53 protein-coding genes (1 of these 53 cut by a window edge) are annotated in these 49,353 nt (G+C 56.5%); 43 read left to right on the top strand and 10 right to left on the bottom strand.

Going from position 1 to position 49,353, the window contains the following annotated elements; all coding sequences use genetic code 11:
- The 3 genes from AAC01S_RS19690 to folE all read left to right on the top strand — a co-directional run.
- Window positions 1-277, top strand: a 277-nt coding sequence (locus tag AAC01S_RS19690) for a hypothetical protein (RefSeq protein WP_217997815.1), incomplete at its 5' end; no start/stop codon positions are given.
- Between the two features lie 57 nt (window positions 278-334).
- Window positions 335-1,195 carry a GNAT family N-acetyltransferase gene (locus tag AAC01S_RS04630; RefSeq protein WP_067619474.1) on the top strand — a complete coding sequence of 287 codons (861 nt, stop codon included), beginning with the start codon at window positions 335-337 and terminating at the stop codon, window positions 1,193-1,195.
- A 307-nt stretch (window positions 1,196-1,502) separates the two neighbouring features.
- A complete protein-coding gene (gene folE, locus AAC01S_RS04625; protein WP_067619530.1) occupies window positions 1,503-2,069 on the top strand; it encodes a GTP cyclohydrolase I FolE in 567 nt (188 codons plus the stop codon).
- A 144-nt stretch (window positions 2,070-2,213) separates the two neighbouring features.
- Here the strand turns inward: folE and iadA are convergent, their stop codons facing one another.
- Both iadA and AAC01S_RS04615 read right to left on the bottom strand, forming a co-directional pair.
- The gene (iadA, locus tag AAC01S_RS04620; protein ID WP_067619471.1) at window positions 2,214-3,545 is read right to left on the bottom strand and encodes a beta-aspartyl-peptidase; all 1,332 of its coding nucleotides are present in this window, start codon (window positions 3,543-3,545) and stop codon (window positions 2,214-2,216) included.
- Between the two features lie 218 nt (window positions 3,546-3,763).
- Window positions 3,764-4,372: a superoxide dismutase gene (locus tag AAC01S_RS04615; protein WP_067619468.1), complete on the bottom strand. Its 609-nt coding sequence runs from the start codon at window positions 4,370-4,372 to the stop codon at window positions 3,764-3,766.
- A gap of 204 nt (window positions 4,373-4,576) precedes the next feature.
- Here AAC01S_RS04615 and fabI point away from each other — a divergent pair, with 204 nt between their 5' ends.
- Window positions 4,577-5,320, top strand: a complete 744-nt coding sequence (gene fabI / locus AAC01S_RS04610) for an enoyl-ACP reductase FabI (protein WP_067619527.1) — start codon at window positions 4,577-4,579, stop codon at window positions 5,318-5,320.
- A 27-nt stretch (window positions 5,321-5,347) separates the two neighbouring features.
- On the opposite strand, the gene AAC01S_RS04605 is transcribed toward fabI, so the two are convergent.
- Window positions 5,348-6,409, bottom strand: coding sequence for a quinone-dependent dihydroorotate dehydrogenase (locus AAC01S_RS04605; RefSeq protein ID WP_067619465.1), 1,062 nt, complete (start codon window positions 6,407-6,409; stop codon window positions 5,348-5,350).
- A 171-nt stretch (window positions 6,410-6,580) separates the two neighbouring features.
- Here AAC01S_RS04605 and AAC01S_RS04600 point away from each other — a divergent pair, with 171 nt between their 5' ends.
- The 12 genes from AAC01S_RS04600 (at window position 6,581) to AAC01S_RS04545 (ending at window position 16,551) form a co-directional block, all read left to right on the top strand.
- A complete protein-coding gene (locus AAC01S_RS04600) occupies window positions 6,581-7,138 on the top strand; it encodes a sigma-70 family RNA polymerase sigma factor (protein WP_157071040.1) in 558 nt (185 codons plus the stop codon).
- Window positions 7,131-8,129, top strand: a complete 999-nt coding sequence (locus tag AAC01S_RS04595) for a hypothetical protein (protein WP_067619459.1) — start codon at window positions 7,131-7,133, stop codon at window positions 8,127-8,129. Before AAC01S_RS04600 ends, AAC01S_RS04595 begins: the two co-directional genes overlap by 8 nt.
- 15 nt (window positions 8,130-8,144) lie before the next feature.
- Window positions 8,145-8,420, top strand: coding sequence for a hypothetical protein (locus AAC01S_RS04590; RefSeq protein WP_067619457.1), 276 nt, complete (start codon window positions 8,145-8,147; stop codon window positions 8,418-8,420).
- 157 nt (window positions 8,421-8,577) lie between these two features.
- Window positions 8,578-9,693, top strand: coding sequence for an alanine dehydrogenase (ald, locus tag AAC01S_RS04585; protein ID WP_067619453.1), 1,116 nt, complete (start codon window positions 8,578-8,580; stop codon window positions 9,691-9,693).
- 119 nt (window positions 9,694-9,812) lie between these two features.
- Window positions 9,813-10,121: a metal-sulfur cluster assembly factor gene (locus AAC01S_RS04580; protein WP_067619450.1), complete on the top strand. Its 309-nt coding sequence runs from the start codon at window positions 9,813-9,815 to the stop codon at window positions 10,119-10,121.
- Window positions 10,122-10,488: 367 nt separating this feature from the next.
- Window positions 10,489-11,274: a Fe-S cluster assembly ATPase SufC gene (gene sufC / locus AAC01S_RS04575; protein WP_067619524.1), complete on the top strand. Its 786-nt coding sequence runs from the start codon at window positions 10,489-10,491 to the stop codon at window positions 11,272-11,274.
- A 12-nt stretch (window positions 11,275-11,286) separates the two neighbouring features.
- Window positions 11,287-12,564: a SufB/SufD family protein gene (locus AAC01S_RS04570; protein ID WP_067619446.1), complete on the top strand. Its 1,278-nt coding sequence runs from the start codon at window positions 11,287-11,289 to the stop codon at window positions 12,562-12,564.
- Complete coding sequence (locus tag AAC01S_RS04565) at window positions 12,561-13,793, top strand: cysteine desulfurase (RefSeq protein ID WP_067619444.1); 1,233 nt, start codon at window positions 12,561-12,563, stop codon at window positions 13,791-13,793. The genes AAC01S_RS04570 and AAC01S_RS04565 overlap by 4 nt, the downstream gene beginning before the upstream one ends.
- Window positions 13,780-14,208: a Fe-S cluster assembly sulfur transfer protein SufU gene (gene sufU / locus AAC01S_RS04560; RefSeq protein WP_067619441.1), complete on the top strand. Its 429-nt coding sequence runs from the start codon at window positions 13,780-13,782 to the stop codon at window positions 14,206-14,208. Before AAC01S_RS04565 ends, sufU begins: the two co-directional genes overlap by 14 nt.
- A gap of 28 nt (window positions 14,209-14,236) precedes the next feature.
- Entirely contained in the window at window positions 14,237-15,634 is a 1,398-nt protein-coding gene (gene sufB / locus AAC01S_RS04555) for a Fe-S cluster assembly protein SufB (RefSeq protein ID WP_067619440.1), read from the top strand.
- A 98-nt stretch (window positions 15,635-15,732) separates the two neighbouring features.
- Entirely contained in the window at window positions 15,733-16,044 is a 312-nt protein-coding gene (locus AAC01S_RS04550; protein ID WP_067619439.1) for a non-heme iron oxygenase ferredoxin subunit, read from the top strand.
- A gap of 72 nt (window positions 16,045-16,116) precedes the next feature.
- Window positions 16,117-16,551 (top strand): RrF2 family transcriptional regulator, encoded by a 435-nt coding sequence (locus tag AAC01S_RS04545; RefSeq protein ID WP_067619437.1) that lies wholly within the window; start codon window positions 16,117-16,119, stop codon window positions 16,549-16,551.
- 15 nt (window positions 16,552-16,566) lie between these two features.
- Here the strand turns inward: AAC01S_RS04545 and AAC01S_RS04540 are convergent, their stop codons facing one another.
- A complete protein-coding gene (locus AAC01S_RS04540) occupies window positions 16,567-16,842 on the bottom strand; it encodes a hypothetical protein (protein ID WP_067619522.1) in 276 nt (91 codons plus the stop codon).
- 427 nt (window positions 16,843-17,269) lie between these two features.
- On the opposite strand from AAC01S_RS04540, the gene AAC01S_RS04535 reads away from it, so the two are divergent.
- The 7 genes from AAC01S_RS04535 (at window position 17,270) to AAC01S_RS04500 (ending at window position 23,835) form a co-directional block, all read left to right on the top strand.
- Entirely contained in the window at window positions 17,270-17,590 is a 321-nt protein-coding gene (locus AAC01S_RS04535) for a hypothetical protein (RefSeq protein WP_067619434.1), read from the top strand.
- 5 nt (window positions 17,591-17,595) lie between these two features.
- Window positions 17,596-17,988, top strand: a complete 393-nt coding sequence (locus tag AAC01S_RS04530) for a hypothetical protein (protein ID WP_067619432.1) — start codon at window positions 17,596-17,598, stop codon at window positions 17,986-17,988.
- Window positions 17,989-18,017: 29 nt separating this feature from the next.
- Entirely contained in the window at window positions 18,018-18,905 is an 888-nt protein-coding gene (locus AAC01S_RS04525) for an inositol monophosphatase family protein (RefSeq protein ID WP_067619429.1), read from the top strand.
- A 31-nt stretch (window positions 18,906-18,936) separates the two neighbouring features.
- On the top strand, window positions 18,937-20,445 hold the full coding sequence (locus tag AAC01S_RS04520; RefSeq protein WP_067619519.1) for a nicotinate phosphoribosyltransferase: 1,509 nt from the start codon (window positions 18,937-18,939) through the stop codon (window positions 20,443-20,445).
- Window positions 20,446-20,549: 104 nt separating this feature from the next.
- Complete coding sequence (locus AAC01S_RS04515) at window positions 20,550-21,500, top strand: 4-hydroxy-3-methylbut-2-enyl diphosphate reductase (RefSeq protein WP_067619426.1); 951 nt, start codon at window positions 20,550-20,552, stop codon at window positions 21,498-21,500.
- 294 nt (window positions 21,501-21,794) lie between these two features.
- A complete protein-coding gene (locus AAC01S_RS04505) occupies window positions 21,795-22,709 on the top strand; it encodes a proline dehydrogenase family protein (RefSeq protein ID WP_067619516.1) in 915 nt (304 codons plus the stop codon).
- Window positions 22,710-22,731: 22 nt separating this feature from the next.
- Window positions 22,732-23,835 (top strand): M24 family metallopeptidase, encoded by a 1,104-nt coding sequence (locus AAC01S_RS04500; RefSeq protein WP_245630080.1) that lies wholly within the window; start codon window positions 22,732-22,734, stop codon window positions 23,833-23,835.
- A gap of 44 nt (window positions 23,836-23,879) precedes the next feature.
- Here the strand turns inward: AAC01S_RS04500 and AAC01S_RS04495 are convergent, their stop codons facing one another.
- From AAC01S_RS04495 to AAC01S_RS04485, 3 genes are read right to left on the bottom strand one after another with little or no spacing between them, the layout of a single operon-like run.
- Window positions 23,880-24,200 carry a YfhH family protein gene (locus AAC01S_RS04495; protein WP_067619420.1) on the bottom strand — a complete coding sequence of 107 codons (321 nt, stop codon included), beginning with the start codon at window positions 24,198-24,200 and terminating at the stop codon, window positions 23,880-23,882.
- A 10-nt stretch (window positions 24,201-24,210) separates the two neighbouring features.
- Complete coding sequence (locus AAC01S_RS04490; RefSeq protein WP_067619417.1) at window positions 24,211-24,672, bottom strand: hypothetical protein; 462 nt, start codon at window positions 24,670-24,672, stop codon at window positions 24,211-24,213.
- Window positions 24,669-25,004 carry a YtrH family sporulation protein gene (locus AAC01S_RS04485; protein WP_067619413.1) on the bottom strand — a complete coding sequence of 112 codons (336 nt, stop codon included), beginning with the start codon at window positions 25,002-25,004 and terminating at the stop codon, window positions 24,669-24,671. The genes AAC01S_RS04490 and AAC01S_RS04485 overlap by 4 nt, the downstream gene beginning before the upstream one ends.
- Before the next feature lie 172 nt (window positions 25,005-25,176).
- Between AAC01S_RS04485 and AAC01S_RS04480 the strand changes: the two genes are divergently transcribed.
- The 3 genes from AAC01S_RS04480 to AAC01S_RS04470 all read left to right on the top strand — a co-directional run bounded on the left by AAC01S_RS04480 (window position 25,177) and on the right by AAC01S_RS04470 (window position 29,351).
- The gene (locus AAC01S_RS04480; RefSeq protein WP_067619410.1) at window positions 25,177-25,380 is read left to right on the top strand and encodes a hypothetical protein; all 204 of its coding nucleotides are present in this window, start codon (window positions 25,177-25,179) and stop codon (window positions 25,378-25,380) included.
- Window positions 25,381-25,569: 189 nt separating this feature from the next.
- A complete protein-coding gene (locus AAC01S_RS04475; protein ID WP_245630079.1) occupies window positions 25,570-28,659 on the top strand; it encodes a DEAD/DEAH box helicase in 3,090 nt (1,029 codons plus the stop codon).
- Complete coding sequence (locus AAC01S_RS04470; RefSeq protein WP_067619407.1) at window positions 28,656-29,351, top strand: hypothetical protein; 696 nt, start codon at window positions 28,656-28,658, stop codon at window positions 29,349-29,351. Before AAC01S_RS04475 ends, AAC01S_RS04470 begins: the two co-directional genes overlap by 4 nt.
- Before the next feature lie 39 nt (window positions 29,352-29,390).
- On the opposite strand, the gene AAC01S_RS04465 is transcribed toward AAC01S_RS04470, so the two are convergent.
- On the bottom strand, window positions 29,391-29,585 hold the full coding sequence (locus tag AAC01S_RS04465; RefSeq protein WP_067619404.1) for a hypothetical protein: 195 nt from the start codon (window positions 29,583-29,585) through the stop codon (window positions 29,391-29,393).
- Between the two features lie 217 nt (window positions 29,586-29,802).
- On the opposite strand from AAC01S_RS04465, the gene AAC01S_RS04460 reads away from it, so the two are divergent.
- The 7 genes from AAC01S_RS04460 to AAC01S_RS04430 all read left to right on the top strand — a co-directional run bounded on the left by AAC01S_RS04460 (window position 29,803) and on the right by AAC01S_RS04430 (window position 37,238).
- Window positions 29,803-31,020, top strand: coding sequence for a Y-family DNA polymerase (locus AAC01S_RS04460; RefSeq protein ID WP_067619400.1), 1,218 nt, complete (start codon window positions 29,803-29,805; stop codon window positions 31,018-31,020).
- A 6-nt stretch (window positions 31,021-31,026) separates the two neighbouring features.
- Window positions 31,027-31,269, top strand: a complete 243-nt coding sequence (locus AAC01S_RS04455) for a DUF6504 family protein (protein ID WP_169794002.1) — start codon at window positions 31,027-31,029, stop codon at window positions 31,267-31,269.
- A gap of 12 nt (window positions 31,270-31,281) precedes the next feature.
- Complete coding sequence (locus AAC01S_RS04450) at window positions 31,282-34,440, top strand: DNA polymerase III subunit alpha (RefSeq protein WP_067619394.1); 3,159 nt, start codon at window positions 31,282-31,284, stop codon at window positions 34,438-34,440.
- Between the two features lie 161 nt (window positions 34,441-34,601).
- The gene (locus AAC01S_RS04445; RefSeq protein ID WP_083511505.1) at window positions 34,602-35,717 is read left to right on the top strand and encodes a phospholipase D-like domain-containing protein; all 1,116 of its coding nucleotides are present in this window, start codon (window positions 34,602-34,604) and stop codon (window positions 35,715-35,717) included.
- Window positions 35,708-36,271 (top strand): phosphatase PAP2 family protein, encoded by a 564-nt coding sequence (locus AAC01S_RS04440; RefSeq protein ID WP_067619391.1) that lies wholly within the window; start codon window positions 35,708-35,710, stop codon window positions 36,269-36,271. The genes AAC01S_RS04445 and AAC01S_RS04440 overlap by 10 nt, the downstream gene beginning before the upstream one ends.
- 101 nt (window positions 36,272-36,372) lie before the next feature.
- Window positions 36,373-36,729: a cupredoxin domain-containing protein gene (locus AAC01S_RS04435; RefSeq protein ID WP_067619388.1), complete on the top strand. Its 357-nt coding sequence runs from the start codon at window positions 36,373-36,375 to the stop codon at window positions 36,727-36,729.
- A 53-nt stretch (window positions 36,730-36,782) separates the two neighbouring features.
- The gene (locus AAC01S_RS04430) at window positions 36,783-37,238 is read left to right on the top strand and encodes an OsmC family protein (RefSeq protein ID WP_245630081.1); all 456 of its coding nucleotides are present in this window, start codon (window positions 36,783-36,785) and stop codon (window positions 37,236-37,238) included.
- Here the strand turns inward: AAC01S_RS04430 and AAC01S_RS04425 are convergent.
- On the bottom strand, window positions 37,235-37,588 hold the full coding sequence (locus AAC01S_RS04425) for a histidine triad nucleotide-binding protein (RefSeq protein ID WP_217997814.1): 354 nt from the start codon (window positions 37,586-37,588) through the stop codon (window positions 37,235-37,237). The two genes, AAC01S_RS04430 and AAC01S_RS04425, sit on opposite strands and share 4 nt — an antisense overlap.
- A gap of 137 nt (window positions 37,589-37,725) precedes the next feature.
- Between AAC01S_RS04425 and AAC01S_RS04420 the strand changes: the two genes are divergently transcribed.
- Both AAC01S_RS04420 and AAC01S_RS04415 read left to right on the top strand, forming a co-directional pair.
- Window positions 37,726-38,646, top strand: a complete 921-nt coding sequence (locus AAC01S_RS04420) for an aminotransferase class IV (protein WP_067619379.1) — start codon at window positions 37,726-37,728, stop codon at window positions 38,644-38,646.
- Between the two features lie 75 nt (window positions 38,647-38,721).
- A complete protein-coding gene (locus AAC01S_RS04415) occupies window positions 38,722-39,027 on the top strand; it encodes a MazG-like family protein (RefSeq protein ID WP_067619376.1) in 306 nt (101 codons plus the stop codon).
- 17 nt (window positions 39,028-39,044) lie between these two features.
- Here the strand turns inward: AAC01S_RS04415 and AAC01S_RS04410 are convergent, their stop codons facing one another.
- Window positions 39,045-39,887 carry a deoxyribonuclease IV gene (locus AAC01S_RS04410; protein WP_157071039.1) on the bottom strand — a complete coding sequence of 281 codons (843 nt, stop codon included), beginning with the start codon at window positions 39,885-39,887 and terminating at the stop codon, window positions 39,045-39,047.
- 108 nt (window positions 39,888-39,995) lie between these two features.
- On the opposite strand from AAC01S_RS04410, the gene AAC01S_RS04405 reads away from it, so the two are divergent.
- The 8 genes from AAC01S_RS04405 to AAC01S_RS04370 all read left to right on the top strand — a co-directional run.
- Window positions 39,996-42,014, top strand: a complete 2,019-nt coding sequence (locus tag AAC01S_RS04405; RefSeq protein WP_067619373.1) for a peptidoglycan D,D-transpeptidase FtsI family protein — start codon at window positions 39,996-39,998, stop codon at window positions 42,012-42,014.
- Between the two features lie 56 nt (window positions 42,015-42,070).
- Window positions 42,071-43,363, top strand: a complete 1,293-nt coding sequence (locus tag AAC01S_RS04400; RefSeq protein ID WP_245630078.1) for an MFS transporter — start codon at window positions 42,071-42,073, stop codon at window positions 43,361-43,363.
- Between the two features lie 70 nt (window positions 43,364-43,433).
- Window positions 43,434-44,732 (top strand): EF-P 5-aminopentanol modification-associated protein YfmF, encoded by a 1,299-nt coding sequence (gene yfmF / locus AAC01S_RS04395; RefSeq protein WP_245630077.1) that lies wholly within the window; start codon window positions 43,434-43,436, stop codon window positions 44,730-44,732.
- Window positions 44,729-46,006 (top strand): EF-P 5-aminopentanol modification-associated protein YfmH, encoded by a 1,278-nt coding sequence (yfmH, locus tag AAC01S_RS04390; RefSeq protein ID WP_067619366.1) that lies wholly within the window; start codon window positions 44,729-44,731, stop codon window positions 46,004-46,006. The genes yfmF and yfmH overlap by 4 nt, the downstream gene beginning before the upstream one ends.
- A gap of 148 nt (window positions 46,007-46,154) precedes the next feature.
- Entirely contained in the window at window positions 46,155-47,090 is a 936-nt protein-coding gene (locus tag AAC01S_RS04385; protein WP_245630076.1) for an MBL fold metallo-hydrolase, read from the top strand.
- An 86-nt stretch (window positions 47,091-47,176) separates the two neighbouring features.
- A complete protein-coding gene (gene thrC / locus AAC01S_RS04380; RefSeq protein WP_067619363.1) occupies window positions 47,177-48,256 on the top strand; it encodes a threonine synthase in 1,080 nt (359 codons plus the stop codon).
- Complete coding sequence (gene thrB / locus AAC01S_RS04375; RefSeq protein ID WP_067619360.1) at window positions 48,253-49,230, top strand: homoserine kinase; 978 nt, start codon at window positions 48,253-48,255, stop codon at window positions 49,228-49,230. Before thrC ends, thrB begins: the two co-directional genes overlap by 4 nt.
- A gap of 25 nt (window positions 49,231-49,255) precedes the next feature.
- Window positions 49,256-49,353: the 5' end (the start) of a hotdog fold thioesterase gene (locus tag AAC01S_RS04370; RefSeq protein WP_067619357.1), read on the top strand. Its footprint extends 298 nt past the window's final position; the window shows 98 of its 396 coding nt (coding positions 1-98); its start codon is at window positions 49,256-49,258; its stop codon lies off the right edge, out of view.

Here is a 49,353-nt window from a genome sequence, read left to right as displayed (position 1 = left end):
CCGGTTCCCTGAGCCACGTAAGGGACAAAAGTACCGTTACGGTCGCGTGATCGCGCAGTGGGGCGTTTGGCGACCAAACTTGACTGCGTTCCGCGCCCACTGCGTTCCGCGCCCCACTGCGTTCCGCCTTCCGGCGCTTCGTTTGCTATCAGCAACCATGCGGCCTGAACGGTTCGATCGCGGGAGAGGGACATCGTCGGAGCCGCTGCCGTCACGTGGTGACATCGTCGTCCGGTTACATGGTCAACTGCGGATATTGTCTGGCATGGTAAGATGAGGATGGACAGATAATTACCTGTTGGACAGGTGCAACAGTTCAATGTGGAGGGATTGCGTGGCGTTTGTTCGCTTAACATCTGACAAGTACTCCAGTGTGAAGTCGTTGCTTATGGGCGAGGAAGCGGTGTTTTTGCCGAGCCCTCTCTCGATTCTCGAAGGCAGCATCGATGGTGTCGTGTTTGTGGATCATGCTGACAATCCCTCGTGTGCTGCCATCATGAGTCCCAATTTGATCGGTGGGCGACTCGTTGGCGCTGCGACAGAACCTGCATTTGTGAATGGGTTTGTGGAAACGATGAGACAGAGATTTACTTCCGAGCATGGCACCGTGAAGGCGCCTTTCGTGTTTTACTCCACGGTGTCGGAGACTTGGGACAGCGCCTTATTCGAAGTGTTCGGTTACCGAATTTTCAGAACGGATCGGACGCAATTCCGATTTCATCGGGATGCTTTTGAGCGGCTGCCCGTAGGTCAAGTTGCGGACGAAGTCAATGTCTGCGTGCGCCGGATCGATCCCGATGTTACCTCCGCCTTTCCCGAGTTAACACGTAACATCGAAGGATTGTGGGGTTCTGTGGAGCGATTTTTGCACTATGGTTGCGGCTGGGTGGCTATCTCCGAAGATGGGCGCTTCGTCGGCAAGTGTTACTCCGCTTTCGTGGGGGGAGGAAGCGCTGAACTCGGGATTGACGTTGACAAGTCTCTCCGCGGATCGGGGGTAGGATTTTGTCTGGCCCAACGCTTCATCCAGGACTGTTTGAAGATGGACATCACGCCGAACTGGACCTGCGATACGTTGAATAAAGCGTCTGTCAACCTGGCGAAGAAACTCGGATTCGAATATGAAAGGCCCTACTATCTGTTTACGGCGCCATTTGCAAACGCCTATCATGAACCGGGCCGAACAGATTTATAAAATTTCTATTCATAGTAATGTATGGACGTTCTTTGAGAGCTGTTTCTTTCTATCGACATCACATAGTCGCGAGAGCGTAGATTTCGCAGACTCGCGAGGGACAAACTGTACATAGGTCGCGCAACATTGTAGGATAGGTCGAAGCCATGCTGTTTTCTAGGGGGAGAAGATCTTGGCATCAACCGGTACGAATCCTTTAGACAGAGTGAACGCTGAGACCGAGTTCTCGAGTGAGTTGAGTGAATCGAAACCAAATTCCAATCCGCTTTCCAATCCGCGAGGGCGTGATGATATCGAAGCAGGTCAGATGGATGTCGCGAAAATCGAAGCGGCTGTCCGAATGATTTTGGAGGCTGTCGGGGAAGACCCGGATCGAGAGGGACTTGTCGATACGCCAGCCAGGGTGGCCAGGATGTATCAAGAGATCTTTGGCGGCCTGCACAAGGATGAACGGGCCGAGTTGAGTGCTCGTTTCCACGTCGAGCATGGAGAGATGGTGTTTGTTCGAGATATCCCGTTTTATTCCATGTGCGAACACCATTTGCTGCCCTTCTTCGGGACGGCCCACGTGGCCTATCTGCCGCACGACAATGTGGTGACGGGATTGTCGAAGTTGGCCAGGTTGGTCGATACCGTTGCGAAGCGGCCGCAGGTGCAGGAGCGGATGACGAACGTGATTGCGGACGCCTTGGCGGAAGAGTTGAGTGCTGAGGGGGTCATGGTGGTGATCGACGCGGAGCATCTGTGCATGAACATGCGCGGAATCAAGAAGCCGGGCAGCCGCACCATGACGGTGGCGGTGCGGGGGCGTTACGAAACGGATTTGCGCCTTCGGGAAGAAGTTCTCCAACTCGTCCGATACGAGCGAAAGTAGGCCAGCCGCCACAGATCCGGCGTTGCGGCGCGAGGCTGAACGCTGAGTGGATTCATCGAGTTGCCGCTCGCGTTTCGCCTCACCGTTCGCCGCGGTCCTCTGCATCGCGTCCCCTGCGCCCGCCGCAACATCCCATCCCAATATTCAGCAACAATACCGTTTTGTGCGCTTCTGTCGCTCGTCCCGATCCGGAAAATCGTCCTCGTCGTCGAGCGATGGGGCAATCATCGGCCGTCCCCGCTCCTGGTTCACGCCTCCCGAAGATTTGCTTTCATCTGGTGATCCCGGTATCTTCTCGACATTCTCAAACGTTCCGAACACAATCGGCTTTCCTTGCTCCACCATCAGGCGCCCTTTGGCGAAGACAGATTGGATTCTGAACTGATCGTCGCACAGAAGAAGATCGGCATCGCATCCGGGGTGAATGCGTCCCTTGTAGTGGAGTTTCAGGAGTCGGGCGACGTTTCGAGTGACCATGCCAAGCGCCGTCTCAATCGGAACGCCTTCGCGGCGGATGAGATCGACCGTCTCTTCCCATAATGTCGCGATGCTGCCGATACCCATCGCGACGAGTTGGCCCTGGTCGTCGAAAATGGGCGACGATCCGTTGCTGTCCGAACTCATGGTGATGTACCCCGGCTTCACGCCGGAGTCCAGAAGCTTGAGGATCGCTTTGGAAGGTTTCACGGATATGTTGTCGTGTTCGTCAGGGCGGATGCCTGACGTGACATCGCAAAAGCCGCCCATTCGTCCCCATTCCACCGCCGCATCCAGCAAGTCCGGATTGCGGTTCAAGTGGGTCGGCACGAATGTGGAGTATGGAAGCTGCGTCATGTCGACGACCTCGTGTAAGAGGTCCAAGCGGCTTTTGTCGTCGCCGACGTGAAAATGAACGACGCCGGCTTTGCCTGCCAACAACCCTCCTACGTGGGCCTCCGAAGCCAGTTCGGCGATCTCGCTTTTGTTCGGGTGGCTGGATCGCGAGTCCGAAATCGCGATTTCGCCCACGCCAATGACTTTATCGATGAGGACGATATCGGACCTGGGCATTCCTGTGATCGTCCGAGTGGGTATCTGATACGCGCCACAGTAGATGTACGTGGATACCCCCTCAAAGTCGAGCCCATTCGCCTTTGCGAGCAGTTCTCGGGTAGTCCGGGTTACGCCGTCGGTGCCCAACACGCCAATTGCGGTCGTCACACCAGCCGTGGTGATGTGAGACAGCGAAATTTCCGGCGTGCGATAGTGAAATCCACCTTCTCCGCCGCCGCCTGCCATATGTACGTGCTGATCGACGAGTCCTGGAAAAAGCATCATCCCCGACGCGTCGATCACGTTGACATCCGGCACCGTTCCGTGCACGGACAGGTCATCGCCAATCGCGAGAATTTGCCTCCCGCCAATCAGGATATCTTTCGTTCCCAAATCTTTCGGCGCATAGACGTGGGCGCCGCGAATAATGGTCAGTACACTCATCGTTATCCTCCATCGCGAATCCCTGTCTCAAGCGAAACGCGCGAACTCGCTCTTCCATTGTTTCCGAATTTCATGGATTCATGAATTTCTGGCGGTCCGGACCACACTTGTCAAGTTACCAACAAAAAAACCGCTCCGCTGTGTCACCGAAAGGTGCACAGGAGCGGTTTTTTGCCGAGTCCGATCACAGGCTCAAAGGATCAAAGCATTGGCCGAGATTACAGCGCCGCTTCGTAGTTCTTGTTGGCCTGATCCCAGTTGACAACGTTCCAGAACGCGTTTATGTAATCTGGACGTTTGTTTTGGTACTTGAGGTAGTACGCGTGCTCCCAAACGTCGAGACCGAGAACAGGCTTTTTGCCTTCCATCAGCGGGTTGTCTTGGTTCGGTGTGCTGGTGATAGCCAACTTGCCGCCATCGACAACCAACCATGCCCAGCCACTGCCGAAACGACCGGTTGCAGCCGCTGCGAATTGCTCTTTGAACTTCTCGAAGCTGCCGAACGTCGAGTTGATGGCCTCTGCGAGTTTGCCAGTCGGTTGACCGCCGCCGTTCGGAGAAAGAAGGTTCCAGAACATGCTGTGGTTGACATGGCCGCCGCCGTTGTTGCGGACAGCAGTGCGGATGTTTTCCGGAACCGCGTCGAGGTTGCTGATGAGTTCTTCGGCCGACTTCGTTTCCAAATCGGGATGTCCTTCAAGAGCCTTATTCACATTCGTGACATAGGTCCCATGGTGTCTGTCGTGGTGAATTTCCATCGTCAAGGCATCGATGTGTGGTTCGAGTGCGTCGAAAGCATAGGGCAAGGGTGGTAATTGATATGCCATGAAAATACCTCCTTTTCGTGTTCAACACGTATTTTCAATCCTATTGTAGCGCACGCGTCCGTGGATTTCCAAACACGTCGGCCATCGCTGCGACATTTTGAGCAGGTTTACCCAACAGGAACTTGGTGGTATACATGGAAGAGACATTTCGATGAGAGAGGAAAGATCCGTTTGGCACTATTGGCAGGCAAAACGATTGTGATTATGGGCATAGCGAACCGCCGCAGCATCGGATGGGGTGTGGCTGAGGCCGCGCACAGGCATGGCGCACGCCTGGTATTGACGTATCGCAGCGATCGCGCTGGAGAACAAATACACAAACTATGTTCGGAGTCTTTCCCGGAGACGCCTGTCACGGTCGTGCAGTGCGACGTGGCCAATGACGATTCCGTCGAACAGGCGTTTGACGTCATCGCGGACAAGCACGGATGCATCGATGGCGTGGTTCATTCCATTGCTCACGCGAACGTGGAAGACTTGCAGGGCGAATTCGTCGCAACCTCGCGTGAGGGCTTCACGTTTGCGACGGACGTAAGCGCCTATTCGCTGGTCGCAGTGGCAAGGGCGGCCCGCAAACTGATGACGGAGGGCGGGAGCATCGCGACGATGAGCTATCTGGGCGCGGAGCGAGCCGTGCCCAATTACAACGTGATGGGTGTCGCCAAAGCCGCGCTCGAATCGTGTGTCCGATACTTGGCGAACGACCTTGGCAAAGATGCGATTCGCGTCAACGCCGTTTCCGCGGGCCCCATTCGAACGCTTGCGGCCAAGGGGGTTCGCGGCTTTAACGACGTTCTGCACGCTGTCGAGGAGCGCGCGCCGCTTCGCCGCAACGTGTCGGCTGAGGAAGTGGGCGATGTGACGGCGTTTCTGATGAGCGATTTGAGCAGGGGATTAACTGGAGAAGTCCTTCACGTCGATGCGGGGTACCATATTATTGGGATGTAGGTCGTTGCATGTAACGCGAAGCAGCCTTCAAGCGTCTATACCGATGGCATCCCGAATGTGTGAGATGCCATCCTGTCGCAGGCGCAGATCCAAGCCTTCGACAATGTCTTTGATGACTTGCGGCCCGCGGTAGATGAACGCCGTATAAATTTGGATGAGGCTCGCGCCGGCACGAATTTTCGCGTAGGCATCGTCGGCGTCGAAAACGCCTCCACATCCAATGATTGGGAGTTCGCCGCGGGTCGATTGTCTGAGCAGGCGGATGACTTCTGTGGATCGGCTGGCGAGTGGTCGTCCGCTCAGTCCGCCTTGTTCGTGCGCGTTGGGACTGTTCAGCGGAGGTCTCGCGATGGTGGTGTTCGTCGCGATGATGCCGAGTCGTTCCGCATATCTGGATGCTGCTAAACGCGTGCCAATCTCAAGAATGGATTCATCGGCTAAATCAGGCGATATTTTGATAAAAACAGGGACAGCGGTGGGATCGAGAATGGGCTGAAGCTCTTGAAGCAAATCTTCGATAAATTGGACGCTTTGCAAGTCCCGAAGGCCCGGCGTGTTCGGCGAACTGATGTTGATTGCGACGTAGTCGGCATAGGAAATGACATCCCGCAGGGCTCGGCTGTAGTCGAGGGCGGCGTCCTCGTTCGGGGTCGTCTTGTTGCGGCCGATGTTTACGCCAACAATACCGTTTTTGTTCCGAAGGAGTGCCAACTGCTCAGCGCACGCTTTGGCACCTAGATTGTTAAAGCCCATTCTGTTGATCAGCGCTTCGTCTTCCTTTAACCGAAAGAGGCGCGGCTGCTGATTGCCCGGCTGGGCGACAGGCGTCACTGTGCCGACTTCGATCGCGGCAAAACCACATTTGAACAGGCCTTCGACTGCAATCGCATCCTTGTCCAATCCAGCGGCGAGTCCAACCGGGTGTGCGAACGGCAACCCGCGAATCACTTGGTCCAGGCGATCCGATACACGGATTCTGGGAGCGACGAGGCCGGCCAACGATGGATGTTTGGAGAGTCCGTGGAGGACGATGCGATGGGCCCGTTCGGCATCCAGTTTGAATAACGCGGATCGTGCGATTGAGTACATAACGGCCTCCCGTACTGATATGCTTAGGTCGCGCGTGGACATCCTCGCGTATCCACTTGCGCGTAAATCTGTTCGAAAGTGTAGCATGTTTTCCCAAACAATCAACCTATGTCACATTTGAGGCGGGTGCTGCGTCATATTGACGAACGCGCCTTCTGAAGGGGTATGAAGATGCAGAAAGCGCATCAGGCGAGTCAGGGGGATTCCGCGAAAGAACAAGTCGCCCCACTGGAAGAATGGATGGATCGGTACGGACAGGACGTGATTCATCTCGCGTACTCATACGTTCACAATTTCCACAAGGCGGAAGATATCGCACAAGACGTTTTTCTGAGAGCTTGGAAGAACTACGACAGTTTTCAAGGGCAGAGTTCCGTCAAGACTTGGTTGCTGTCGATCACGGCAAATCGCGCAAAAGACGTTCTACGTTCGTGGAGTGTCAAGCACGAGATGACGGACGACGGAACGATGTTGCAGCACGTACCGGATTCCAGCACGGAGGCGCAGGTCGAGGCAAGGCTTCAGCAAGACGCGCTTTGGACATGTGTAAATCAATTGCCGGAGAAATACAGAGAAGTCGTCGTGCTTTACTATGCCCGGTCGCTGTCCGGAAGCGAGGTCGCGGAGGTACTGGGCATCAGCGAACAGGCGGTGCGAACAAGACTTCACAGAGGCCGGCAGTTGTTGAAGGAAGCGCTGGGTGAGAAGGGGGGCGTGTTTCATGCATGACCAAGACGACAAGGAATTGTTTGAGTTGATGGGAAAGCTTGGGGACGTCCCATTTCGGAACGAGCTTCGCGATCGCGTTTTGGAACGCGCACAGGTCGAGATGAGCACTCGCGTACCGCCCAAATCCAGGCGGCGCAAGCTGATTCCAATGATGAGCGGCGTGGCGGCGGCATGTGTTGCGATTGTGATAGGGTTTGTGATGTATTCCAGCGGTCGCAGTCAACATACCACGGCGAACATCGCGCAATCGGTCCAGTCGGCGTCGGCCTTTGGTTTGGCCAACGCGCCATTGCAAGTCTCCAACGTTCGAATTGGTTCCGTGAAAGGGGATCCGGCTCAGTCGGACGTGTTGGCGACCGTGAAAAATACGTCGAATAAGCCCGTTTCGGAAGCGGATGTGTTCGGTGTATTATCGTTTACGCCCAATGCGAACACATCGGTCGAGAATTGGTTGACGTTCGTCAATGGACCAAGTCGGACATTGCAGCCGGGGCAGAGCGTGCTGTGGAGTTTTCATCCGTCGGGGCCGCACGCGAAGGCTGGCTCAGAAGTGATATCTGAAATTCCGCATCTGAAATTTTACACGTCGCAATTTGTGCCTGTTGCGAACGCGGATGCCGTGTGGGTCAAAAGCGGACTACAGGTGACCAATATCCAAGTTCAGCCCGTCGCGAGCCCAGCAAAAGCGACTTGGCAGGCGGTTGACATTGAGACGACGATTCACAATCCATCTCAGCAGACGATCGACTTGAACAACATGCGTGCGGTGATCTGGTTTGCACAAAATTCGTCCCAGACGTTCTTGTCTGATCAGTCGATCCGCTTTTTGTATCACATGGCCCCCGAAACGACGTCTCAGCACTGGCCCGTCAACGTCAAACCCAATCAGACGATTCACGTCAGTTTCCAAGTGCTTTCGGATAAGAACTCTGACTTCTTCAGCCGGACGCCGCATGTGATGGTGATTCATGCGCCGAACGTGACTTCGTGACGAGGTGAGAAAAAGTTGACGACGCGGTTTTCGATTTCTGAATTAGCCGAGATGCTGCACGTGCCTGTTCAATATATCCGACAGGCCGTCGACGCCCTGTCGTCCGAGTTTACGGGGGAATCTTTTCCTTTTGACGATCGCAATTGGCGCATCGGACCAAGCGATGTCAAGCGAATTCAGGCTTGGATCATCGATCACGAGGAACAACTGCGGGCCGACGCGCTCGCCGCTTCTCGCCGGATCCGGGCCAAGCGCCTGGTATCGAAACAACCGTCGCAGGAACAGCCGTAGCATCGGGTATCCAATGTCGCGGCGCTATGCGCGTTATGGAGAATTCGTTGCGTTTGACGTGATCGAGAATTACACTGGTAATGCCTGTCCTACGAGTCGGCCCGGTTGAAACATCCGGATTGATGCCCGATAGTGCGGGCAAAGGGGAGACGAACCAGTGATCATAGGCATACCCAAGGAAATCAAGGACAACGAAAATCGAGTTGCGATCACGCCTGCCGCAGTCCAGGCGTTTAGGGAAGCTGGACATCAAGTTTTGATTGAGACGACAGCGGGAAGCGGTAGCGGATTTTCCGATGATGACTATAAGACGAGCGGCGCACAGATTCTGACGAATGCCGGCGACGTTTGGTCACAAGCGGATATGGTCATGAAGGTCAAAGAGCCGCAGCCGGAAGAATACAGGTTCTTCCGCAGCGGCCTTACGTTGTTTACATACCTTCACTTGGCACCGGAGCCGGAGTTGACCAAAGCTTTGATGGATACCGGTGTGACGGCGATCGCGTACGAGACGGTTCAACTGCCGGATCGGAGTTTGCCCTTGTTGATGCCGATGTCTGAAGTCGCTGGCCGCATGTCGATTCAAATCGGCGCGCACTTTTTGGAAAAATCGCACGGCGGCCGCGGTATTTTGCTTGGCGGTGTGCCGGGCGTTCCGGCGGCGCGCGTCGTCGTTGTCGGCGGCGGGATTGTCGGCACCAACGCCGCTCGCATGGCGGTGGGGCTCGGCGCGGATGTCACCGTCTTCGACAGCAGTCCAGCCCGCTTGCGCTACCTCGATGAGTATTTCGGGGGCAGGGTGCGCACCATGATGTCAAATTCCTACAACTTGACGCAGCAGATCGTTGGCGCGGATTTGCTCGTTGGATGTGTGCTCATCCCAGGTGCGCGGGCTCCGAAGATCGTTTCGGACGAAATGGTGAAGCAAATGAACCCTGGGGCGGTCGTTGTCGATGTCGCGATCGATCAAGGCGGGTCGATTGCCTCCATTGATCGAATCACGACGCACAGCGATCCTGTGTTTGAAAAGTACGGCATCGTTCATTATTCTGTCGCCAATATGCCAGGGGCGGTCCCGCGTACGTCGACGTTGGCTCTGCTGAATGCGACGACGCCGTACGCCCTGCGCATCGCTTCGCAAGGTCCGACGGCGGCTGTGAAGGCTGATCCCGCCCTCGCCAAAGGCGTCAACGTCTACGCTGGCAAGTTGACCTACGAGGCGGTCGCCACCGCCCTGGGCATTCCATACACGCCGCTCGAGTCGCTCATTTGAGTCCGTTGACAGGCTGGCCGAATCGCGCCGGACGCCCGCCAGGTATTGCGGCGAAACGGAGTATCGGCGGATCGCTCAGCGGGATCGACATACAATAGCTTGAAAGGAGAGACATCTGCATGGTAACTGAAGAAGTGGTTCGCAACATGTTGCTCGATGTGCTGGATCCGGAAATTCAGATTGATATCGTGAATCTCGGCATGGTTTACGGCATTGAGGTGTTGGACGAGGGCAAGCGCGTTCGAATCACCGTGACGCTCACGACCATGGGATGTCCGCTGTTCGACGACATCAAGGAAGAGATCATCGAAAAGGTCTCGCTCCTGGAGGGCGTCGAGACAGTTGACGTCGAGTTGACGTTCGATCCGCCTTGGGACAAAGAAATGATGTCGGAAGAGGCGAAGCTGGTGTTCAAGTACCTCTTCTGATGGTACGCCGACGGATAGGTCGACACATTCTCGGCCACAATCGGAAAATTGGCGGCGGGATCGAGGCTTGACTGGCGTGGCCAAGGCAATAAGGCCTTGAGCGATTCGTAAGTTGCCCGCCCCGCCTTGCCGCACTCCCCATTTCCCATTCTCCATTCCCTCAGCCTTGATGCCGCAATGCCGACCGTCTCCTGTCGTCTTGGATTTGGGCCTGCGCATCTCGTCCACCCTGAATCTCGTCCGCCTGATATGGTGAAAATGCCTTCGAAAACTTGCATTTTTACACCGCTGTGATACCCTATTTACAGAAAGATGACTAATGCAGTCAACATTAAATCCAATAGATGAAGAGCGAGGTTGGTTGCAAGTGGCAAAGCCAGATTTTCGCGTGAACGATCTGCGGGTGAACATTGATGGGAAAGAGATTCTCAAAGGTCTGAATTTACATATTCAGGGCGGCGAGATTCACGCCATCATGGGGCCGAACGGTACGGGCAAAAGTACGTTGGCTTCAGCGTTGATGGGTCATCCGCATTATGAAGTCACGGGGGGCAGCGCGACCCTGGATGGGGAAGACCTGTTGGAGATGTCGGTGGATGAACGGGCTCGTGCGGGTCTGTTCCTCGCTATGCAATATCCTGCTGAGGTACCGGGCGTATCCAACGCCAACTTCATTCGTCAAGCTTTGAACGCTCGACTGGGCGAAGGCAATGAACTTCCGGTTTTGAAATTCCACCGGATGCTGCAGGAGAAGATGAAGGCGCTCAGTATCGATCCCGAATTTGCTGAACGCTACCTGAACGAAGGCTTTTCGGGCGGCGAGAAGAAGCGCAACGAGATTTTGCAGATGTCGATGCTGGAGCCAAGGATCGCGATTCTCGACGAAATTGACTCCGGTCTCGATATCGACGCGCTGAAGATCGTCGCGAACGGCGTCAACTCGCTGAGGTCCGAGAATATTGGATTCCTCATCATTACCCACTATCAACGTCTGTTGAATTACATCAAACCGGATTATGTCCATGTGATGATGCAGGGACGCATTGTTCGATCCGGCGACGCGACGCTGGCCGAGGAACTCGAAGCGAAGGGTTACGACTGGTTGAAGGCGGAACTGGGTATCGAAGACGAGACCGTGGGTGTCGAAGCGTAAGGGGGGAGCAAAGTGACCGAATTGAACACGTTATCGGGTCAAGTTCATCGCGTGAGTTCGGCGCTTGGCGAGCCGGAGTGGCTCCTTGCCCTTCGCGAAGAGGCTTGGAAGCGGTTTGTCGAGATGCCGCAGCCGTGGATCGAAAAGACCGACTTGAGCAAACGGACATGGGATACAGGAACGTTTTCCACAGACGTCGAGAAGGTGCCGCAAGAGGTGCAGGCGTATGTGGATGGGATTGAGCACTCGTACGCGTTGTTTGTCGACGGATTGTTGGTGGATCTAAAGCTGACCGACGAGGCGAAGGCGGCTGGCGTTGTCTACCAAACGATTCATGAGGGTGCCCGTTTGAACGGGGCCGTTTGGCGTAAACACTTTGGCACAGTCGTCGCAACGGACGAGAGCAAGTGGGCTGCGCTCAACGCCGGATTGTTCGTCGGCGGTGTTTTCCTGCATGTTCCGAGGAACGTGCAAATTGAGGCGCCGTTCGAGACGGTGTATGTATGGACGGGCAAGGAGTTTGGAAGTTATCCGAGATCGCTCGTTGTGGCCGAGGAACTTTCGGATATCCAATACGTGGAGACGACATTTTCTTCGGCTCGCGACGTGAAAGTGGCGAGCAGCCATGTGCTTGAAGTCGTGGCAATGCCAAGCAGTCGCGTGCACGTGGCTGCGGCTGACGAATGGCACAAGGGGCCGACGTACTTCTTGACGCGCCGCGCCAAGGTGGAAAAAGACGCGGACGTGCGTTGGACGGTCGGCGACACGAGTGACGGGTTCGGCGTCGAAACGATCGAAAACGTCTTGCAAGGCTCTGGCGCCACAGGCCTCATTCGAGTCGTTGGCCTGGGTTACGGCCGCGAACACTTCGAATTGACGGCTAGTATGAAACACGTCGGCCGGAATACCGAGAGCGAGATCGTCATGCATGCGGCGTTGCGTGATCGGGCGAATACGATTTACCGCAGTCGGACTGAAATCGTCAAAGGTGCGGTTGGTGCCGGGAGCGAGCAGCATGATCGGATGATTATGATTGACGGCACCGCGCGCGCGGATGCAATCCCGATGCTGCTCATCGACGAAAACGACGTGAATCGCTGCGGCCACGCTGCAAGCGTGGGCAAGATTGACCCAACGCAGATTTATTACCTGATGTCGCGCGGTATTCCATACGCGCAGGCCATGAAGATGATTATTTGGGGCTATTTGAGCGATTCCGTCGACGCGTTGCCGACAGCAGGTGTGCGAGACCTCGTAGTCGAACGAATTGAAAGGGAGCTTGGACGATGAATCCGCTCGAAATTCGCAAGGACTTTCCAATATTTCAGGAAATCATCAATGGCCATCCGCTTGTCTACTTGGACAGTGCCGCGACATCTCAGAAACCCCGTCAGGTGTTGGAAGTCCTGCAACGCTATTACGAGCGGGAGAACTCGAACGTCCACCGCGGCGTCCATACACTGGGCACACGGGCGACCGAAGCGTATGAAAACGCTCGGGAGAAAGTTGCCCGCTTTATCCATGCGCCGTCTGCCAATCAAGTTGTGTTTACGAGAGGTACGACGGAGTCCATCAATATGATCGCGTATGGATATGCGCGGTTAAAGTTGAAGCAAGGCGACGAGATCGTGCTGCCGCCGAGCGAACACCACAGCAATCTGATTCCGTGGCAGCAGGTGGCGCGGGCGACTGGCGCCAGACTGAAGTATCTGCCCTTGCAAGGCGACGGAACGATTCGGTTGGAAGACGTCGAGGCGGCTGTGACGTCTGACACAAAAATCGTCGCGATCGCGCACGTGTCAAATGTCCTTGGAACCATCAACCCTGTGCGGGACATCGCGGATATTGCGCATCGGAATGGCTCGATTATCGTGGTGGACGGTGCACAGAGTGTCCCGCATATGCCCGTCGATGTCCAGGAACTCGATTGCGATTTCCTCGCTTTCTCTGGGCACAAGATGTTGGGGCCAACTGGCGTCGGCGTACTGTACGGCAAGAAGTCGCTGCTTGAAGAAATGGAACCGACGTACTTTGGCGGCGAGATGATTGACGTCGTCGAACTCCATGAATCGACGTGGAAGGAAGCGCCTTGGAAGTTTGAGGGCGGAACGCCTATCATCGCGGGCGCGATTGGACTGGGTGCCGCAATTGACTACTTGAATCGCATCGGGATGGCGGAAATTGCTGAACACGATGCGCATTTGGCAGCGTTGGCTGTCGATCGTTTGAGTAAAATGGATGGTATCTCGGTTTACGGTCCGGCAGCGGGCCAACCGCGTTCAGGGCTTGTCACATTCAACCTGGATGGTGTGCATCCGCACGATGTGGCGACGGTTCTCGACTCCGTGGGTGTTGCGGTCAGAGCTGGCCACCACTGTGCGCAGCCGTTGATGCGGCTGCTCGGCGTCGGATCGACTGCGCGGGCAAGTTTTTATCTGTACAACACCGAAGACGATGTCGAGGCGCTTGCACAGGCACTAGAACAAGCGAAGGAGTTCTTCGGCTATGCAATTGGATGAGTTATACCGCCAGGTGATTATGGACCACTATCAGAATCCGAGAAATCAAGGGCGTCTGTCCGATGAAGCCATCTCGGTGGATTTGCGGAATCCCAGTTGCGGCGATGAAATTTCGCTGCAAATGATGGTTGAGAACGGCGTCGTGAAGGACGTTCGGTTCAAAGGATCTGGTTGTTCGATATCGATGGCTTCCGCGTCGATGATGACGGATGCCATCAAAGGCAAGACCATCGCGGAAGCGTTGGAGCTCTCTCGCGAGTTCCGCGAAATGGTGAAGGGCAATGAAGTCGATCTCGATCAACTCGGCGAGCTCGAATCGCTTCAGGGCGTCTCTAAGTTTCCGGCCCGCATCAAGTGTGCGACGCTTGCTTGGCAGGCCTTGGAACGTGCAGCGGACACAGACGCAGTCCATTGATGGAAGACTATGTGAGGGGGGTATTACGATGGCCAAATCGTTGCCGGAATTGGATGAGTACCAATATGGTTTCCGAGATAAAGACGTCTCGGTCGTAAAATTCGAAAAGGGATTGACGCGCAAGACGGTTGAAGAGATCTCGATGATGAAGAACGAGCCGGGCTGGATGACCGATTTTCGCTTGCGTTCTTTAGATATTTTCTTTCAAAAGGGAATGCCCAAATGGGGCGGAGATCTAAGCGAATTGGACTTCGACGACATTACCTATTACGTCAAGCCGTCGGAGAAGAAGGGCAAGACGTGGGAAGAGGTTCCGGAAGAAATCAAGAATACGTTTGATCGCTTGGGTATTCCGGAGGCGGAACAGAAGTTCTTGGCCGGTGTCTCGGCGCAGTACGAGTCGGAGGTCGTGTACCACTCAATGCGCGAGGATCTTGAAAAGATGGGTGTCCTGTTTACGGATACGGATACCGCGCTGCGCGAGTACCCTGAGATTTTCAAGGAGTACTTTGGCACCATCGTTCCGCCGGAAGACAACAAGTTCGCGGCGTTGAACAGCGCCGTCTGGAGCGGCGGTAGTTTCATCTACGTTCCGAAGGGCGTCCGCTGTGAAGTTCCGCTGCAGGCATATTTCCGAATCAACTCGGAGAATATGGGGCAGTTTGAACGGACCTTGATCATCGCCGACGAAGATTCGTTTGTGCACTATGTCGAGGGATGTACGGCGCCAGTTTATTCAACCAACTCGTTGCACAGCGCCGTGGTCGAAATCATCGTCAAGGATCGCGGTCGCTGTCGTTACACGACCATTCAAAACTGGGCGCCGAACATCTATAACCTTGTGACGAAGCGCGCGGTTGCGCACCGCGATGCGACCATGGAGTGGGTCGACGGCAACATCGGATCGAAACTTACCATGAAGTATCCTTCCGTCTACATGGTCGGTGAAGGCGCCAAGGCGATGGTGCTGTCGATTGCGGTAGCCGGACGAGGCCAGCATCAGGATGCGGGCGCGAAGGTGATTCACAATGCACCGAACACGACGTCGACGATTGTGTCGAAGTCGATTTCCAAGCACGGCGGAAAGACGACGTATCGCGGTTTGGCTAGCTTCGCTCCGAACGCGGTGGGCGCGAAGGCCAACATCAAGTGCGATACACTGATTCTCGATGACGATTCGACGTCGGACACCATTCCGTACAACGAGATCATGAACGACGATGTCACGCTCGAACACGAGGCGTCGGTGTCGAAGGTAAGCGAAGAACAGTTGTTCTACCTGATGAGCCGCGGCATTTCGGAGGAAGAAGCGACGCGGATGATCGTTATGGGATTCATCGAGCCGTTTACGCGCGAACTTCCGATGGAGTACGCGGTTGAAATGAATCGTCTCATTAAGTTTGAAATGGAAGGCTCTATCGGCTGATCCGCGATGGGGTGGATCCGCAGACGGCAATGGGTGCTCGCTTTCGAGCACCCATCGCGGTTGCCTCTAACGAACAGTGGATGATGGGAGTTTTCGGAATGAGTTGGATCAAAGTTGGCCACGAGAGCGATTTGGCTGTTGGCGAAATGAAGCAGATTTCGATGGAGGAAGAAGACCTGGCTCTGTACCATATCGAGGAAGGCTTTTTCGCGACGTCGGACGTGTGCACACACGCTGCACAATCGTTGTCTCAGGGCACTCTGCAGGGGGCCGTTGTCGCTTGTCCGAGGCATGGCGGCAAATTTGACGTTCGTACTGGGCAACCGACGGCGTTTCCATGTGTGATTCCTATTGCGACGTATCCGGTGGAAATTCGAGACGGTGAAATCTGGATTGATTACGATGAATGAAGTTTCTGTCTGTGCTCTTCTCATGAAACAGGTCGACATCGTGATGACTGAGGTAAAAGGAGGAGAGTCGTGATGAAAGTTTCTAGCAGAACGGAGTATGGCCTGCGGGCGATGGTGGCGTTGGCGTTGATGGCCGGAGTTGATCGCCCGGTGCCGTTGCGGGAAGTCGCGGAGTCGGAATCGATTCCGGAACAGTTTTTGGATCAGATCATGGCAAAATTGCGCCGTGCCAACTTTGTGAAAAGCGTCCGTGGGGCAAATGGTGGTTATCAACTGAGTCGTCCGCCAGAGGAGATTTCGGTCGGAGAGTTGGTTCGCGTTTTGGAGGGGTCACTTGCGCCAATCGCATGTGTGGCGAGCTCAAGCGAAACAGAGAACGTATGCGATCTCTACGCTGGATGCCACACGAGAAATGTGTGGATGCGGGTGATGGTCGCCATCACACGGACACTCGACGCGTTGAGTCTGGCTGATGTGATGCGCGACGAAGTGCCCATGAATGTCTGACTGGGTGCATGGAAATCAAAAGCCCAAATCGAGCTTCGGTAGCTCCTGGATCTGCTCAACGGCGCTATCGCGGGCTCGGCATGCGTCGAGGTAGGTGAGGTACACTTGTTTGACGGATTCGTGTTTATGGAGAATGATTGGGTCCACAACCAAGTGATGTTCTTCCTTGTCGTATGAGATGTGCAAACTTGGGTTATATCCGTGATCCCGCAATTGGTTGAGCAGGTTCCCCAATGCTTCATTCACCTGAAAGTGAGCATCAGACCACGCTTCCGAGCGATGCGTACTCATTGGCTTACCCTTCCCTTCTGTACCGTTCCCAGTGTGAAAGCTGATTTGAAAGCTGATCTTATAGTCAGTATAATCAGCTCGAATACCTTTCGCCAGTACATGCGTTGTCACGCTGCGGGAAGTTCTGACGCTGTCGGAACTTCCCGTTCCATTGATGGCGAACATGGTGGTGAATGGTGGCGAAAAAAGGTCTGTCCGATTCGTTGTCAAGCACCCCGCGGGATGAACGTTTCAACGGCCACAACCGCTAATGCGACAAAAAATAAGACCCAGAAAAATCTGCGCAAGGGAATGCCTCCTCGGAAGTGTTGCGAGACTAACGGTATTGTAGCAAAATTGTCGGGAAAGTTCACGTTCGAGGAACGTCCGTCAGGAGCCAGATGAACGCTGTGCGTGTATGGCGAATGCGGGGAGCGGAGGGAATAGGATGCGTCCTTTCGATCAATTGGACTGGGTTCATTCGTTTGACGACTATGAAATGTTTATGTACGTGCGGCACGAGGGGCAGGACGACGACGGGATCTATATGCAGATGTTAGTTCGACAGCGCGTGGATGGTGCCGAATCGTGGGATATCGTGTATGATCGGCGATTGACCGCGGAATTGGCGGACGTGTCTGTTCCGCCCGACGATCCTGCCTATGAAGATGCAGTCCTGCGCAGTTACTTGAACGATCACCCCGCTGTGGTGGATGAGGAGAAGGCGTTTTTAGCCAAGTGGCTCGCAGAGAACAGCGTTGAGGAGTAGAAGCCATGGCGAAACGTGCGAAGCGAAAACAGACGACGAACAACGACTATCAAGACAAGCCAGCGTATGCGATGGACGTTATCAAGAGTCCTGAAAAACCGAAACCCGAAAAGCCAAAGGAAGAAGCATTTCACCTTGGTGAAACGGTTTCTGGCGACATCGCTGCTCAGTTGGAAAAACTGAAAGAGAAATTGGCGGAGGAATCGAGTCCGAAGCCTCCTGTGCCGCAGAAAGCGGCGAGGACCTCCGCGTCGCTGCAGAAGGACGCCAAAGAGAGGCTCGAAGAAAACCCGAATCTGTCGTTTGCCGAATTGTTCGATCCGCAAGAGGATGAGGGCGAATCGTTTGCCGATCTGTTGCAGGAGTCGAAGCTGGATTGGCGTCATTTCAAGGAATAGCCTGAACATAGTTCGAGAGGAACGTGAAGATGACGAACGAACGGCGAATGAATACCCTTGACACGGCGTTGCTGGCGGCGTTGGAAGCAGGCGGTTATTTCAAGTCGCGATACCAGACGGAGCTGGTTGTTAAGACCAAGTCCTCGTTGGCCGATGTTGTCACAGACGTCGATGCCGAGTGCGAGCGGCTCATCCGCAGTCTGATTCTCAGTCACCATCCGGATCACCAGATTCTCGGCGAAGAAGGCGTCGCCCCTGGCCACGACGCCGCCGTCGAGGCGACTCGAAACGTGCTCGGCCAACCGCACCTCTGGATTGTCGATCCGCTGGACGGCACGACCAATTTCGTCAGCGGCATCCCGCTCTCGGTTGTCTCGATTGCGTATGCGGAACACGACGACATCCAGACGGGCGTCGTGTTCGATCCGTACCGCGACGAGGTGTTTTACGCTGTTCGCGGCCAGGGCGCCTATCGCTCGAACGAGGCCAATGTCCGCGCATGGTTGGGACAGACGCAGACGGATGGTTCTTCCTTGCCGGGCGTACGGATGTCCGTCTCAGGTGTCGACGAGCTGCGGCGGGCGGTGATGGCGACGGGACTTCCCGTCCGCCATCGTGATCGCGATCTCGTCATGATGAACGTTGCCCGGTTGGTCAGTCGGGTCAAAAGTTTGCGCACATTGGGCGCTGCCGCGCTGCATCTCGCGTATTTGGCCGCAGGGCGGATCGACGTGTTTTGGGAGTTTGATTTGAATGCTTGGGACATCGCTGCCGGTGTTTTGCTCATTCAGGAAGCCGGCGGGATCGTCCAAGACTTGAATGGACAGCCGTTCCGCTTGGACACGCGAGATGTGGCCGCGAGTTCGGACGGGACGTTGAGCGGCTTCGTTCGTGAGTTTTTGAACGCACAATCGTAAATCGTTTTCGCATTGGAGATGAATGGGTTTGGTGAACCAGGTGGAACGTGCTCGATCGCGAATGGAGACCTTGGCAGGTTTGCCTGTCTATCGAGATCGACAGCTTACGTTGCTGACAGATTTGTATCAACTGACGATGATGTATGGGCAATTCAAGGCTGGCAGACATCGCGAGCGAGTCGTGTTCGACTTGTTCTACCGCAACAATCCTTGCGGAAATGGGTATGTCATCGCGGCTGGTCTGGAACAGGTGGCTTGGTACCTGTACCATCTGAAGTTCAGCGAGAGCGATCTCGCGTATCTGCGATCGCTGCAGATGTTTTCGGACGATTTTCTGGACTATCTTCGCTCCTTCTCGTTTCACGGCGATGTGTACGCGGTGCCGGAAGGAACCGTCGTCTTTCCCAATGAGCCGCTCGTGCGCGTGGAAGGACCTATCGCCGAAGTGCAGCTGATTGAATCGGCGTTGTTGACGTTCGTCAACCACCAGAGTTTGATTGCGACCAAGGCGCGCCGGATCGTCGAGGCGGCCAGGACGAATGTTGCGCATCCGCAGTCCGGCGTGATCGAAATGGGCTTGCGCCGCGCGCAGAATGTGGACGCCTCGCTGTTCGGGGCGCGCGCCGCATATATTGGCGGTTGTGTCGCGACGAGCAACGTCATGGCCGCGCAGTCGTACAATCTGCCTGTGGCGGGCACCCAGGGGCATAGCTGGATTCAGAGTTTTCCTTCGGAACTCGAAGCGTTTGAGGCCTACAGACAGGCCTTTCCGGAGAATACGGTGCTGTTGGTGGACACGTACGACGTGCTCCGCAGCGGCCTGCCGAACGCGATTCGCATTGGCCAGGCGATGAAAGCTCAAGGGCAATCGTTGAAAGGCATCCGCATCGATAGCGGCGATCTCGCCTATTTGTCGAAACGGGCGCGCCGTCAGTTGGACGCTGCCGGTTTGGAGGACGTCAAGATTGTCGCGTCCGGCGATCTCGACGAGTTCACCATTCGCGACTTGCTGACGCAAGGCGCCGAGATCGATTCCTGGGGCGTCGGCACACATCTGATTACAAGTGCCGGTTGTCCAGCGTTGGGCTGTGTCTATAAACTGGCGGCGCAAGAGACCGAGGGCCGTTTGGAGCCGAAGATCAAGGTGTCGGAGAATCCGAACAAAGTGACAAATCCGGGCAAAAAGAAAGTGCTTCGGCTGTTTGTCGACGGCTTGGCGGTTGCGGACCTGATTGCCTTGGCGGACGAAGTGTACGACCCCTCGGAGCCGCTGGAGTTGTTTGATCCAATTCACACGTACAAGCGCAAGACGGTGCAAGATTATCAAATGGAGGAACTGCTGGTTCCTATCTTCGAGGCTGGCACGCTGGTCTACGAGCTGCCGACTTTGGCTGACATCCAGGCGCGCGTCGAAACGCAGCTCGGCGCATTTCCGTCGGAAGTAAGGCGGCATCTCAATCCGCACGAATATCATGTGGATTTGTCGAAACCGCTGTGGGATCTGAAACAGCAATTGCTGCACCAATGGCGCCGCCCGTAGTCTTGAAAGTCGGGCTGTCGGAAGCCCGTGACGGTTTTGCCAGCGAATTTTCGATCCCGATTCCTCTCGATGATGTATGATATGAATGAGAAGGGGGCGAAAACATGGAAGTCCTCAAAATTACGCCACGAGGCTATTGCTATGGCGTCGTGGACGCGATGGTCATCGCGAAGCGCGCGGCCGAAGATAAAGCGCTGCCGCGGCCAATCTATATTCTCGGAATGATTGTCCACAACCAGCACGTCGTGGACGCGTTTGAACGCGAGGGCGTGATCACGGTCGACGGTGAGGATCGCTTGTCATTGCTTGAGCGCGTGGACAAGGGTACCGTCATATTCACCGCGCACGGGGTATCGCCCGAAGTGAAGAAGAGGGCCAAGGAACGCGGGCTGTTCGTAATTGATGCGACCTGCCCGGACGTCAGCCGCACGCACGATCTGATTCGTGAGAAGGTTGCCGATGGCTACGAGGTGGTGTACATCGGACGCAGCGGCCATCCAGAACCAGAAGGAGCCATGGGCGTTGCACCGGGGCACGTGCACTTGGTTGAGGGACTGGACGATGTGGCTGCGTTGCAATTGACGACGGACAAGATTGTCGTGACCAATCAAACGACGATGAGTCAGTGGGATACACGCGAATTGATGCAGGCTGTCGTCGAGAAGTTTCCAACCGCCGAGGTTCACAACGAGATATGCATGGCGACACAGACCCGTCAACAGGCTGTGGCTGAACAGGCGGGAGCGGCGGACGTCTGTATCGTCGTTGGCGATCCGCGCAGCAACAACTCCAATCGCCTGGCGCAAGTGTCTGAGGAAATCGCGGGCACGAAGGCATACCGGGTGGCGGATGTCAGCGAGATCGATCCCGCTTGGCTGATGGGCGCCAAGCGTGTCGCAGTGACATCCGGTGCCAGTACGCCAACGGTCGTTACCAAAGAGGTGATTGACTACCTGGAGCAATTCGATCCGAACGATCCGTCGACGCACACACCTGTGCGAACGCTGCGGCCAGAGAAGATTCTGCCTGCGTTGCGCAGTTCAGCGACGCATTGATTCGGTGCGGGAATAGGGGCTGTCGATTCTGGTATATCTAGTTATCGTCATACTGGGCCTCGGGGCAATCAGCCTCCTGATTGTTCGTGCGCGCCTGAAGCGCCGCACGAGAGGGCGCACGCTGACGACCATCGCAGCGGTCATCGTCTGGGTGGCGTTCATCGTACTTCTTGGCTATGAAATCGGTTATGCTGCCGGAAACAACGGTTTCAATATCTTGAAGTTGCTTCATATTTCGAAATGAGCGAAGAGCCTCGCCGAGGCTCTTTTATCTCGGAAGGGAACTTGATGAACGTGGAAGAGGCACTACGATCATTGTTAATTGGGCTCTCGACCAGCGGAGCCATGAATCGGTGGGCCAAGAAATACGGTCTCCGCTTTGGAGCCAGCCGATTTGTCGCTGGCGAATCGATTGATGCTGCGATTTCGGTCATTCGCGAACTGGCTTCCAAGGGCATTGCGGCCACGTTGGATCACCTGGGCGAGTTCGTCTCCGACGAAGCCGAAGCGAGAGAGTCGGCGAAGGTCTGCGTGGACACGATCCACGCGATTCGAGACGCCGGATCGGACGCCACCTTGAGCGTCAAGTTGACGCAGTTGGGGTTGGATATCCGCCGCGATTTATGCATGGAGAACATGCAGATGATACTCGAGGCGGCAAAAGACGCGAATGTCGGCGTCAACATCGATATGGAAGATTTCGCTCGGTGTCAAGAGACGTTGGACATCTATCGATCCCTCCGCCGGGATTTTCCGTTCTTGCAAACGGTGATTCAGGCGTATTTGTATCGCAGTTTTGACGATGTCTCCGCTTTGGCGGCGGAAGGCGCAAGCATCCGGATCGTCAAGGGCGCTTACAAGGAGCCGCCCGAAGTCGCCTATCCCGCGAAGTCCGATGTCGACGCGAACTATATCAAACTGCTGGAAACCCATCTGTTGAGTCCTGGACTGACATCCATCGCGACCCACGACGAGCGGATTATCGATCACGCAAAAGCGTTCATCCGCAGACACGCCGTCCCGAAATCCGCATACGAGTTCCAAATGCTCTATGGAATTCGAACGGATTTGCAGCAGGCAATCGTCGACGAAGGGTACCCGCTGCGCGTCTACGTCCCTTATGGCGACGATTGGTACGGCTATTTCATGCGCAGGTTGGCGGAACGCCCCGCGAACGTCGCTTTCGTGCTGAAAGGGATCGTGCACTGAATACGGAGGAGCTGAATCTATTTTGACGAGCCAATTCGAGCAGCGTCGATCGCGGTTGATTGCCCAACTGGCAACTGCCGATGTTTCTGCGATCGCGGTTACACATCCAGCTTGTTTCTATTATTTTACGGGCGTTTGGTTGGAGACGGGGGAGCGGGCAGGGGCCCTCATCGTTCGCAAGGATGGACAATGCAGTGTCGTTGCGCATGAGATGTTCAGCATGCCGGTGCAAGAGATGGGCTTGAAGATGCGCACGTGGCGCGATGGGGAGAATCCCTATGCGATGGTGATGGCAGCCTTGTCAGGGCTCCAAGGCCAGCTGGCGGTCGACGGCACGTGGCAAGCGAGACATCTCCTCGGTGTCCAAGCCGCGATGGCGAGTCAGTGGACGACGGTCAATGGCGATCCGCTGATTGAAGCAGTCCGGGTGTGCAAGGACGAGGCGGAACTCGAACTGCTGTCGAAGGCGTCCGAGCAGGCGGATGAAGTGGTTGGCAAGCTGAAGGCGCAGATTCGGAGTGGGATGACGGAAGCCGAGCTGGCGCGGCGGCTGGTGCAACTCTGGGATGAGGCGAGTCCGGAAGGAATGTCATTCCCGCCCATCATCGCGAGCGGCAAGCATGGAGCCGAGCCGCACCACGAGCCTGGAGACGCCCCGATTGAGGCTGGAACGACGCTGATTGTCGATACGGGCGGCATTTATCGGCATTACTGCAGCGATATCACGCGGACGTTTGTCGTTGGGGAACCTTCCGCTCGGGTTCGCGAAGTCTATGAACTGGTTTTGCGGGCAAACGAGGCGGGGATTCGGGCGGCGAAGCCGGGGATGACCTTGGAAGAACTCGACGGGATCGTTCGAGAGGTCATTGCGTCCGCCGGTTACGGGCCGTACTTTACGCATCGGACGGGCCACGGCGTCGGTCTCGATATTCACGAAGCTCCGTTTGTGGTGGGTGGAAACCGGCAGGTTTTGCAACCTGGCATGGTGATGAGCATCGAACCTGGTATTTACCTGCCTGGCGAGTTTGGCGTTCGTATCGAGGATTTGATTGTGATCACCGAAACGGGTGCCAAGTCGTTGAATCGCGCCCCCAAGCAGTTGGCGGACGTCATCGTTCCGGCGTAAGCCCGTGGGGCTGCATCGATGTGTGGAGCCGATGGGCGGGAGATCTAGTTGAAATCGTCGTCCGTGTCGTCCAACTGGGCGATGGGGACGGCTGTTGTCTCACCTGTCGATTGCCGAATTCCCCACGCCATGACGCCTTCCAACGCGGTGACGGTCAATCGGTCGTACTCTTCCGCAATCCGGTAGGTACGGCCGATTTCGATCCGCGCGTCATCCCGAATCTCGTAACTTTTGGCCAAATACCATTTCGTCATGTGAATCTCGTATTCGGGCCAATTTTCGGCGTCGTAAGCCCGTTGGCCCTTCTCTTGCAGATCTTTCATTTCAGCCCGCAGTTGTTCCTTGCTCATATCGCTGTACAGCATCGATATCCTCCTAGCTCGCTGGTTCTGGCTGTCCGCTCACATTGAGATACAATGTGTCGTCAGTCATTATAACAACAGAGACGTGAAGGCGGTATCGACGTTTCTCGAGCACAATTGTCTGTACGTCGACAATTGCAGACGGAATATACGGATTTTGCAGCAATATTTGATTCGACTTGCCTTGCAAAAACGATAGACTCTGCAGAACCTGTTTCTTGATGGCTGTCTGCAGCATGACACTCGTTCCCTGCGGGCAGTCGACCTTGATGCTGCGCAAAATATGGTTGGATGGATTGCTTTGTTCCGCGACGAGGAACTGGTTTTCGTTCTCCAGTTGGTCGTTGGCTTGCTGCAATTGGCGAAGTGCGATATGCAACCGATTGAGATCGCGTGAACTGTATGCGGTCGCCATCGCGGCGCCGATCAAAACGCCCAGCAGAAGGAGTCCGATGGCTCGCCTCATGGCTTTCATGGCTTCTCGTTCCCCATCGTGATCCAGGTGATGATGATGTAGCCCACCTGGCAGCCAAGAAACGCCGCGAACAAGTAAAGGAACTGTCGGGCCATGGGAATCAGGTTGAAGCCAAAAACGCCTTTGTCAATCACCCGAAGCATGTCCATCGTCCCTCCGAGTGCGGCGACAATGGCCCAAACTTTGAGTTCGCCAGCCAACGTGTCCATCGTTGCGCTGGGGTTGTGGTGCGTGAGAAGCGCCGCGACACCGCCAAGCAGCGATCCGCCGATGACGAGTCCCATCGAGACAAAGAAATCGAGCAGGCAGTTTGCGGCGATGCTGTTGAACACAATGATCCCTTCTCCCGGAGTGATTCCTGCAGCTGCTATTCCAATGTACGGGACATGCCCAGGGGATATGCCTCCAAGACCGCGCGGGTGCTGATAAGCGCTGTTTTAGGACATCCTCTAATTGTGCGTCGTTGCCCGATACGGGCGATGGCGTGGGAAGGGGGGGCATAGAATGAATCGATGGGCAAACGAACCGTCGCGATTGGCGCCAAAACGCGAAGAGAAGCTGCATGGCAATGAGCGCGGACCGGATGATCACGCGGACGAAGCGAATAACGTTCCGCCGTTTCGAATGGGTCCCTCTGTGCCAGGCGATTTGCGCACGTTGGCGCCGGTAGACAATCCAGACGATCTCGGCGTGGAAGATCGCGAGTGATTGTTTTGAAGAGCTGTCCCGTCATCGGCGTTCCTGCTGTGGCGGGGCAGCTCTTTCCCTGTGTCGAAGCCTCATTTTCGGTATTGCGCTGCAAATGTTATGATGGAGAAACAGTCTTTTGACGAAACGATCGGTTGGCGGTCTTCATGAACGTCGCATTGAGTCGTATGGACGAGAAGTGGTGGGAAGATGCGAGAGACAATCGACAACCTGATGCTGGACGTTCGGCTGTCTCTGCCGAGCAGCGTGTCTGATGATGGTCAGACGTTTTTTCGCTGGCAAATTCCGGAGAGCACCGAGCAACTGAATACTCCGTTCGGACTTCGCGAACTCGTCGAGGGTAAAGGGGCAGTGGAGGGCGCGCGCTTTCACGAGGATGCTGGTGAGCTGGAAATTCCGCTGAAGTCGCTGGCAGCGTGGCTGACCCGGCTGGATGGCGCTGTCTCGTCTTCGCAATCCCCCGTCTCCTTGTCTTTGTGTTTGCGTTGGCTCAATCAAGTCTGGCGATTGGCGCGGACGATTGTTCAAGCGCGGGACGTATTTGCTGGCGCGTTTCCAGCCCGGGCTTCCGTGGCTGCGGCGCATCGCTTGCTTGGGGAAACGGCGAAAGCGGGAGACGATTTTCTGCCGTCGTCAGGCGACGGCTCATTTCTTGCCAAGTGGGTTCCAGCGTGGTCGTCCAACCGCTTGTTGGCAGCCCGATTTCAGATTGTTTCCAGCGGGATCGAAGCCATCGACGGTTTGGGTGTTTCGCTGTCCGTGGAAGATGTCGATTGGTTGTTCATCAGCCTGGTGGACGAAATGGTTCGAGGAGAGCTGTTCGCAGTCTCCGATTCGACGGTTTCCACGGGTCAGACGTATCGCGTCATGTACCGCGGCGAAGAGGATGTGATGGCTGTCTGGTCCAAAGCTCTTCAAACGAATTCTCCGCCGTTTTCAGCAGATGGATGGCTGGTGGCGAGGTCCATGCGGGGAGCTTTGGTGAAATCCGGCTGGGCCTCGGACGCGTTTACCGACAGGAGCGGGCGATTCTTTTACGAGGTGATTTTTCGGTTGCATCCGCCCGTTGGCGAAGGAACGATGGCGGACTGGTACGTGTCGTTCCATCTGCGCCATCGGTATTCGGGTCAGACGATCCCGCTCGCAGAATGGTGGCGGCAGAAGTCGAGACGCTGGCGGATTGGAGGCGCGGTACTGGTTGAACCCGACGCGTGGGTGTTTCCGAAGCTGCTCGAGGCTGCTGTGATTTGTCCGCTCATTCGAACGGCACTGTCTGGACCAGATCCAGTTGGCTGCGTGATTCCGGTCGACGATGTGTATCCGTTTTTGGCCCAGTATACGCCCGCTCTACAGGCGGCCGGTTTTCCGGTAGAGGCGCCGGAGGTGCTGAAGGCGGGGAATACCCGCGTCCGCGTTCGCGTTCGAGGAAGCGCGCGGCCTCGGGACGGCAGGAGAGTGTCGTCGACGAGCGGCCAGTGGTTCCGGGCGGATGGGCTGGTCGAGTTCGATTGGTCCGTGGTTGTGGAGGATCAGACGCTGTCCCGCGACGAGTTTTTGCGGCTGGTCGACAGTCAAACGCCGTTTATTCAGGTGAACGGCTCCTGGCGGCTGGTTCCAGTCGAAGAGATTCTGCGGCAAGTGGAAGCGTTTGGCACGGAGGGCGAGTCGTCCACCACCATCCTCGATTTATCGCGGACGATGTCGTTGTTGTCGCAATCGGACTTGCCCATGGACATCGAATATGAAGACGATGCGGCGCATGTTCAGCAGATCGTCGAGGCGTTTATTCATGCTGTCCATGTTCCGGATCAGCCGTCGCCCGCAGGTTTGATGGGGCAGTTGCGCCATTATCAGGCATATGGATATGCGTGGTTGATGCACCTTCGCTCCATCGGCTGCGGCGCCTGCCTGGCGGACGACATGGGGCTTGGCAAGACCGTCCAAGTGTTGGCGTATTTTTTGAAGTTAAAGGAGGACAACGCAGCCCAAGGCGTTCATTTGCTCGTATGTCCGACGTCCCTCTTGGCCAATTGGCAGGCCGAGATCAAGCGGTTTGCCCCCGGATTGAACGTGTATGTCCACCACGGCGCCGCTCGTGATTGGGATCACGTGTCGTCGGGATCGAAATCGATGGATGTGGTGATGACGACGTACGCGACGCTCGTGCGCGATCTCGACGCCTTTCGTTCCATGGATTTCGATTGCGTCGTCGTCGATGAGGCGCAGAATATCAAAAACTCCGATACGAAGCAGGCGCAGGCATTGCGCATGATTCGGGCGGTGCATCGAATTGCCTTGACGGGAACGCCGATTGAGAATCGGCTGGAAGAATTGTGGGCGCTCATGGATTTTCTCAATCCAGGGTATCTGGGCTCGTTGAGTTGGTTTCGAAAGACGTTTTCCAATCTCGTTCAAGGGCGAGGAGGACAGTCCGCGACAAAACTGCAGCTGCTGCTGCGTCCCGTCCTGCTCCGAAGGCGCAAGACAGATCCGGACATCCAGACGGAGTTGCCCGAGAAATGGGAAGTGGAAGAACGCGCGTATCTTACGTCAGAACAGGCTGCCATGTATCAGGCGTTTGTGGATCAGCTCTTTTCCGGCATCCGCGGACCCGATGTCACTTCCATGTCCAGGCGTGGACGGATTCTGGCCACGCTGGTCCGCTTGAAGCAGGTGTGCGATCACCCTTGTCTCATCTCGGGCGGCGCGCCAACCGTTCGAAGGAGCGGGAAGCTGCGGCAACTGGTCGATCTGTTGAGCACCGTGATCGACGAAGGGGAATGCGGGCTCATCTTCACGCAGTTTCGCGAAATGGGCGAGATATTGTGCGATACGCTGGAGGCGGAATTTGGCGTTCGACCCAAATTCCTGCATGGAGGGTTGACGGCCGCCGCCCGCGGGGAGATGGTGGACGCGTTTCAATCGGGACTCGATCCATCGCCGTTTCTCGTCCTATCCCTGCGCGCCGGCGGCGTCGGATTGAATTTGACGCGGGCAAACCACGTGTTCCATTTCGACAGATGGTGGAATCCGGCGGTGGAAGATCAGGCGACGGATCGGGCGTATCGGATTGGCCAGACGAAAGACGTTCAGGTGCACAAGATGATTTGTTCAGGCACGCTGGAAGAGCGGATCGATCAGCTGATTATGAGCAAACGCGAATTGTCCGAGGTGATTGTGTCATCTTCGAACGATTGGGTGACCGAGTTGGATGACGAGACGCTGCGCGAGTTGTTTACCCTCGGGCCACAGGGCGTGTGGGAGGAGGAAGAGCCATGAAGGCGGGAACCCGAAAACGCACACTTGAATCGCTGTGGAAACTGGTGTGGAAGGACATCGATAAATCGCGAATCCGACGGGCGAAACAGGAGGCGAAGGCAGGCGCTGTCGCCCAACTGGCGGTGAAGGAAGGCGAAATTCAGGCAGTGGTTCGGACCGGGGGACCAACGCGTGGATCGTACCACGTGTCCATCCCTCTGCTGGCCGACTACACAGCGCATCGACAGGAAGTGGTGCGGTGGTTGACCTACTGTCCAAGGTGGATTGCCGCCCATTTTGCGGGTCAATGGGACGAAGGGTTTTGGACGTTCATCGAAGAGAACGAACTGGCTGTATTCCCAAATGACACGACACTGGAGAAGTTGCAGTGGGGGACAAAATGCACATGTTCCGATTGGGAGCCGCTGTGTGTCCACGCTCTGACCGTGTTGGCGGAGATGGTTGCTCAAGCGGAAGAGCGGCCGCTGCGAATCTTTCGGTTCGTCGGGTTGGAAGAAACGGATTTACTGGACGGGGTCCATCAAATGAGCGCGGATATCTATGAGACGGTTCAATCAAATTGGATTCGAACGATTGCCGAGCAAAAAACGCCATCCGATGGAGAGACGTGCGACTGGATGTATGAAGTGGAAGAGAGCACGCCGAGCGGTCGTCTTGTTCCACAATTTCGTGCGGGAACTTCAAACAGTTGACGTATGAAGCCTGCATTCGCTGTGGAACAGCGGCGACCGCTAGATAGCGTGCGAACGGTCTGCCTCAGTTTCCTGAAGCGATGCGGAGTCAAGCATGTCCAATGAATCGTCCGCAAAGTCCGGTTCGATGTGGATGTGATCCGTCGGTTCATCTTGAGAGGCCAACACTTGCTTCGAAAAAACACCCAACACTGCCGCGAGTAGTACGATGGTTACGACAAATCCAATCCCCATAGTTTTCAGCCTCCTTTACCATTTTAGACGATAGCCGTCTACAAAATGTTTCATGGATTTCTATTAAAGCAAAAAATTTTTCGACATTCCGTGTAAAGATTTGCTGAATCCCGGTGATGAACCGTTTTGGCCGATTTTGGATCCGAACATACGTTTGTATGCAGGCTGCCTTCTGCATATAATATCATGAGAACATACGTTCTGGTGGTGCATGGGTATGCGGTATACATTATTCGGAGAAGGGGAAGGCGTGACAGCGGAGCATACAGGGCCGTTTGTGACCGTGCTCGACAACAAGGTGACAGATGCCTCCATCTCGGCACGAACGGCGGGCATCCGAACGGGCTGGTCCGTTCAAGAGGCTCAATCGATGCTTCCAGGCATTCATGTGGCCGCTCAACCGAATACACGCACGCCGGCCATGGAGTTTGTCTGCCAGACCCTGTGGCGAATCTCTCCGCATGTGCAGGCGGTGGATCCCAACGCGTTCTTTGTGCAAATTCCTGACTCAATCCCTCCTTTATCAGAGGTGCAATCGCTGTTAAAAGTATTCGACTCTGGTTTGAACAAAGAACAGCGGTTTCGCGTCGGCTTGGCCGAAAATCCTTTTTTAGCTCAGGCACTGGTGGCCTGGAGCCGCTTGGAGCGGATACCTGGAGCGGGCTGTTATCGCGTTGGTAGACAGCAATTGGTGGTTTCTCCTGGGATACTTCGATGTTCTGGACAAGGTAAGCTCGACACAGGATGGATTTCCGAGTTTCCCTTGTCCATGGCGTGGTTCATGCCAATGGATGTCCGCGAACAACTTCGACACCTTGGCATCGAACGATTGCGAGATTTGATATGGATTTCGGACAGTCTGCTGCTCTCCCATTTCGGAAAACAGTCGTTGTTGTGGAAAAATCTGCAGGAACAAGTGCCAGGCGGAAAGATTCAGAGCAATTATCCCCCATTGGAGAGACGGGTGTCGTGGCGGGCTCCGGTCGATGAGTATGCGCCTGTCGAAGCCATGGAGAGGATTCTCGAATCGCTGGCCAGTGAATTGTGTGATGAGTTGCAGCGAATCTCTGCGGGGGCCTTGCGGCTCGCTATGGACTGGCGGACAGACGAGGGTGGTGGAACGTATGAACGACTGGCGAAAAAGCCGATTTATCAGCCGCTGCCGATGGTTGTTCAACTGATGGAAGGATGGTGCCAGGTATACGGCGAGCGATTGGAGTCGCTGGATCTGTACGTTTCTGAAGTAAGGCCGTTAGATGCCGTGCAGTCGGGATTTCTCCTGTATGAAAACGCGTTTTATCCATTGGCGCCGGAGCGGGAGCGGGCTCGCCTGAAAGATGTGCATGAACAGTTGAGCCGCAAGTTTCCCAACCTGAGGATGGGCACTTCACTTTCATTTCGCGAGCGGCGTCTCGATATCATTCTGCGAGGGTGATTGTTCGTGACTCGGATCGTGCAAAGACCTGTCGCGGTTTATCGGTGGAATGGCATGGAACCAGAAGCATTTCGCGATCACGACACGGAGTACGTCATTGTGGACGTCCTCGACAGGTGGCGCGAAATGGGAAACTGGTGGCAAGGCGAAGGGGAGCGGCTCATGATGCGGGTTTGGACTTCAGCAAACGATTTGCTCGATCTCGAAGGTGAGTCAGGGGAATGGAGGATTTATAAAATTTGGGACTAAGGTTGTGGAACCATGTTTGTCCATCTGCATTGTCACTCTTCCTATTCCTTTTTGGATGGAGCGTCCTCCATCGAGTCGCTTGTGGCGCAAGCAGCCATGTATAACATGCCCGCGCTCGCCTTGACGGATCACAATACCATCGCCGGGCTCCCTGAACTGCACAAATGGGCCGCAATCTATAGGATTAAACCGATTTCAGGCGCAGAAGTGACCATGGCCGATGGAACGCATATCACGCTGTTGGTCCAGAACCGCGAAGGTTTTCGAAATCTGTGCGAACTGTTGACCATTGCTCACGACGGTCCCGAAAAGCGGACAGAGCCCAGGTTGTCAGAGGATGATTTATTTCGGCTCCATGGCGGTTTGCTCGTATTGTCCGGATGCCGCAAAAGTTTTTTGCAAAACGCTCTCCATCGCCGGGCATATGGCAGGGCGCGCGCTTGGGTCGACAAATATCGGGGCGTTTTTGGGGATCGGCTGTATCTGGAATGCGAAGCCGATGGATATCCGCAGCGCTATGCCGCATGGCGGTTGATGGCGCAGTTGTCGGAGGAGACAGGTGTCCCGCTCGTGGCCACAAGCAATGTTCACTATGTCGATAAGCAGCTTTTTCCCGTCCACGATGTCCTGCGCTGTATTGGGCTCGGCTGCGATGTGTACACGCCGCATCCGGATCGGCCGCTCAACCGGCAAAGGTGGCTGCATGATCAAGAGGAGGCGCTGCGGCGTTTCGAAAGCATTCCGGAAGCTGTTTCGCGCACTATGGAAATTGCACTTCGCTGCGAAGTCGCACTCGCTTTGAATGAAACGCACTTCCCGAATTTTCGCACCTCCAATGGGCAGAGTGGTGCGGACATGCTGCGGGAACTCGTGTTTCAAGGGGCCAAGGAACGCTATTCCGATGTGGACAACTCGCTGATTGCGCGGTTGAACCACGAGCTTGAGATGATTTGTGAACTCGGCTATGTCGACTATTTTTTGGTCGTCTGGGACATTGTCCGATTCGCCAGAAGCCGCGGGATCCGTTGTGCCGGCCGGGGGTCCGCGGCCGATTCGGCAGTCGCCTATTGTCTCTATATCACCGATGTGGACGCGGCTGGGCGAGGGTTGTTGTTCGAACGCTTTATGTCGCTTGAACGGGCGGAACGCCCGGATATCGATATCGATTTTGCCGCCGACAGACGAGATGAAGTGATGGCGTATGTATATCGAACCTACGGTCGGGACAAAGTGGCGCGCGTCGCCACATACCAGACGTTTCGGGGCCGTTCCGCCGTCCGTGAAATCGGCCAGGCTATGGCGTTGCCGGAGCATTTGCTCGACAGTCTCGCTAAGCGGGTTCCTTGGTCGGCGCACGCGGATCAACTCGACGGCCTGCTTGATCGGGTTCCGGAACTCGGGGAGTTCCGGACGCACCGCAAAGCGTTGCAATGGCTCTTTGCCATCGCTCGCCATATCGCGGGCTTTCCTCGGCACTTCGGTATGCACAGCGGCGGGATCGTGATCAGCCAACATCCCCTGTATGAAACGACGAGCCTGCAGCCGTCTGCCAAGGGAGAATGGATGACGCCGTACGACAAACGAACGGTGGAGGATGTCGGCCTTGTGAAGCTGGATTTGCTCTCCTTGCGGACCATGGCCGCCGTCGAAGGCGCCATTGAGCTCAGCGCGGCAGGAGCGAGAGGAAAGATCGATTACGATCATCTGCCGTTCGACGATCCTGCGACGTTTGAGATGATTCGCCGGGGCGAAACCATCGGCGTGTTTCAGCTCGAAAGTCCCGCGCAACGGGCCTTGCAGTCCAGGTTGAACGCCGATGGGCTCGAAGATATCGTGGCAAGCGTAGCGCTGATCCGGCCCGGTCCGATTCTGGGAAACATGGTCGATCCGTTTATCGCAAGGCGCAATGGGCATGAACCCATTATGTATCTCCATCCCAAACTGGAACCGATTCTCGGAAAAACCTACGGCGTTGTGCTTTTTCAGGAGCAGGTGATTGAAATTGCAACGGCCATTGCCAATTTTACGCCTGGTGAGGCGGATGAATTGCGGCGCGTGATGAGCCATGCGCGAAGTCACGCGGAGATGGTGAACATCGGAGAACGGTTCATGGCGAAGGCGAAAGAGGGAGGCATTCCGGAGGATGTCTCCAAAACGATCTTTTCGTATATCCAAGCGTACGCAAGTTACGGATTTTGCGAAGCGCATGCGGCGGCGTTCGCTACGACGGCGTACAAGACAGCGTATTTGGTTCAGCATTATCCGGCGGAGTTTTACGCGTCCATTTTGAATCAATATCCCATGGGCTATTACCCAGTCCATGTCATTTGCGCCGAAGCCAAACGGCGGGGCATTCGCATCCTGCCTGTGGATGTCAACGAAAGCGACTGGAATTGTACGATTCCTTCGAGTGACAGCATTCGTTTGGGTTTCCGGTTGATAAAACGGTTCTCACAACCTGTTTCGGAGGCCATCACTGGGGAACGCGACAGGCGGGGGCGGTATCTGTCAGTGGCGGATATGGTGTGCAGGGTACCGCACGTGGATCGGCTTCATCTCGAACACTTGGTCCGCGTGGGGGCGTTTGACACGGTTGAATCGGCGGATCGACAGGTGCTCCTGTGGCATTTGCCGCAATGGCTGGCAAGACGCGACGAACACAATCTGCCGCTGCTCGAGGGAGCTTGGAACGAGGCGGTGATCGCCGCGGCTCCACCCAGGCGTTCGCTGGCTTCCAACCCTGCAATTCCCGCGCCGTCAACCAGATCCGGATATTCGTCCATGGCCAAGCGCTTGGCCGACGAATATCAACTGTTGGGTGTCGGCGTATCGGGCCATTGGCTTTCGCTGTATCGGTCAAGCCTAAAGTCGCTCGGTTATCAGACGATTCAAGAAGTCCTGGAGGCTGCGGAAGGAACGCGGGTCACTGTCGCCGGGGTGGCGATTCGGCCGCATCGGCCGCCGACCAAGAGCGGAAGGACGGTCGTATTTTTTACGTTGGAAGACGAAGAGAGCATGCTGGATGCCACCATGTTTGAGTCGGTTTACAAGACGGAAGGCGCTATTTTGTTCACGCCTTCCGGGCGGTTGCTTGGCGTATCGGGAACGGTGCAATACCGGGGAGGCGAGCGGTCGCAATTGCTTGTTGAACACGTCTGGTCTCTGACCTGATCGCTTTGATCGAATCAGCTTGTCAGGCTGCCTTGTTCGTCAATCCGATTTCATTATCGGAAATATCGCGTTCATTTTGGATAATATACGTATAGTAAACAGGTTTTGGTATTTGGCTGTGGAATTCTCTGTCCAGACATGATCGGACAGGGGGAACTTTGATGCAAACTACGAATTCTAGGACATGGTCAATGGGGCGGCTCGCTCAAGCGGTGAAGGGGCGAGATCGCAGACAGATGTCGCGAGGCCTGACCTTTGGCCTGTTGCTGCTGATCCTTCCGACATTTGCCGGATGTGCCATCTTTCCTGTGTCACACACGGGATCGGTGCAGTCGCTGCCCAAGCCCGCGTATGCCGCGAATGGCATGGAACTCGTGTGGGGGAAGGACGTCAAGGCGAAGGCGTTGGCGATGATTCGCAACAGTCACACGCGCATCGATCTCGATATGTATGAGCTGTCCGATCCCGACGTGATCCAAGCGCTGAATCAGGCGTTTCATCGGCACGTTCAAGTGCAGGTCGTGTTGGACGCCACGGAGCCGCATTCGACGGGGACTGGTTACCCTGCCTTGCAAAAGGACGGCATTCCGACGGAACTGATTCATATCAAGAGCGGGATCGATCACGTCAAGATGCTGGTTGTCGACAACGACGTCCTCATCGGCGGCATGAACTACGGCAGCAGCAGTTGGGAGAACAACGACGCGTCGGTCTACATTCCCCACGCCGATGGGCAGTTTCAGGCGATGTTTGACTGGGATTTCCGCCGGGCAAGCGGAGCAGTCGCCCAAGCGCCCGTGACAGAACTGCCGCTCGTGACGGACGGTCGGATCGGGGAGGCGATGGTAACGGCCATCTCGTCCGCGCGTAAGACTATCGATATGGAAGCGTTCGACTTGTCCGATCGCGACGTGATCGACGCGCTCCATCAGGCCGTTCTGCGCGGCGTGCAGGTTTCCATCCTCGTCGATCCAACACAACGGACCTACAGTGAATCCGGAGTCTCGCTGTTGCAGGCCGCTGGCGCTCTGGTACGATATTATCGGCCCTATCAAGGTGAGTTGATGCACGCGAAGATCGTGGACATCGACCACGGACGCACGTTTTTGATTGGCAGCGCCAACTTCAGCAACCAAGCTTATACCTACAACCACGAGGCGGATCTGGAGTTGCACGATGTGCCTGAATTTGCGGCGGCGCTTGAAACGGATTTGCATCAGGAGTTGGCGAGAGGGACCGATGATCCGCTGAAGGAAAAGGAGTCGACATGGACGTAACCGAGTGGCTGTGGGACAGAGCCGAGCGCATGGATGCCGCCATTACGCGCGCCATGCAGCGCCTCTGGCAAGTGTCCCACCTATTGAACGCGACGATGGTCATCGTTGCGAAATATACGCCGATTTTCATGCTGGTGACGCTCGTCATCGCCTCAACGGGCTGGCTGCCAGTCGAAGCAAACGCGGCCAAAGCTCCTTGGAACGTGGCGTCATCCATATGTGCGGCCTTGCTGATACGCGGAATCCACGAGCCGATCAGCCGCCTGGTCAGCCGCCCTCGGCCGTTTGACACAGAGCCGTTTCAGCCGCTCTTGCGCCATGATCCAGGCGAGTCGTTTCCGAGCAATCACGCGGCTGGAGGATTCGCGTTGGCGATGGGAGCCGTCCACTTGCCTGGCTATTTTCCGATTCTGCTCTGCCTTGCGATTGTACTTGCTTGTTCACGCACGTACTGTGGGCTGCACCATGCGACTGACGTCGTCATTGGTTCGCTCGGAGGCATCGGAACGGGGCTGGTTGTCGCATCGTTCGCCAGATGCCTAGGTTTTGTGTAGGCCACAGTCCCTACCGACATCGAGAAGAATGGAATGGCCTTGGAAAAGTCATCCTACCCATAGTGGATTTCTAGCTGAGTGGGACGGAGGACTATCGTGAAATGAAGGCGATACACAAGGCGTTGATCGCGGGTATGGGGATGTTGACGATGACCTCTCTCTGGACAATCGCAAGCGCGCAAACGCAGGTTACACTCCAGGATGGAAGGATATCGCCAACGCATCTGACTGCCACAAAGGGGGTCAAAGTCGAAATCTCCATTCAGAACAAGGGCGCTCAAATCCACAACTTTGTCATCCCCGACTTTTATATCTTTACACACAACCTGCAGCCGGGCGAACGGACAAGCGTTTCCTTCGTGCCGGACAAGACCGGTGCGTTCTCCTTTTACTCGGATCGGCAGGGCGTCCCTGAGCCAGGCATGCAAGGTACGATGACCGTTTCGGAACGACCGTGACGAACCTGATGTCCCAAGGTACAATAGTGGACATGGGGGTGTCGACGTTGGAGATGAAGGTTACGAGCAAATGGCTGGGGAAACGCCATTTTCAAGCAGACGGACCATCTGGCAATACCATCTACATGGACGCGAAGCGTGAGGACGGTGGCACAGGACAAGGGAACCGTCCCATGGAATTGCTTCTGATGGGCATTGTCGGATGTACAGGTATAGACATTGCGATGATCCTGGAGCGCATGCGGGTCAACATGGAGGGACTTGAGATTGAGGCGGTCGGCGAACGCCGGGACGAGTTTCCGCAGGCGTTCACGCGCATTCATCTCACGTATCACATCACGGGTGATGTGCCTGCGGCCAAGGCATGGCGCGCCATTCACTTGAGTGAAGAAAAATATTGCTCCGCGATTGGCAGCATTCGCGCTGAAGTCGTTCCGCATCTGGTGCTGAACGGCACGGATATTCCGCCGCTCGACGTGGTCACGCAAGGAGATGGCCAGCCAGATTAACCTGGCGGCCATCCCAACTGCCGTCCGCCGATGACATGGTAATGCAGGTGCGGCACGGTTTGCTGACCATGATGTCCGATGTTCGTCACCACGCGGTAGCCCTTTTCCGCGATGCCGGTCTTTTCCGCGACTTGCGGGATGACTGCGTGAAGGTGCCCAAGCACGTTGGCATCTTCTGCCGTCACGGTCTGGGCTGACGCGATATGGCGTTTCGGTATGACCAGCACGTGTACGGGGGCTTGCGGACGAATGTCCTGAAAGGCCAAGACCACATCGTCCTCATAGAGCTTTTCCGAAGGAATCTCTCCGGCGACAAGCTTGCAAAATAAGCAATCTTCCACCCTGTCCATCCTCCATTTCGCACACTCTTCGTCATTATACCACCTTCGTCCGCGGCGATGGACGGCGTTCGGACTCTGTCCGCCGTATTGCATGGGCGATCGAGATGCTATAATAGTTGAAAATTCCGTAAAGCGGGGGACGCCCAGTGACTGTGGTAGGGTACTTCAATGGTGCATACGTCGATCCGACAGAAGGCGTCGTGCCTATCGACGAGCGTGGACATCAGTTTGGCGATGGGATATACGAGGTCATTCGCGTGTACGACGGGCGCCCGTTTCTTCTGGAGTGGCATTTGGATAGGTTGTTCGCGAGTCTTCGGGCGATTCGCATCGACAGTCCGCTGGATCGCGATGGATATACCCGTCTGATCGACGATTTGATTGAACGGAGCGGCGAGCGAGAGGCCCTGGTGTATCTCCAGATTACGCGCGGCTCGGCGATTCGCAACCACTACTTCCCACAACCGCCAGCGCCCTCGAACGTCAGCGCGACCATCCGGCCCGCCGCGGCATCCGGCAGCACCCAGCCGGGAAAATTGCTCATGATGCGGGACGAGCGCTGGGCAAACGCATATATCAAAACTATCAACCTGCTGCCGAACATTATCGCCAAACAGACCGCGCACGATGCAGGGGCCGACGAAGCGCTGCTGGTTCGCGACGGCAAGATGATTGAATCAGCCAGTTCCAACCTGTTTTTTGTGAAGGACGGCCACTTCATTACGGCCCCCACGGATCGCTTTATTTTACCTGGGATTACGCGGCGATTGGTGTTGGAACTCGCCAGTTCGCTCGGCATCCCTGTCGAAGAGCGGAAAGTGCCTGTCGCCGAACTGTCGTCGATGGACGGGATATTCATTACTGGAACAGGCTCTGAAGTTTTCCCCATCGACACCGTGCTCAGCCATCCATCCCTCGATGTCGAAGGCGACATGCCGGAGGTTTCACCGCATCCGATCGTCCTGCAGCCAAATTCGTGCAGCGTGATTTGGCGAGCCGCGTCGCTCGAGCTGGTGGAGCGCTTGCGGGAAGCGTATCGCGAAAAGGTGCGCGGCCCGAGGTCGTAGCGCGAGGTAAGAACTGACCGAACGTCGAGTACAAGTGACGCCGTACATAACATCACACGCAGGGAGAAGACCAAGGTGGAACGCAAAACCATTTCACTGCCAAGGCTAAGCGGCCTGACGCCCACCATGGAGTCAACGATGCTGAAAATCACCGAAGAAGTCGGTGAGTTGGCGCAGGCCATCGGCAAGTTTCGCGGGCTCTCGGGGGAGCGGGATCGAAAATCGGATGAAGAAGTGGTTCGGGCTATCGTGTCCGAGTTGCTGGACGTCGCGCAGACGGCGACGTCCATGATGTTCGTGATCGAGGATATGTACGGAATCGACATGAGCGAAGAGATGGACCGCCATGTCGAGAAGCTGCGGCAAAAGGGATATCTGTAACGCCTCTCGGACGCCCCTTAGACGCGATCCAAGAGAAAGTCGATCTCTTCCTTGTATTTGCCTTCGGGCGTTTCGAGAATTTGTGGAATGCCGCGCAACGTCGGGTGGTGGACGATCCGCTTGATGGCTTCGCCCCCGAGCGACCCATCCCCGATGTTGGCGTGGCGATCCTTCCTCGACTCAAACGGATTCTTCGAGTCGTTGATATGTGCCACTTTCAGACGATCGATGCCAATCACCCGGTCAAACCGGTCGAGAAAGCCGTCGAAGTCGTTGACCACATCGTATCCGTACGAGTAGTTGTGGCACGTATCGATACATACGCCAAGCTTGTCCTCGTGATGGACTCGGCTGATGATCTCGGCAATCTCTTCGAGACTGTTGCCCACTTTCGATCCGTCTCCAGCCATCGTCTCCAGGCACAGCCAAAGTTTTTCCTCGCCCGTCAGGATTTCGTTGAGCGCATCCGCGATTTGCTGAATCGCAAACGATTCGCCCTCGCCGACATGTGAACCCGGATGCATGACGAGATAGCGAAACCCCAAATATTCCACCCGTTCGATCTCCTCGCGCAGGACGTCGATCCCGTAGCCGCGCGTGTCCGCTTTCGGGCTGGCCAGATTGACAAGGTAGGACAAGTGGACGACGGGATCGACAATGCCGTGTTCGCGCATGAGCGAAAGGGCCTCGTCGCGGTTGAATTGTTCGATGGGCCGGGCCTTGCCGCCGCGGTTCGATCTCGTATAAATCATGAAGGTGTTCGCACCATATGCGATGGTTTCTTCGACAGCCGCCAGAAGACCGGTTTTCGCGATGGACACATTGGCTCCCAGCAGGATACCGTCGTGCTCGCCTTTCATCCAACATTCCTCCATTTCTTCAGGAACATCGTAGCACACGAGCAAAATCCAGGACATGTTTCTGCGGCCGATGGGCATACTCCAAAGGATTTTGGCTTGAGGTGATGGATGTTGCGATTTTACGAAAATCCGCACCGTCCACGGATTGTGTGTATTTATCTGTGCATCTTCGCCGCGATGCTTGGCCTCACATTGAGAGTCGGGTTTCTCGACACCGTGCGCGGACAGGACATGCGGCAGATTGAAGGTCGGACGTTGACGTCCACCATTGGCATACTTCCCAATCGCGGCTGGATTTACGACAATCACATGCGCGTCTTGGCGTCGAACACCCCGGCGGTGGCCATCGTCGTCAACCGCATGGAAGTATCGAAGGACCAACTGCCTCGGCTGGCGGCTGCCTTGGCTCCCGTGATGGGGGTGTCGAAGCAAGCGCTGCTCGCAAAAATGACCGCCTTGCCAGGCGAAAAGCAAGTGATGGTGACGGACAAGGCGAATCGAGCGCAAGTGGCGTTTGTTTCGGAACATCAATCTCAACTTTCGGGCGTTCACCTGCTGGAAACCTGGACGCGGACTTACCCGTACGGCAGTTTGGCTGGACACGTCCTCGGATATATTCAGCCTCAACCCGCCGACGAAGCGGATAGATATCGGGCGGCGGGCTACTTGCCGTCGCAGAAGGTTGGAATCACTGGCGTCGAAAGCGAGTACGAACACGTTCTGGCTGGAGTACCAGGCGCAAAGGAGTGGAAGACTTCCATTTACGGCGTGCCAACCGAAGCGCAGCCAACGGTGCCGGCCATCCCAGGGAAGAGCGTCCGATTGACACTCGACGCGGGATTGCAGGCCACGGCGCAAGAGTTGGTGTGGGAGCAGTTGCAGCGGGCGCGCAAAACGCTGCCCGGACATCCGACAGACGCGGAGGCCGTGCTGCTCGACACGCGTACCGGCGGTGTTTTGTCGATGGTCAGTTACCCGTACTACGACCCAAACTGGTTCATCGATCCCGACGCTTACGCCAGGCATCGCTCGTACATTGAGAACACGCATCTTACGCCGATCATCGATCACGTCCTGTCGAGTCCGCGCTATCCGGGTTCGACCGTGAAACCGGTCAACTTGTTGGCCGCGATGGCCACAGGCGCGATTGATCCGAACACGACCCTTCACGACAGCGGGACGTTGATGGTCGGTACGTACAAAGCGCACGATTGGGCTCCCTACGGCCACGGGGACGTCGATGTCGCCAAGGCGATCCAGGTCTCTTGCGACACGTACATGTATCAAGTCGGCATGTGGATGGCGCGCTGGCGGGACGGGCCGCCGAAGGGGCAGTCCGTGTCGTGGTGGAACCAGCGGGATCGAATCAAAGGGCTCAACGAGACATTCGACTGGGAATGGAAATTCGGACTGGGACCGAAGACAGGGATTGACCTGCCAGGCGAGGCGGTCGGACGATTTTGGGCGAACGACAGTTTGCGGCATCAGATTGTCCCTTACGACCTGATTGCGTCGGAGGCCCAGATGGCCCAATCGCACCATGTTCCGAACGCAGGATTGCTGTACGACAACGCGTTCGCCAACATCGGCCAAATGCAGGAGTTCACGCCGATGCAGCTCGCCGTGTACGCGATGACGCTGGCCGACGACGGAAGGCGTTTGCGTCCCCACGTTCTCGACGCCATCCTGTCCGCCGACGGAACGCGAGTGGAGCGCAAAGTCGAACCTGTCGTCGTCGAACAGGTTCCAGTCAATCCGTCTCATTTGAAGGCTGTCAAGCGCGGCATGTACCTGGCGGTCAACGTGCCTGGGGGCACGGCCTACCGCGCGTTTGCCGGCGCGTCCTATCGCGCGGCAGGCAAGACCGGTACGGCGGAAGTCAGCCAGTGGGGGAAGAAGACGGACATCTCGCTGTTTGTCGGATACGCGCCGGCGGACAAGCCGGAAGTCGCCATCGCCGTGATGGTGCCGGGAGGCGGCGAATCGAGCGACGTCGCTGTTCCGCTCGCGCGCCGTTTGCTGGATGCGTACTTCGCGCAGAAGACGCATGATTCTCAAGCGCCGAGCGTCTCTGCGTGGCGCGAGACGGCGGCGGCCAAAGGAACACAGGACGGCATGTTGCCCTAGTATTTGGCATGCACATGGCCATCTGGAACATCGCCATCACAGCAGGAGGTCAAACCATGGTTCGTGAGCATCAACTGTCCCGTATGTCCTGGTGGTTGCTTGTAGTCAGTGGATTCTTTCACCTGTCCGTCGGACTGTCGAGCATCTTCATCAACATCTTCGTGTTCAAGGTCGATCATTCGTTCGCTGCCATAGCGCAATACAATCTGACGATTTTCATCGCCTTGCCGTTCACGTTCATCTTCGCTGCCTGGGTTGCCCGCCGGACGTCGACGGCGCTCGCGCTGCGGATCGGTATTGTGCTGCACGCGGTGTTCTACGCGGTGACGCTGATCGTCGGCGAACAGGCGGCGCGGATGCCGGAATTGCTCGGCTTGTTGACAGGTGTTGCCGAAGGTTTTTACTGGCTCGCGTTCGATGTCCTGACGGTCGAATACACGGACAAGACCGGCCACGAACGGTTCTTTGGCCTGTTTGGCGTACTGACGTCCGTCACCAACGTCGTCGCGCCGCCGGTCGCAGGTATTCTCATCAGCCGCGAGGACGCATTCCTGGGCGGCCTGACAGGGTATCACGTCGTATTTGGCATCTCGTTCGTGCTGTTTGTCGCTGCCACGGTCTTCAGCATGCGTCTGCGAAGCGAAGCCATGAAGAAGTTGAACCTGAGACGAGGCATCGCCGCGCTTCGCAAGCGTGCCTGGCTGCGCCTGATGGTGGCTTCAGCCATCTACGGATTGCGGGAAGGCGTCTTTATGTTCCTCATTGGACTGCTCGTGTTTCTGGCGACAGGCAGTGAAATGAAACTCGGCGAATTTCTGTTGCTCCAAGGAGCCCTGTCGTTCGCAGCGTTTTTCCTCGCCGGCCGCTTGTCCAGCCGTTTTCGATCCCGCCTGTTGACCTTCGGCGCGATCGGCATGTCCGTGGCTGCCTGCCTATTTCTCGTGCCGATTCGGTCGTGGACCATCATCCTGTACGGATGCCTGACATCGGCCACACTTCCGTTTTTCCTGGTGCCGATGCAGGGCTACATCTACCATGCCATGGACGAAACCGTCGCGAACGACGCCCCGCCAACCACCCATATCATCGTTCGGGAGTGGTTCGAGAACGCTGGCCGCATCGGAGGAAGTCTGCTCTTTCTTGGCATCTGCACCGGCGGCGGCGTCACCAACGTCAAAGGGCTCAGCTGGTTGTCGTTCGGTTTGGGTCTCGTTCAGTTGATTTCCCTTTACCTCGTGTGGCCTGTCGGGCACGAAGGCGGCGGCGATCGCGGAACCTTCGCTTCGTTCGATCCCGACGCCAAGCGCGAAGCATCCGCAGCGAAACGGCGCATGAATCCGACGTCATGAGCGGATTCATGTCATCTGATTTTCGTCCATTGGGTATAATTCATAGATAAGCGTGAAATGGAGGGTGTGTATGGATTCGTTTGAAACGATATCGGACGGTCGCGTCCATGTACATATGCTTCGACACAGCAATTATCGTACGAAGGAATTCAGTATCAGGCTGCATACGCCAATCCGGCGGGATCGCGTGACAGCGACCGCGTTGTTGCCGCATATGTGGATGAACGGGACTGACGGGCGCCCTTCGACGACGCTGCTGACGATCGCGGCCGACGATTTGTACGGGACGCTTGTCCGCAGCTCGCTGGGCAAACGCGGCGGCAAGCACATCTTGCAGGTTGACGCCAGCATTCCGGACGTCACAGGCCTGACCGAAGAGTCGGTGGTCGACCGGGCCATCGATCTGGCCTGCGATGTCCTGTTCGATCACACCGCTGACAAAGGCTGCTTCAGCGCCCCCGCGGTGGCCCAGGAGATCGACTTGCACCGCCGGCGCATTGAAGCGGCACGGGACGACAAGATGAGTTACGCGTTGCAGCGCTGCCTCGCCCACGTGGCGGAAAATACGCCTGCCGCGTTGCCCAGGCTCGGCTATCTCGACGATTTGCCGCAGTTGACGCCTGCGACCTTGTTTGACGTCTATCTGGCACTGCTCGAGACGAGTGAGATCCACGCTTATTTGGTCGGACCTTACGCGGATCTCACAGAGACGGCCGACAAGCTGTTGGCAAAGCTCCGCGGCATCTTGCCGAAGTCGCAAGCGGTCCGGCGGGATTCCCCGTCCGGTGCGGAAGTTCTGCCGCGAAAGTCCAGCCGGTCGTTCCAAAAAGTGACGGAGCGCCAGGATGTGGCGCAGGCTCAGCTCGACATCGCGTACCGCACCGGGATCGGCTTCGGGGACGACCGCTACCCGGCACTCCTGATGCTCAATGGCGTATTTGGTGGATTCACGCATTCCAAGCTGTTCTTGAACGTGCGCGAGAAACACTCGCTGGCTTACACCGTGTGGTCCCATCTCGATTTGATGACGGGTGTGCTGGCCGTGATGACCGGAATCAGTCCAGACAACTACGACAAAGCGGTCGACATCGTCGAACAGCAGCTCGAAGAGATACGCGCCGGCAAGATCTCCGACGCCGAAATGGAGTTCACGGTGCGAGCGCTCGAAAATCAGTACACGCTGATGTCCGACGGCCCTGCGGCACTTGCGAATTGGCACTATACCGGCGTATTGAGCGGGGCGGCGAGGGACGTCGACCAATTGATTCAAGACCTGCGCCGAGTCGGCAAAGATGATCTCGTCCAGGTCGCGCAGGAAATTGAACCCAGCACCATCTATTTCTTGACGAGGGAGGAGGGCACAGCATGAGCCATGCCATTCCCGCCACAGCTTTGGACGTTCGTGAGATGACCTTGGACAACGGGCTTCGCGTCATCCTCATTCCCCGCCCGGGCTTCAAGCAAACGTTCGCCATGTTCGCGACCAAGTACGGATCGATCGACAACGAATTTCTCGTCGATGGCAAAAAGCGGCGTGTGCCCGACGGGATCGCCCATTTTTTGGAGCATAAGATGTTTGAAGACGAACAGGCGGACGTCTTCGCGCAATTTGCCAAACACGGGGCTTCGGTCAACGCGTTCACCACGTTTGATCAGACCGCCTATTACTTTTCCAGCACGTCCGACGTCAAGGAGAATCTCGACATCCTCCTCGATTTCGTGCAGCACATCTATCTCACGGACGAAAACGTCGAAAAGGAAAAGGGGATCATTGCGCAGGAAATCCGCATGGGAGAAGACAATCCGGATCAGCGGGTGTTTCGCGAACTGTTGTCGGCGATGTATTCCGCCCATCCCGTGCGCATCGACATCGCGGGCAGCGTCGAATCGATTTACCAAATTACGCGCCAGGATCTGCTGGATTGCTACCATACGTTCTATCACCCGAGCAATATGATGCTGGTCATGGCAGGCGGCTTCGACGCCGCTGGGGCCGCAGGCTGGATACAGGCCAATCAGGCGAAAAAGTCGTTTGGCCCAGGCGGATCGATTGACCGGAAGTACCCTGCGGAACCGGAGAGCCCCGGCACGCCGCGCCACCGCACGCAATTGTCTGTGGCGATGCCGCGTTGTCTGATTGGATGGAAGGACAGATCTGGAGAGCAGGACGGCCGAAAACTGCTGCATCAGGAGATGCTCACAGGCATTATCATGGATACGCTGTTCGGCAAGACGAGCGCGTTCTATGCGGAACTCCTGGAGAATGGGCTGATTGACAAAGGCTTCTCGTGGGAATACGAGCTCACCGAGTGGTACGGATACAGCGTGATTGGAGGAAATTCGCCCAAGCCGGACGAATTGGTGGACAGAGTGAGCGAATACACCGACCGCATTCGCCGTGGCGGCGTCGATGAAGCAGCATTCGAGCGGGCCCGGAAGAAGGCCATTGGGCGATTTATCACGAGCCTGGATCACGTGTCGCACATCGTTCGATCCTGTATTGCGTACCGCTTTCGCGGCGCCGATTTCCTGGACACGGTGGCGGTTCTCGACAGCCTCCGGATCGACGACGCGAACGCGCGGCTGCTGGAACACTTCGATCCCGCCCAAATGGTCGTAAGCCAGGTCGTTGACAAAGCATAGGACTTGACCGGTGGGATGATTGCGGTGCGCGCGGGATCGGCCGCTGCCGACCCCGCCGCGGCCCTGCGGCATCGCTGCTGCAACATCGCCCAATCGCCGATCGTTTCGTCGCCTCTACATTACCAGCCCGCCGGGAGCGAATCCAGTCATGGTCACAATCGTCATCGTTGCCGTTATCATCGCACTCATCCTGCTCGCGGTGTTCACGTTTTACTTCCTTTACCGCCGTTTCACGCGGACTTGGCCCAAGCCGCCGTTTCGCATGCCCGCTCGCACGCCGAATCCGGCCAACTGGCCGAACGAGGGTCTGTACCTCACCTGGCTTGGCCATTCCACCGTGCTGATGCACATGGACGGCGTTCGCATTCTGACCGATCCGGTGCTGGAGCGGAAAGTGGGCCTCCGTGTGCTTCCTGGCCTCGTGATCGGTCCGAAACGCCATGTGGCGCCGGCGCTTTCCGCCGAAAGGTGCGGCCCGGTCGATCTCGTCCTATTGTCTCATGCCCACCTCGATCACGCCGATATCCCTACCTTGCGCAAGGTTGTGAAACCAAGCACGATCGTCGTCACGGCAAAGTTCACGAAGCATCTGCTGGCGTCGTGCCGTCCGCGTGAAGTTCACGAAATCGAACCGGGTGAGCGTATCACCCTGGCCAACGGCATCGTTGTCACGGCGTATCCGGTTCGCCATTGGGGCAGCCGATTTCCCTGGAATCGACGGATGGGGTACCAGTCGTACGTCGTGCGCTATCGCGATCATGCGGTCTATTTCGCTGGAGATACAGCGATGACGGATATGTCCGACGTGGCCAAGGAGCGGCCGCAGGTGGCGATGATGCCGATTGGCGCGTACTCGCCGGAGACGTTTCAAGGCGCGCATTGCACGCCGGAACAGGCGTGGGACATGTTCGTCGCCACAGGTGCGGCGTATTTCGTGCCGATTCACCACGATACGTTCGTGCTGTCGGCGGAGCCGGTGGACGAGCCCTTGCGACGGCTGCTAGTCGCGGCGGGCGACGCGAAATCGCGCGTCGTTGCGCGAGAGCACGGGGAGACATTTTGTATGGAGTCGGGCGAGGTTTGAGAGCGGGATCGAATCAAACGTTGACGCATGGACGCTTTTCTATGAAAATTCGGGTAAACAGATAGCAATTCAAAGGAGATTCGACCATGAACATAGCCGGACAGCCTTATCGCGGATGGCCAGGGTTGCTTGCAGCGTATGCAGAGTTTCTGCCAGTGGAGGAAGCGACGCCGAAACTGACGCTTCACGAAGGCAACACGCCGCTTGTCTACGCGCACCGCATCAGCGAACAGGTGGAGAAGCACGTCTATTTGAAGTTCGAAGGGGCTAATCCGACGGGATCGTTCAAGGATAGAGGGATGGTGCTCGCCGTCGCGAAGGCGAAGGAAGCGGGCAAGGAGACGGTGATTTGCGCCAGCACGGGCAATACGTCCGCTTCTGCCGCAGCGTATGCGGCGAGGGCCGGCATGCAAGCCGTCATTCTGATTCCGCATGGGTATGTCGCGCTTGGGAAACTGGCGCAAGCGGTGCAATATGGTGCGCGGATCGTCGCGATCCGCGGGAATTTCGACAGGGCGCTCGAGATCGTCCGCGAGGTTGCGCAGCCGCTTGGCATGGAAATCGTCAATTCCATCAATCCATTTCGCTTGATGGGACAACAGACCGGAGCGTTTGAAGTGTGCGACGTGCTCGGCAAAGCCCCGGACTCGCTGTACATTCCAGTGGGCAATGCCGGCAATATCAGTGCCTACTGGATGGGCTTCGAAGCGTATTTTGCGGCAGGCAAGGTCCAGAACAAGCCGAAAATGTTCGGTTTTGAGGCAGAAGGCTCGGCGGCGATCGTCCGCGAAGAGCCCATCGAGCATCCTGAGACGTTTGCCACGGCGATCCGCATCGGCAACCCGGCGTCTTGGGACAAGGCAGTGCATGCGGCGAAGGCGTCAGGCGGCGAAATCAACTTCGTGACCGACGAGGAAATCGCGGACGCTTACCGTTTGATCGCACGCGAAGGGATGTTCGCAGAACCTGCGTCCGCAGCGAGCGTCGCGGGGCTTCTGAAGCGTCACCGTTTGGGCCTGTTGGATGAAGGCGATACGATTGTCTGCGTCTTGACGGGCAATGGTCTGAAAGATCCGGACAGCGCCATTCGCTTGGCCGGGGACGTTACCGAAGTTGTCGACAGCGATTTGCAGTCGGTCACGGCCTTGTTAGGAGGCCGCGCATGACGTCGCAGATTCCGGATGCTTCGCTCGTCGTGCAAGTTCCCGCGACGAGCGCGAACCTTGGGCCAGGGTTCGATTGTCTCGGTCTGGCCTTGCAATTGTACAACACGTTCACACTCCGCGTCGGCCAGCCGTTTACCATCGAAGTCACGGGCGAATCCGCCGATTCCCTGCCGCGATCCGAAGACAACGTGGTCATGCAGTCGATGCGGCTCGTTTTCGATGCGGCAGGATTGTCGCTGTCGGACTTTCCTTCGTTCGCGCTGGCATTGGACAACCAGATTCCCGTGTCGTCCGGACTTGGCTCCAGCGCGTCCGCCATCGTCGGCGGCATTGTCCTCGCCAATGGCCTGGTCGAACGGTTCTATCCCGAGAAGCGCTTTACCCGAGAGAGGCTGCTCGATCTCGCCACAGAGATGGAAGGCCATCCCGACAATGTGGCACCGGCGCTCCTCGGAGGAGCAGTCTTGGCGTTTCGCGACAAGGCCGGGTTGCGGACGACGTCAGTTCCCATCCCCGCTGGACTGAGATTCGTATCCGCCACCCCAGATTTCGCGCTCAGCACCGAAATGGCGCGACGCGTTCTGCCGACGGAGTATCGAAGGAGCGACGTGATCGACAACGTTTCCCAGACCGCAAGACTGATGCTCGCCTTGGCGAAACCGGACTTGGATCTCTTGCGTGGGGGGCTCATCGACAAAGTGCACGAGCCGTATCGGAAGCCGCTCGTCGTCGGGGCGGACGAGGTCGAACGAGCGGCCGTGGCCGCAGGCGCGTTCGCCGTCACGCTGAGCGGCGCCGGACCAACGCTCCTCGCATGGTGCAAGAGCGACGTGGCGACGACGGTCGCCGACGAGATGACGCTCGCGTGGCGGAACCTTGGCATGCCCTGTCGATCGCTCGTGCTGCTCCCCAGCATGAGTCCAACGGTCCCATCGTGGTATGATGAGACGACGGCGAACCAACCGTTTTCTTAAAGGCGCACGAAAGAGGTAAGGCTGTATGGAACTTCAGGATATGTTGGCGGGAACGCTGATGGAGACGCTCGGTATGAAGGTCGTCGAATCATCGCGCGATCTCGTGGTTATGACCATGCCCGT

It is taken from the genome of Alicyclobacillus acidiphilus NBRC 100859 (assembly GCF_001544355.1).
Taxonomy (GTDB): domain Bacteria; phylum Bacillota; class Bacilli; order Alicyclobacillales; family Alicyclobacillaceae; genus Alicyclobacillus; species Alicyclobacillus acidiphilus.
This window is presented reverse-complemented; position numbering and strand designations above follow the sequence as displayed.

What these genes read in the sequence shown, in the direction of transcription:
- folE (WP_067619530.1), top strand. Translation starts at nt 1,503, where the DNA reads ATGGATGTCGCGAAAATCGAAGCGGCTGTCCGAATGATTTTGGAGGCT.
- iadA (WP_067619471.1), bottom strand. Translation starts at nt 3,545, where the DNA reads ATGAGTGTACTGACCATTATTCGCGGCGCCCACGTCTATGCGCCGAAA.
- AAC01S_RS04615 (WP_067619468.1), bottom strand. Translation starts at nt 4,372, where the DNA reads ATGGCATATCAATTACCACCCTTGCCCTATGCTTTCGACGCACTCGAA.
- fabI (WP_067619527.1), top strand. Translation starts at nt 4,577, where the DNA reads ATGGGCATAGCGAACCGCCGCAGCATCGGATGGGGTGTGGCTGAGGCC.
- AAC01S_RS04605 (WP_067619465.1), bottom strand. Translation starts at nt 6,409, where the DNA reads ATGTACTCAATCGCACGATCCGCGTTATTCAAACTGGATGCCGAACGG.
- AAC01S_RS04600 (WP_157071040.1), top strand. Translation starts at nt 6,581, where the DNA reads ATGCAGAAAGCGCATCAGGCGAGTCAGGGGGATTCCGCGAAAGAACAA.
- AAC01S_RS04595 (WP_067619459.1), top strand. Translation starts at nt 7,131, where the DNA reads ATGCATGACCAAGACGACAAGGAATTGTTTGAGTTGATGGGAAAGCTT.
- AAC01S_RS04580 (WP_067619450.1), top strand. Translation starts at nt 9,813, where the DNA reads ATGGTAACTGAAGAAGTGGTTCGCAACATGTTGCTCGATGTGCTGGAT.
- AAC01S_RS04565 (WP_067619444.1), top strand. Translation starts at nt 12,561, where the DNA reads ATGAATCCGCTCGAAATTCGCAAGGACTTTCCAATATTTCAGGAAATC.
- sufU (WP_067619441.1), top strand. Translation starts at nt 13,780, where the DNA reads ATGCAATTGGATGAGTTATACCGCCAGGTGATTATGGACCACTATCAG.
- sufB (WP_067619440.1), top strand. Translation starts at nt 14,237, where the DNA reads ATGGCCAAATCGTTGCCGGAATTGGATGAGTACCAATATGGTTTCCGA.
- AAC01S_RS04550 (WP_067619439.1), top strand. Translation starts at nt 15,733, where the DNA reads ATGAGTTGGATCAAAGTTGGCCACGAGAGCGATTTGGCTGTTGGCGAA.
- AAC01S_RS04545 (WP_067619437.1), top strand. Translation starts at nt 16,117, where the DNA reads ATGAAAGTTTCTAGCAGAACGGAGTATGGCCTGCGGGCGATGGTGGCG.
- AAC01S_RS04540 (WP_067619522.1), bottom strand. Translation starts at nt 16,842, where the DNA reads ATGAGTACGCATCGCTCGGAAGCGTGGTCTGATGCTCACTTTCAGGTG.
- AAC01S_RS04535 (WP_067619434.1), top strand. Translation starts at nt 17,270, where the DNA reads ATGCGTCCTTTCGATCAATTGGACTGGGTTCATTCGTTTGACGACTAT.
- AAC01S_RS04530 (WP_067619432.1), top strand. Translation starts at nt 17,596, where the DNA reads ATGGCGAAACGTGCGAAGCGAAAACAGACGACGAACAACGACTATCAA.
- AAC01S_RS04525 (WP_067619429.1), top strand. Translation starts at nt 18,018, where the DNA reads ATGACGAACGAACGGCGAATGAATACCCTTGACACGGCGTTGCTGGCG.
- AAC01S_RS04515 (WP_067619426.1), top strand. Translation starts at nt 20,550, where the DNA reads ATGGAAGTCCTCAAAATTACGCCACGAGGCTATTGCTATGGCGTCGTG.
- AAC01S_RS04495 (WP_067619420.1), bottom strand. Translation starts at nt 24,200, where the DNA reads ATGCTGTACAGCGATATGAGCAAGGAACAACTGCGGGCTGAAATGAAA.
- AAC01S_RS04490 (WP_067619417.1), bottom strand. Translation starts at nt 24,672, where the DNA reads ATGAAAGCCATGAGGCGAGCCATCGGACTCCTTCTGCTGGGCGTTTTG.
- AAC01S_RS04480 (WP_067619410.1), top strand. Translation starts at nt 25,177, where the DNA reads ATGAATCGATGGGCAAACGAACCGTCGCGATTGGCGCCAAAACGCGAA.
- AAC01S_RS04475 (WP_245630079.1), top strand. Translation starts at nt 25,570, where the DNA reads ATGCGAGAGACAATCGACAACCTGATGCTGGACGTTCGGCTGTCTCTG.
- AAC01S_RS04470 (WP_067619407.1), top strand. Translation starts at nt 28,656, where the DNA reads ATGAAGGCGGGAACCCGAAAACGCACACTTGAATCGCTGTGGAAACTG.
- AAC01S_RS04465 (WP_067619404.1), bottom strand. Translation starts at nt 29,585, where the DNA reads ATGGGGATTGGATTTGTCGTAACCATCGTACTACTCGCGGCAGTGTTG.
- AAC01S_RS04460 (WP_067619400.1), top strand. Translation starts at nt 29,803, where the DNA reads ATGCGGTATACATTATTCGGAGAAGGGGAAGGCGTGACAGCGGAGCAT.
- AAC01S_RS04450 (WP_067619394.1), top strand. Translation starts at nt 31,282, where the DNA reads ATGTTTGTCCATCTGCATTGTCACTCTTCCTATTCCTTTTTGGATGGA.
- AAC01S_RS04445 (WP_083511505.1), top strand. Translation starts at nt 34,602, where the DNA reads ATGCAAACTACGAATTCTAGGACATGGTCAATGGGGCGGCTCGCTCAA.
- AAC01S_RS04440 (WP_067619391.1), top strand. Translation starts at nt 35,708, where the DNA reads ATGGACGTAACCGAGTGGCTGTGGGACAGAGCCGAGCGCATGGATGCC.
- AAC01S_RS04435 (WP_067619388.1), top strand. Translation starts at nt 36,373, where the DNA reads ATGAAGGCGATACACAAGGCGTTGATCGCGGGTATGGGGATGTTGACG.
- AAC01S_RS04430 (WP_245630081.1), top strand. Translation starts at nt 36,783, where the DNA reads ATGAAGGTTACGAGCAAATGGCTGGGGAAACGCCATTTTCAAGCAGAC.
- AAC01S_RS04425 (WP_217997814.1), bottom strand. Translation starts at nt 37,588, where the DNA reads ATGGACAGGGTGGAAGATTGCTTATTTTGCAAGCTTGTCGCCGGAGAG.
- AAC01S_RS04410 (WP_157071039.1), bottom strand. Translation starts at nt 39,887, where the DNA reads ATGAAAGGCGAGCACGACGGTATCCTGCTGGGAGCCAATGTGTCCATC.
- AAC01S_RS04405 (WP_067619373.1), top strand. Translation starts at nt 39,996, where the DNA reads ATGTTGCGATTTTACGAAAATCCGCACCGTCCACGGATTGTGTGTATT.
- AAC01S_RS04400 (WP_245630078.1), top strand. Translation starts at nt 42,071, where the DNA reads ATGGTTCGTGAGCATCAACTGTCCCGTATGTCCTGGTGGTTGCTTGTA.
- yfmF (WP_245630077.1), top strand. Translation starts at nt 43,434, where the DNA reads ATGGATTCGTTTGAAACGATATCGGACGGTCGCGTCCATGTACATATG.
- yfmH (WP_067619366.1), top strand. Translation starts at nt 44,729, where the DNA reads ATGAGCCATGCCATTCCCGCCACAGCTTTGGACGTTCGTGAGATGACC.
- AAC01S_RS04385 (WP_245630076.1), top strand. Translation starts at nt 46,155, where the DNA reads ATGGTCACAATCGTCATCGTTGCCGTTATCATCGCACTCATCCTGCTC.
- thrC (WP_067619363.1), top strand. Translation starts at nt 47,177, where the DNA reads ATGAACATAGCCGGACAGCCTTATCGCGGATGGCCAGGGTTGCTTGCA.
- thrB (WP_067619360.1), top strand. Translation starts at nt 48,253, where the DNA reads ATGACGTCGCAGATTCCGGATGCTTCGCTCGTCGTGCAAGTTCCCGCG.